Origin of the sequence: Anabaena sp. CA = ATCC 33047 (assembly GCF_963870205.1) — a bacterium.
GTDB lineage: Bacteria > Cyanobacteriota > Cyanobacteriia > Cyanobacteriales > Nostocaceae > Trichormus.
Window position 1 is genome coordinate 1 of the sequence record NZ_CAWMSA010000024.1, and the last position, 57,671, is coordinate 57,671.

General features: G+C 40.6%; 48 protein-coding genes and 2 tRNA genes (1 of these 50 running past the window's edge). 27 read left to right on the forward strand and 23 right to left on the reverse strand.

Translation table 11 applies throughout. From position 1 onward, the window contains the following. Positions 1–360: 360 nt before the first annotated feature. Entirely contained in the window at positions 361–1,221 is an 861-nt protein-coding gene (locus AACS98_RS06090) for a hypothetical protein (protein WP_066377378.1), read from the forward strand. Between the two features lie 66 nt (positions 1,222–1,287). Here the strand turns inward: AACS98_RS06090 and nadA are convergent, their stop codons facing one another. Then, positions 1,288–2,262 (reverse strand): quinolinate synthase NadA, encoded by a 975-nt coding sequence (gene nadA / locus AACS98_RS06095; protein ID WP_066377380.1) that lies wholly within the window; start codon positions 2,260–2,262, stop codon positions 1,288–1,290. 146 nt (positions 2,263–2,408) lie between these two features. On the opposite strand from nadA, the gene AACS98_RS06100 reads away from it, so the two are divergent. Further along, the gene (locus AACS98_RS06100) at positions 2,409–3,338 is read left to right on the forward strand and encodes a TIGR04168 family protein (protein ID WP_066377384.1); all 930 of its coding nucleotides are present in this window, start codon (positions 2,409–2,411) and stop codon (positions 3,336–3,338) included. 78 nt (positions 3,339–3,416) lie between these two features. Continuing rightward, positions 3,417–3,503, forward strand: a tRNA-Ser gene (locus tag AACS98_RS06105). Between the two features lie 81 nt (positions 3,504–3,584). On the opposite strand, the gene AACS98_RS06110 is transcribed toward AACS98_RS06105, so the two are convergent. After that, positions 3,585–4,988, reverse strand: a complete 1,404-nt coding sequence (locus AACS98_RS06110) for an RNA-guided endonuclease InsQ/TnpB family protein (protein WP_066377386.1) — start codon at positions 4,986–4,988, stop codon at positions 3,585–3,587. A 35-nt stretch (positions 4,989–5,023) separates the two neighbouring features. On the opposite strand from AACS98_RS06110, the gene AACS98_RS06115 reads away from it, so the two are divergent. Next, entirely contained in the window at positions 5,024–5,272 is a 249-nt protein-coding gene (locus AACS98_RS06115) for a DNA cytosine methyltransferase (RefSeq protein ID WP_066377387.1), read from the forward strand. A gap of 11 nt (positions 5,273–5,283) precedes the next feature. Here AACS98_RS06115 and AACS98_RS06120 read toward each other — a convergent pair whose 3' ends face one another. From AACS98_RS06120 to AACS98_RS06130, 3 genes are all read right to left on the reverse strand, one after another. Further along, entirely contained in the window at positions 5,284–6,726 is a 1,443-nt protein-coding gene (locus AACS98_RS06120) for a tetratricopeptide repeat protein (RefSeq protein WP_066377388.1), read from the reverse strand. 642 nt (positions 6,727–7,368) lie between these two features. Further along, the gene (locus tag AACS98_RS06125) at positions 7,369–8,400 is read right to left on the reverse strand and encodes a glycerate kinase (RefSeq protein ID WP_066377389.1); all 1,032 of its coding nucleotides are present in this window, start codon (positions 8,398–8,400) and stop codon (positions 7,369–7,371) included. A gap of 16 nt (positions 8,401–8,416) precedes the next feature. Next, positions 8,417–8,749, reverse strand: a complete 333-nt coding sequence (locus AACS98_RS06130) for a DUF565 domain-containing protein (RefSeq protein ID WP_066377390.1) — start codon at positions 8,747–8,749, stop codon at positions 8,417–8,419. Between the two features lie 478 nt (positions 8,750–9,227). Between AACS98_RS06130 and AACS98_RS06135 the strand changes: the two genes are divergently transcribed. Both AACS98_RS06135 and AACS98_RS06140 read left to right on the forward strand, forming a co-directional pair. Next, entirely contained in the window at positions 9,228–9,860 is a 633-nt protein-coding gene (locus AACS98_RS06135) for a hypothetical protein (RefSeq protein WP_066377392.1), read from the forward strand. A 96-nt stretch (positions 9,861–9,956) separates the two neighbouring features. Then, entirely contained in the window at positions 9,957–11,819 is a 1,863-nt protein-coding gene (locus tag AACS98_RS06140; RefSeq protein WP_066377394.1) for an ArnT family glycosyltransferase, read from the forward strand. Positions 11,820–11,920: 101 nt separating this feature from the next. Here the strand turns inward: AACS98_RS06140 and AACS98_RS06145 are convergent, their stop codons facing one another. Then, positions 11,921–15,193 (reverse strand): ATP-binding response regulator, encoded by a 3,273-nt coding sequence (locus AACS98_RS06145; protein ID WP_066377396.1) that lies wholly within the window; start codon positions 15,191–15,193, stop codon positions 11,921–11,923. Between the two features lie 794 nt (positions 15,194–15,987). Here AACS98_RS06145 and AACS98_RS06150 point away from each other — a divergent pair. The 7 genes from AACS98_RS06150 (at position 15,988) to AACS98_RS06180 (ending at position 23,110) form a co-directional block, all read left to right on the forward strand. Then, complete coding sequence (locus tag AACS98_RS06150; RefSeq protein WP_369815951.1) at positions 15,988–16,428, forward strand: KaiA family protein; 441 nt, start codon at positions 15,988–15,990, stop codon at positions 16,426–16,428. Positions 16,429–16,527: 99 nt separating this feature from the next. After that, positions 16,528–16,854: a circadian clock protein KaiB gene (gene kaiB / locus AACS98_RS06155; RefSeq protein ID WP_066377399.1), complete on the forward strand. Its 327-nt coding sequence runs from the start codon at positions 16,528–16,530 to the stop codon at positions 16,852–16,854. 95 nt (positions 16,855–16,949) lie between these two features. Then, positions 16,950–18,506, forward strand: a complete 1,557-nt coding sequence (gene kaiC / locus AACS98_RS06160; protein WP_066377400.1) for a circadian clock protein KaiC — start codon at positions 16,950–16,952, stop codon at positions 18,504–18,506. 104 nt (positions 18,507–18,610) lie between these two features. Beyond that, positions 18,611–20,770, forward strand: a complete 2,160-nt coding sequence (locus AACS98_RS06165; protein WP_066377401.1) for a TolC family protein — start codon at positions 18,611–18,613, stop codon at positions 20,768–20,770. A gap of 306 nt (positions 20,771–21,076) precedes the next feature. After that, positions 21,077–21,454 carry a hypothetical protein gene (locus AACS98_RS06170; protein ID WP_066377402.1) on the forward strand — a complete coding sequence of 126 codons (378 nt, stop codon included), beginning with the start codon at positions 21,077–21,079 and terminating at the stop codon, positions 21,452–21,454. 211 nt (positions 21,455–21,665) lie between these two features. Further along, entirely contained in the window at positions 21,666–22,172 is a 507-nt protein-coding gene (locus AACS98_RS06175; protein ID WP_066377403.1) for a hypothetical protein, read from the forward strand. Positions 22,173–22,330: 158 nt separating this feature from the next. Next, positions 22,331–23,110, forward strand: coding sequence for a photosystem II S4 domain protein (locus AACS98_RS06180; RefSeq protein ID WP_066377405.1), 780 nt, complete (start codon positions 22,331–22,333; stop codon positions 23,108–23,110). A 200-nt stretch (positions 23,111–23,310) separates the two neighbouring features. Here the strand turns inward: AACS98_RS06180 and AACS98_RS06185 are convergent, their stop codons facing one another. Further along, positions 23,311–24,087, reverse strand: a complete 777-nt coding sequence (locus AACS98_RS06185; protein WP_066377407.1) for an SDR family NAD(P)-dependent oxidoreductase — start codon at positions 24,085–24,087, stop codon at positions 23,311–23,313. Between the two features lie 259 nt (positions 24,088–24,346). Between AACS98_RS06185 and AACS98_RS06190 the strand changes: the two genes are divergently transcribed. Further along, positions 24,347–25,843: a hypothetical protein gene (locus AACS98_RS06190; protein ID WP_066377409.1), complete on the forward strand. Its 1,497-nt coding sequence runs from the start codon at positions 24,347–24,349 to the stop codon at positions 25,841–25,843. Positions 25,844–25,911: 68 nt separating this feature from the next. Then, a tRNA-Val gene (locus AACS98_RS06195) sits at positions 25,912–25,985 on the forward strand. A 101-nt stretch (positions 25,986–26,086) separates the two neighbouring features. On the opposite strand, the gene AACS98_RS06200 is transcribed toward AACS98_RS06195, so the two are convergent. After that, the gene (locus AACS98_RS06200) at positions 26,087–26,269 is read right to left on the reverse strand and encodes a hypothetical protein (protein WP_066377413.1); all 183 of its coding nucleotides are present in this window, start codon (positions 26,267–26,269) and stop codon (positions 26,087–26,089) included. 5 nt (positions 26,270–26,274) lie between these two features. Continuing rightward, positions 26,275–26,799, reverse strand: a complete 525-nt coding sequence (locus AACS98_RS06205) for a type II toxin-antitoxin system VapC family toxin (RefSeq protein ID WP_232317116.1) — start codon at positions 26,797–26,799, stop codon at positions 26,275–26,277. Positions 26,800–26,973: 174 nt separating this feature from the next. Between AACS98_RS06205 and AACS98_RS06210 the strand changes: the two genes are divergently transcribed. Beyond that, positions 26,974–27,438, forward strand: coding sequence for a hypothetical protein (locus AACS98_RS06210; protein ID WP_066377415.1), 465 nt, complete (start codon positions 26,974–26,976; stop codon positions 27,436–27,438). An 86-nt stretch (positions 27,439–27,524) separates the two neighbouring features. On the opposite strand, the gene AACS98_RS06215 is transcribed toward AACS98_RS06210, so the two are convergent. Beyond that, positions 27,525–27,923, reverse strand: coding sequence for a nuclear transport factor 2 family protein (locus AACS98_RS06215; RefSeq protein ID WP_066377417.1), 399 nt, complete (start codon positions 27,921–27,923; stop codon positions 27,525–27,527). Between the two features lie 208 nt (positions 27,924–28,131). Between AACS98_RS06215 and AACS98_RS06220 the strand changes: the two genes are divergently transcribed. Continuing rightward, positions 28,132–28,968 carry an SDR family NAD(P)-dependent oxidoreductase gene (locus tag AACS98_RS06220; protein WP_066377419.1) on the forward strand — a complete coding sequence of 279 codons (837 nt, stop codon included), beginning with the start codon at positions 28,132–28,134 and terminating at the stop codon, positions 28,966–28,968. 10 nt (positions 28,969–28,978) lie between these two features. On the opposite strand, the gene AACS98_RS06225 is transcribed toward AACS98_RS06220, so the two are convergent. After that, positions 28,979–29,773: an aspartyl/asparaginyl beta-hydroxylase domain-containing protein gene (locus tag AACS98_RS06225; protein WP_066377420.1), complete on the reverse strand. Its 795-nt coding sequence runs from the start codon at positions 29,771–29,773 to the stop codon at positions 28,979–28,981. 137 nt (positions 29,774–29,910) lie between these two features. On the opposite strand from AACS98_RS06225, the gene AACS98_RS06230 reads away from it, so the two are divergent. Beyond that, positions 29,911–31,380, forward strand: a complete 1,470-nt coding sequence (locus AACS98_RS06230; protein ID WP_066377421.1) for an amidohydrolase family protein — start codon at positions 29,911–29,913, stop codon at positions 31,378–31,380. Here AACS98_RS06230 and AACS98_RS06235 read toward each other — a convergent pair. From AACS98_RS06235 to AACS98_RS06260, 6 genes are all read right to left on the reverse strand, one after another. Beyond that, positions 31,377–32,207, reverse strand: coding sequence for an alpha/beta fold hydrolase (locus AACS98_RS06235; protein WP_066377422.1), 831 nt, complete (start codon positions 32,205–32,207; stop codon positions 31,377–31,379). The genes AACS98_RS06230 and AACS98_RS06235 overlap by 4 nt on opposite strands. Positions 32,208–32,228: 21 nt before the next feature. Beyond that, positions 32,229–33,617: a histidine--tRNA ligase gene (gene hisS, locus AACS98_RS06240; RefSeq protein ID WP_066377424.1), complete on the reverse strand. Its 1,389-nt coding sequence runs from the start codon at positions 33,615–33,617 to the stop codon at positions 32,229–32,231. 253 nt (positions 33,618–33,870) lie between these two features. Next, positions 33,871–34,317 carry a DUF3598 family protein gene (locus AACS98_RS06245; RefSeq protein WP_066377426.1) on the reverse strand — a complete coding sequence of 149 codons (447 nt, stop codon included), beginning with the start codon at positions 34,315–34,317 and terminating at the stop codon, positions 33,871–33,873. Between the two features lie 207 nt (positions 34,318–34,524). Then, positions 34,525–35,940 (reverse strand): aldehyde dehydrogenase family protein, encoded by a 1,416-nt coding sequence (locus AACS98_RS06250; protein ID WP_066377431.1) that lies wholly within the window; start codon positions 35,938–35,940, stop codon positions 34,525–34,527. A gap of 184 nt (positions 35,941–36,124) precedes the next feature. After that, entirely contained in the window at positions 36,125–37,168 is a 1,044-nt protein-coding gene (locus tag AACS98_RS06255) for a nitrilase-related carbon-nitrogen hydrolase (protein ID WP_066377432.1), read from the reverse strand. Positions 37,169–37,191: 23 nt separating this feature from the next. Beyond that, positions 37,192–37,965: a red chlorophyll catabolite reductase gene (locus AACS98_RS06260; protein ID WP_066377433.1), complete on the reverse strand. Its 774-nt coding sequence runs from the start codon at positions 37,963–37,965 to the stop codon at positions 37,192–37,194. 208 nt (positions 37,966–38,173) lie between these two features. Here AACS98_RS06260 and AACS98_RS06265 point away from each other — a divergent pair, with 208 nt between their 5' ends. Next, positions 38,174–39,034: an isocitrate lyase/PEP mutase family protein gene (locus AACS98_RS06265; protein ID WP_066377434.1), complete on the forward strand. Its 861-nt coding sequence runs from the start codon at positions 38,174–38,176 to the stop codon at positions 39,032–39,034. A gap of 137 nt (positions 39,035–39,171) precedes the next feature. Here the strand turns inward: AACS98_RS06265 and acsF are convergent, their stop codons facing one another. After that, positions 39,172–40,248, reverse strand: a complete 1,077-nt coding sequence (acsF, locus tag AACS98_RS06270) for a magnesium-protoporphyrin IX monomethyl ester (oxidative) cyclase (RefSeq protein ID WP_066377436.1) — start codon at positions 40,246–40,248, stop codon at positions 39,172–39,174. A 561-nt stretch (positions 40,249–40,809) separates the two neighbouring features. On the opposite strand from acsF, the gene AACS98_RS06275 reads away from it, so the two are divergent. The 5 genes from AACS98_RS06275 to AACS98_RS06295 all read left to right on the forward strand — a co-directional run bounded on the left by AACS98_RS06275 (position 40,810) and on the right by AACS98_RS06295 (position 45,958). Continuing rightward, positions 40,810–41,526 carry a biliverdin-producing heme oxygenase gene (locus tag AACS98_RS06275; protein WP_066377437.1) on the forward strand — a complete coding sequence of 239 codons (717 nt, stop codon included), beginning with the start codon at positions 40,810–40,812 and terminating at the stop codon, positions 41,524–41,526. A gap of 544 nt (positions 41,527–42,070) precedes the next feature. After that, positions 42,071–43,453 carry an oxygen-independent coproporphyrinogen III oxidase gene (hemN, locus tag AACS98_RS06280; protein ID WP_066377439.1) on the forward strand — a complete coding sequence of 461 codons (1,383 nt, stop codon included), beginning with the start codon at positions 42,071–42,073 and terminating at the stop codon, positions 43,451–43,453. 596 nt (positions 43,454–44,049) lie between these two features. Next, entirely contained in the window at positions 44,050–44,322 is a 273-nt protein-coding gene (locus AACS98_RS06285) for a GlsB/YeaQ/YmgE family stress response membrane protein (protein ID WP_066377440.1), read from the forward strand. A 123-nt stretch (positions 44,323–44,445) separates the two neighbouring features. Then, a complete protein-coding gene (locus AACS98_RS06290) occupies positions 44,446–45,138 on the forward strand; it encodes a manganese catalase family protein (protein ID WP_066377441.1) in 693 nt (230 codons plus the stop codon). Between the two features lie 91 nt (positions 45,139–45,229). Beyond that, positions 45,230–45,958: a DUF3891 family protein gene (locus tag AACS98_RS06295; RefSeq protein ID WP_066377443.1), complete on the forward strand. Its 729-nt coding sequence runs from the start codon at positions 45,230–45,232 to the stop codon at positions 45,956–45,958. A gap of 955 nt (positions 45,959–46,913) precedes the next feature. On the opposite strand, the gene purH is transcribed toward AACS98_RS06295, so the two are convergent. Then, positions 46,914–48,452, reverse strand: a complete 1,539-nt coding sequence (purH, locus tag AACS98_RS06300) for a bifunctional phosphoribosylaminoimidazolecarboxamide formyltransferase/IMP cyclohydrolase (protein ID WP_066377445.1) — start codon at positions 48,450–48,452, stop codon at positions 46,914–46,916. Between the two features lie 314 nt (positions 48,453–48,766). Between purH and AACS98_RS06305 the strand changes: the two genes are divergently transcribed. The 3 genes from AACS98_RS06305 to AACS98_RS06315 all read left to right on the forward strand — a co-directional run bounded on the left by AACS98_RS06305 (position 48,767) and on the right by AACS98_RS06315 (position 54,797). Beyond that, positions 48,767–49,942: a GNAT family N-acetyltransferase gene (locus tag AACS98_RS06305; protein WP_066377448.1), complete on the forward strand. Its 1,176-nt coding sequence runs from the start codon at positions 48,767–48,769 to the stop codon at positions 49,940–49,942. A 155-nt stretch (positions 49,943–50,097) separates the two neighbouring features. Further along, a complete protein-coding gene (locus AACS98_RS06310) occupies positions 50,098–51,012 on the forward strand; it encodes a DMT family transporter (RefSeq protein WP_066377454.1) in 915 nt (304 codons plus the stop codon). Positions 51,013–52,601: 1,589 nt separating this feature from the next. Beyond that, a complete protein-coding gene (locus AACS98_RS06315; RefSeq protein WP_066377458.1) occupies positions 52,602–54,797 on the forward strand; it encodes a GumC family protein in 2,196 nt (731 codons plus the stop codon). Between the two features lie 79 nt (positions 54,798–54,876). On the opposite strand, the gene AACS98_RS06320 is transcribed toward AACS98_RS06315, so the two are convergent. The 4 genes from AACS98_RS06320 to AACS98_RS06335 all read right to left on the reverse strand — a co-directional run. Beyond that, a complete protein-coding gene (locus AACS98_RS06320) occupies positions 54,877–55,671 on the reverse strand; it encodes a GNAT family N-acetyltransferase (protein WP_066377460.1) in 795 nt (264 codons plus the stop codon). 407 nt (positions 55,672–56,078) lie between these two features. Then, entirely contained in the window at positions 56,079–56,999 is a 921-nt protein-coding gene (locus AACS98_RS06325) for an NAD(+) kinase (protein WP_066377492.1), read from the reverse strand. Between the two features lie 6 nt (positions 57,000–57,005). Further along, on the reverse strand, positions 57,006–57,311 hold the full coding sequence (gene nuoK, locus AACS98_RS06330) for an NADH-quinone oxidoreductase subunit NuoK (protein WP_006199065.1): 306 nt from the start codon (positions 57,309–57,311) through the stop codon (positions 57,006–57,008). 37 nt (positions 57,312–57,348) lie between these two features. Next, on the reverse strand, positions 57,349–57,671 hold the 3' portion of the coding sequence (locus AACS98_RS06335) for an NADH-quinone oxidoreductase subunit J (RefSeq protein ID WP_066377461.1). 286 nt of this gene lie beyond the right edge of the window; 323 of the gene's 609 nt are visible here — the last part of the coding sequence; its start codon lies beyond the right edge, outside the window; its stop codon occupies positions 57,349–57,351.

Below are 57,671 nucleotides of genomic sequence, written 5' to 3' on the forward strand. Positions count from 1 at the left end.
CGATAGTTGGAGGGTTGCCTCCTGCCACAATTGCTCGGCGCCAGGTTTATTACTCAAACCAAAAAACCCCCTTTGATATATCAAGGGGGTTTTTGTTTTAGGCTATTATTCCTTATTTTAAGTAACACTTGAGATAGCTAAGTGTAAACCCGGTTATTGCTGAGGTATTGTATGCTTCTCATCCTGGGAATATAGAACCTCCTGACTATCAATGGAAAGAGGCTATATTTTTAAGAATTTATGTGGCAACCTGATGTTTTTACTCGTAAAATCAAAGTCAAGGTAAAGTTCACTAGAACAGTAGCCTTATATTAGGTTTACTTTAAAAATTAGGGTTGAAAAGCTATCAATAAATCTCCAATGGTAGATCGGATAAATGATATCACTTGGCAAGCTCACCAAGGTAGTGTTGCTGCAATTATTCAAGTATTAAACGAAACACTTACTAAGTCTGGTGTCAGAATTAGGGCTGTGTTTGCTGATGGAGTCTTACAATTGCTGTGTGAGGCAGCTAAGGTAGAGGAACTTGAGCAATCTCGCCTAGTAGAAGAAATCCAGCAAATCCTTGAGTCAATTGCACCGCGTAATATTCGGCGCGTCAAAATTAACAGTCGCATCGTTAGAGAACAGCAATTGCTGTGGTTAACAGAGATTGATGGCGAGCGCGACAATCAATTACTATGGTCACAGGAAATTACACTGGCTCAACCAAATGTTGTTCAGCAATTAATTAAAGATTTTCAAGCATCTCAAGCTGAAGGACAACTAAATTTACCTAAGTTGTCGCCTATAACTAACAGTGATAAACAAAACAAATCACCTACAGTTAGATGGCAATTAGCATTAGGGTTAGGGTTGTTGCTCACGCTGGGTTGGGTTGTTTATACCCAATTTGGCGAACAGCTTAAAAATTTAGTGCAACTAGAAAATACCAATTCTTTTGCTACAGCTAATACTAACAGAACAAAAACAGAAGCCGATAAATCTCATGATTCATTTGCAGCAGCTGTGCGAATTGCTAACAAAGCTTCTGTTGCTGGGAAAACTGCGACAAGCTCCACTCAATGGTTAGAACTAGCGGCGATGTGGCAACGAGCTTCTGATTTAATGAATGCAGTTCCACCAACTCACAGCCGTTACCAAGAAGCTAAAATCCGCTCTCAACTATACAAAAAATATAGTGAGACGGCACAAAAAGAAGCAGCAAAGAGTGAGTTATGAGATTAAAGAAAATGTAGAGATGTCATATTAAAGTACATCTCTACAAATTTGACAAACATAATTTTACTAATTACTCATTTCTAACATCCGTTGAATTGGTCGCAGTGCTGCAATGCGGATGTGTTCTGGAATGGTGATTTCAGGGGTACGATTTTTCATCGCCCAATAGAGTTTTTCTAAGGTATTTAACCGCATGAACGGACATTCGTTACAAGCACAGTTATTCACTGGGGGAGCAGGGATAAAGTGCTTGTGAGGCGCAAGTTTTTGCATTTGGTGAATAATACCTGGCTCTGTAGCCACGATAAATTCTTGGGTGGGGCTACTTTGACAATATTTAAGTAAAGCTGCTGTGGAGCCAATAAAACTAGCGTGACGCAAGACGCTACTTTCACATTCTGGGTGAGCGATCGCTTCTGCTTGTGGATGAGCTATCTTTAGTTGAACAATCTTCTTCTCGGAAAATGTTTCATGTACTATACAGCTACCTTGCCATAGTACCAAATCCCGTCCGGTCTGTTCCATCACATACCGCCCTAAATTTCGGTCTGGAGCAAAAATAATGGGTTGTTCTTCCGGTATTTGCTGCACAATCTTCACAGCGTTGGAACTGGTGCAGATAATATCGCTCATCGCCTTAATTTCGGCAGAACAATTAATATATGACACCACCAGATGATCGGGATGTGCGGCTTTAAAAGCTGCAAATTCGGCTGGTGGACAACTATCAGCCAAAGAACAACCTGCATTCAAATCGGGTAATAGTACCAACTTGTCAGGGTTAAGTATCTTGGCTGTTTCCGCCATAAAGTGAACGCCAGCAAAGACAATCACATCTGCATTCGTCTTAGCGGCGGCTCTAGCTAGTTGTAGGGAATCTCCAATAAAGTCTGCAATATCCTGAATATCTGGATCTTGATAATAATGCGCCAAGATTACCGCATTGAGTTCTTTCTTGAGACTTTCAATAGCGGCGAATAAATCTTGTGGTAGTCCACCCGTTTGAGTCTGTTCCCGTTGAGCTAAAGCAGTGGTAAACACAGTTAGGTTATTTTTTATTACAAATTTTGTCTATGAATCAATTATAGTAGTTTTTACCAAAAATAGTAGATGGGTTGATAGACCGAATTTATGTGCAAATGCGGCTGAGTTTCCTATGCTGGAAATATACGGGAAGAAAAAGTGGCATGACCAGTCAAAAATCGCAATCACAAACTCTCAAAATTGCTGTAGTGGGAGATGTTCACGACCAGTGGGAAACAGAAGATGGCATTGCACTCAAACATCTGGGTGTTGATTTGGTGCTGTTTGTGGGGGATTTTGGTAATGAATCGGTGGAAGTGGTAAGAGCGATCGCTTCGGTGGATATTCCCAAAGCAGCAGTTATGGGCAATCACGATGCTTGGTACACTGCTACAGAATGGGGACGCAAGAAGTGTCCTTACGATCGCACCAAGGAAGACCGGGTACAAGCACAACTAGATTTATTAGGTTCAGCCCACGTAGGTTACAGTAAACTAGATTTCCCAGAGTGGAATTTAACTGTAGTGGGGAGTCGTCCTTTTAGCTGGGGTGGTCAGGAATGGAGATTTGCTGACATCTGCAAACAGCGTTATGGTGTGACAACTTTGGAAGAGTCAGCAGCAAAAATCTGGGAAGCGGTGAAAAGTGCAGCCTGTGAGACGATTATTTTTTTAGGTCATAATGGGCCGAGTGGATTAGGCGATCGCCCAGAAGACCCCTGCGGTAAAGATTGGCACCCTATAGGTGGGGACTTTGGCGACCCTGATTTTGCTGAGGCGATTTCTCAAACGATCACGGCTGGTAAAAAGATTTCCTTGGTGACGTTTGGGCATATGCACCATAATTTACGGCATACCAAGAAACAACTACGAAAAGCTATCTTTAAGAGTCCAGAAGGGATAATTTACTTAAATGCGGCTAGTGTACCCAGGATTGTTGAGCAGGACGGCGAAAAACTGCGGAATTTTTCGCTGGTTTCTCTAGAGGGGGGTATAGTCACACAGGCTGCTTTAGTTTGGGTTGGTAAAGATTTTCAGGTGGTGACAGAAGAAATTTTGTATCAGAAATCCAATTCAGTAGTGCAACCTGCTTAGTGATAAGGTATATTAGAATCTGTCTGGTTTATTGCTCATCAACGAATGTTAGGATAGGCAGTAGCTCGACAGTTTATTGGAGAGGTGGCAGAGTGGTCGATTGCGTCTGACTTGAAATCAGATGAACTCGCAAGGGTTCCGGGAGTTCGAATCTCCCCCTCTCCGTTGATTTTATAGAATATTGGTGTACCCCGCCCGATTTCAATCGACAGTGTTTACATAGCTCATGCTAAGATACACCGAGAGCTAATTACTTAGCTTCTCCTCCACTCGATGAGGGTTCCCAGGCTCAACCACCAACGCAGTTGATACACCCTGTCTCGCAACAGGCTCCTTGGGCGTACTTTTATCCTGTTTTCGAGGGACTCCCGATACAGCATCTAAATTAATCCCTAGTTCCTTCAAACCGCGCTTTAATATGACTTTTGCTGCATCAACGTCTGCATCTGCGTGATGACCACAATGTTCGCAAAGAAACTTTTCTTGATTTCGGTTTGTAGGACTTATATAACCACATTCGCTGCATTCTTGGGAGCTAAAGTTTGGCCTAACCTCATGTACTAGAACGCCAGCCCTTTCGGACAAAATTTTAACTTTCAGTTTGAGGGAACCCCAAGCAGCATCAGCGATCGCTTTATTTAGCGCAGATTTAGCAGACTGACCATTGCGTAAATACTTACCACTTTCATCTTGTTTGGGTTTGCAGCGTGTGATCATTCCCTGAATGTTGAGATTTTCAAATACAATCAGGTCGAATCGCTTAACTAAGTTATGAGCTATCTTCCATTGATAATCCTCTCTTTGATTCGTAACTTTCTGTTCTAGCTTTGCTATTTGCTGATATGCTTTTTGACGACGACGAGAACCTAAAACTTTACGACTGGCGGCGCGGTTAAGACGCGATCGCCTGCGTTCCATCTGGTTGTAAAATCGAGGATTGACAATAGTTTCCCCAGTGCTAAGAGATATCAGCTTTTTAATTCCTAAATCCACTCCTAACGCTGTTTGTATTTGCTGGGATGCTGAAGGCTGAGGAACTGTTTCATCTTGCAACAGAACGGAGATATAAAAACCATCTGCTTTTTTCCGCACCGTCGCTGCACGAATTTTAAACCCAAGTGGAAACGGTCGAGATTGAAAAAATCGCATCCAGCCAATTCCGGGGAATCTGACTTTGTTGTGTTTAAAGCCAACATCCCCTGCTGGGTAGGTAAAAGAGCGAAATTTCCCCCGGCGTTTTGTTTTTGGATATTTACCTAAGCCTTGAAAAAAACGCCCAAATGCAGCATCAACCTGCTTGAGCATTTGTTGCAAGACGTGATAATTAACCTCGCTGTACCAAGGTCGTTCTTTTTTAAGGTCTACTAAATTTGCATCCTGTTGAGCTAATGGACTGCGTTTTTTACCCTTGCTAGTCCAGGGATTACCGTATAAAGCACCTTTGCTCACTGAACAAGTGAGTGGACAGCACTCAGCTTGAGTTTGAATAGTACAGTAGTTGCCCATAACAGGTGCTTTTGCTTGCTCATAAGCCTCTGTCCTTTCCCTGACTCGAAAGTTATATTGCAGGCGTAGCAGATGAAGCCAACGCTCCATTTTTTCAGCTTGTTTCGGTAAGGGTTTGAGTTTATATACGTAAGCCAGAAGCATGATGTAAAATAAGTAATATTTCTATTGTATTCCAAATGAAATACATAGAAAATTCTCACAGGCATTTACTACCTTGGGTTACAGTTTGGAATGCTAAAGGACGTTTTATACATCCTGAACAAGATAGAGATTTTACACCTCGTGAACTAGCTGCTTTACAAGGATTTCCTGATAATTTTATTTTCTACGGCAAGTGTCTACAAGTTCAAATTGTTCTGTTAATGAGTAGTGTTTTTATTCAATTTGTACCACTCAACCATCAAGGTTACTTGGTTGAGTGTTAAACTGAGCTAGGTTAAAAAATTCTCATCTTCCACCAAGGTGTATTTTTAATTTCATTTTCCAAAATTCTGATTTCTTGTTGAATTTTTTTGATTTCGTTGGGCATAGATTTTTTATAAAAAACACTTATTGCCTGCTTCAAATTTTCTACTGCTTCTTGAAGTTTTCCTTGTTGCTTACGGACATAACCCAGTTGTACATAGGCAAAAGCATAATTTTGATCAATTTGTAGAACTTGATTATAGTCTTTAATTGCTCCTCTGTAGTCTTTTTTTAGAGTACGAACATTACCTCGTTTAAAATATGCTTCTACACATTCAGATTTATTTTTAATGGCTAGAGTATAGTCGGCAATAGCTTGATTGTAATCTTTAAGCATAGCACGAGCATCAGCCCTGCTTAATATAGTAGAAACATCATTGGGTCGAATGTTAATTACCTGATTAAAATCTACAATCGCTTTTTCAAATTTCTGATTTGCTAAATAAGCATTGGCGCGATGTAAGTATGACTCAGCTATACAATAATGATTTTCGATAAGATAAGTAAAATCTGTTATTGCAGCATCATAATCTTGTAAATCAAAAAATATACAGCCTCGAATAAAGTAAACATTAAATTTGCGTTTATCCAACTTAATCACTTGGGTATAGTCAGCTATAGCAGATTTATAATCTTTAATTTCAAGATATATTCTTCCTCTTCTTTCATAAATATCCTGATTAGTTGAGTCTATAAGAATACTCTGTGTGTAATCAAAAATAGCAGCATTGTAATTTTTTTCTGCGGCGAAAAGATGCCCTCTATTACAATAAGCATTAATATGTTGAGGATTAATTTTGATTGCCTGAGTATAATCTTTGATAGCTCCTTGATAATCACGCATATCCGAGAGATTACAGCCCCTTAAAAAATATGCTTCATCACATTCAGGGTCAAGTTTGATGACTTTAGAAAAATCTTTAATGGCTGCTTGATATTGACTAATTTGAGAATAAATACAACCCCTTAAGTAATATGCTTCGCCATACTGACGATTTATTTCTATCGCTTTAGAAAAATCTTCAATCGCTTCTGCATACTGTTTATTTTCTAGCCTTTCAACTCCTCGGTTAAAAAAATCCTCATCACTTTTGAATACATCGATAAATCCTAAAACTCCTGCTGTGATTCCGTTACTTGCATGACCAACTACAGAACCTACTCCAGATGCTAGACTTCCAACTATAGAACCTATACTTCTTACGGTACTTTTAACTGAAGACTCTCCTTTCGCACCAGCTAAAACTCCGCCAGCTAGAGCTAGAGGTACAGCAATCGGGCCAGTCAAACCTAAAGCACCTACTGCACACAAAGCTCCTACACCACCTGCTACAGCCCCTACTTTGTTTTTTCCAGTAAAATCATTAAATATAAGGTCAGGAGCGATATCGGAAACCAATTCTTCTAGGCTCATTTCTCCTCCAATTGATGACGGTCTAAAATCTCAAAGTATTATTGAGAATATGTGTTTACTTTACTTTATAAGTATGATGGACACAGTTGTTATTTTACACTTGTAAAAATGCTGAATTAGTCAAACATCTATTAATAATATCGATTGAAATGATTTGGCTAAAAGTAAGTAAAAACTCGGTTTAAAATGGATAAAAAATAAAAACTTCTTTTAACATTTCTGTATGTACACAGAAAATTAATAAAAGCTGAAAATAGCTCAGTTGATGCTCAAGTGATTACGTCATATCTTGCACCATTCTCAATAAGCTCCAGGTGGGCATTGCCAACAACCTAAAACTAAGGCTTTCAGCAAGTTGCAAGCAATGCCCACCCTACAAAAATTATCATCAAGGAACAGGTGCAAGATGTGTGTTACAATCTTGCAGAATGCCTTTTAGATAAAAACACAGCCAACGGAAGAGAAAATTTTCCCAGGACTTACGCAAAACATCACGAAAGTAGCGGTAATACCCTGCGGGAAGCCTTCGGCTACATGAATTACCGCTACATAATAATCAAGCTTTCAGTCTTTCAATCACATCTTGCGTAAGTCCTATCTTCCGCCAAGTCGATAGAATATAGGCATTAGTCCCAATCCCTATCACCTGACTGGGTGGTAAACTTTGCCAAAGGAACGATCGCTATGAATCTCAATTACTAAATCAACATTTTTCTGAGATTCAACCAAGGGCTTGATAAATAATTCTGGATGCAGCGATCGCCAGAAATAATTGACAAATTCTTCAATCTGTGCATCACTCATCCCCGTTTTACCAGCCGCAATCATTTGCTGTTCGGCTTGTTTACGCCATTCCACAGACCAACGATAATCAAGGGGATATAACACCACTAAACTATCTAATCTCTCCCACAGTGGTAAATATTCACATAGTCGTTGATTCATATCACGGGCAAATACCCGATCCTCATCAGTGAGAATCGGCGGTGGTGCATCGTCAAATACATCGGGATGAATCGGACGCACACCCACCAACCAACCCTCAAATAGCAGTATATCAACCTTTTCTACAATTTCTGGGTGAGTGCGATCGCCAGCACCACCATAAGCAGATTTATCAAAGCGGGGAATGATCACTGGGCTTTGTGAAGCGCGAATTTGCTCTAACACATTTAAGCCTAAGTCTACATCATGAGTTCCTGGGGGGCCACGCCAAATTAACCGGGGATCAACTTGCACTAAAGCCAGGCGATCGCTATAAGTTTTATACAAGTCATCAATAGACAAACTCACACTCCGATATCCCAACTCCTGAAGAATCAAACCCAGAACTTGGCACATCGTCGTTTTACCTGTTCCTTGTCCCCCCAAAATTCCCTGAATCACAGGACGCTGTAACTGTTGGTGTTGTAATGCAATTTTCATCGCCAGAGGTAGCCACAAGTCCCACAACACCGGCAACATTTTCTCTACTGGCGTATGTAGGCGAGTTTGGCAGAATTCGCTAAACCCTGGTAATACAGATTGTAAAAGCTGCGATCGCTCCTGAATAACTTGCCCGACATTGGCCGACGTGATCCCAAAAGCTTCTGCCCGGAATTTATCTGCTAACGCTGCTGTTTGTGCTGCTTGTTGCCAACTTGCAGTCCCTATCCCTTCTAACCAACTGTTCATCGTCTCTCTACTCAACTTAAGAACCCAGTTTAAAGGCTTCAATAAATAGGCTATAAATGAAACCTACTTTCATTAAGTTGAGTGATTCTACCCAGAGTTCTCGTCTGGCAAAAAAGCTCCGACTATAAAAGATTCTGCTAGTCACTTCAGTCAACACCACTAAAATAGCAGCTATCACAATGTCCAATGTCCCTCTTTGTCCAGCTATGGTAGAGATTGCCGTTCCCAGAAAAAAACCAAACAGAAAACTAATTACCAGTAGTGACAGTCGCCGCCAAGGATTTAAAAACCATAGCCCTAAACTTCTGACAATGGCATCGAATAAGTTGTTAAGACGAGTGTTTTGCATTGGTCAAGCTGGTGGATAAAAGTCACAAAGCTTCTTTGAGCATATCATTTGACACTTGAGGTAATTAAACGAGCCACTCACTAGGAAATATTAAGAAATGTAAATAATATTCTGTGGCGATATCTAGTGGTTTGAGCAAAGTTACCTTGTGACTCAAATTACTTGCTAGCCAAAAATGTCAATGGGACTTTCTCCGAGTAAATACATGATTTATGTATCATATTTTGCGCTTTTTTTGCTAAAGCTGGACAGAATTTTCATGTTTATCAGGGTTTTATTGATTTTTTCAGCAACTATCTCCAGTAATGATTCATGATTAGCCATTTTACTGAAAATGATACCTATGATACATAGCATAGAGGAATTCTACGTGAGTATAGATGAGGCTTGTAGAAAAATTACCTTGGATACAGTTAGTGATAATAGGTTAGTATTTGGTCAAGCCTAAATAAATATTTATTTCTAAATCAATATCATCATGAAGTCTTGCGTGTATCGTAACGCTGCGGTTACAGCTTGCTTTTTGGGACTGCTGGGGTTACTGGTAGGGTGCTTCGAGATGAGTGTCTCTTTTGAGGCGGCAAATCCAGATACATCTTCACCCTTATCTACTGATGTTGATCTGCCAGAAGTACATCACGATGTCGTATCAACTGTCTCACCGTCTAACAGTAATTCTACGGCTATTTCCCAGCCTGTATCCACACCTAGTAACAAATCAGAACAAAACACTAATTCAACTGTCGCTGTACTAGCCTCTCGCCAGTCATTAACCAGCAGTAACAAGTCTCAAGGAAATCTCCGCATGAGCAATCAAACAGATCAACCTGTGCGATTGGCTCTACTGGTGCGACAGTCAGGTAATAAAAGCTCCGTGAAAGCACAAGCTGATATTCCCGCCCATTGGGATTTTGATCCTCAAGAGGGTAGCGCACAAGGTTTGATTCTGTCTCTACCTAATGGCAATCTCAAAATCGAAAAAGGAGATATCTTAGTAGCCTTTGCTCAGGATGGTTCGCGCCGCTATTGGGGGCCTTATGTGGTGGGAGAAACATCCTTACCCAAATGGAATGCTCAACAGCAAGAATGGTTACTGGTACTGACTCCATAGCTGATATTCTTTATTAGTCATGAACAAAACTTAGCCAGCCAACGACTATTGTACAGACGCGATTGATCGCGGATGATGACTATTGACTAATAACTGATGAGGTTGAAATTGAGCGTTACCCACGCTGTTGAGCAGTGGTTTAAATATATTGTCAAACGTCCAGCCCTTGCTGTGACTGTAGCAATCCTGTGGTTAATTGTAGTTGGTTGGGTAGGCTACGGATGGAATTTGGGCAGTATTGGCTTAGTTGATGAAACTGAGCCATTATTTGCTGAAGCTTCTCGTCAAATGTTAGTTACAGGCGATTGGATTACTCCCTATTTCAATGGTGAAACTCGGTTTGATAAACCGGCTTTAGTTTACTGGTGTCAAGCGATCGCCTATGCTCTAATTGGAGTGAATGAATGGGCAGTCCGTCTTCCCTCAGCCTTAGCGGCGATCGCAGTCATGGCTTTAGTGTTTTACACTGTCCATTGGTATTTCACTCAAAAAGACGAATTAGAACAAGTCTCATTACCCACGCGCCGCTATTTAACCGCCACCTTAGCCGCAGCCATTACAGCACTCAATCCCGAAATGATCATCTGGGGAAGAACTGGTGTCTCCGATATGCTGTTAACCGGGTGTATAGCGTCCGCCTTATTATGCTTTTTTCGCGGATACGGGGAAATGGGGACTGGGGACAAATCAAGTCAACAGTCAACAATACCCAATAAATGGTATTTAGCTTGTTATGTATTAATTGCTGGGGCAATTTTGACTAAAGGCCCGGTAGGAATTGTGTTACCAGGAATCATTATTGGGGCGTTTTTGCTGTATGTCGGACAACTGCGAACAGTGATTCGGGAAATGCGCCTGTTTTTTGGGTTGGTAATTATTTTTACTTTATCAGTTCCTTGGTATGTGCTGGTGATTTGGCGCAACGGTGAGAGTTACATCAACTCATTTTTTGGTTATCACAATATTGAACGGTTCACCGAAGTAGTGAATGGTCACTCAGCACCCTGGTATTTTTACTTTGTAATTGTGCTGCTATTGTTTGCGCCATACTCAGTTTACCTACCTTTGGCAATGGTGAGGCTGAAGTTTTGGAGGCGATCGCACTGGGTAATGCAAGCGCGATCGCAACAATTCGGCTTATTTGCGTTTGTTTGGTTTGTCAGTATTTTTAGCTTTTTTACGATTGCCGTCACCAAACTACCTAGTTACGTATTACCTTTAATGCCAGCCGCAGCTATTTTAGTAGCGTTGTTATGGAGTGACTTCTCCCCAACTGTAGAGCAAAATACCAACCGCACAGTTATTAATTATCCCTTGTCTTTTTTACAAGGTAGTAGTTGGCTTAACGTAGTATTTTTATCAGTATTATCAGTAGCACTATTTCACATACCCCAAATATTAGGTAAGGATCAAGCTGCACCCAATTTTAATCAACTTCTGCAAGATTCGGGTATACCAGCCATCGGCGGTTGGCTGTGGCTATTCTTTGCCGTTGTGATTGCTGGTTTAATTTTATGTCGCTATTGGTACTCAATTATTGGGGTAAATTTATTAGGTTTTGTGGCATTTTTGATTATTGTATTAATGCCAGCATTATTATTGATGGATCAAGAACGCCAACTACCTTTAAGACAATTATCGGCTGATGTTATGCAATTCCAACAACCAAACGAAGAAATCCTGATGGTTGGCTTTAAAAAGCCCAGCATAGTTTTTTATAGTCACAAGCAAGTAACATTTATTAAATTGACAAAGGATGGTTTGCAGTACATTCAAAACCTAGCTAATCAACCGAATAATCCAGACTCTATCCTACTGCTAACTGAAAATAGAAACTTTTTTAAAATGGATTTGTCACCAGATAATTATGAGAATTTAGCGATGAAAGGTGCTTACCAGTTGAATCGCATCAATTTCAAAAAGATGAAACAAGAAAAAGAAAAATTGAAAATATCCTAGGGAATTGGGCATTAGGGACTGTTGACTGTTGACTAGGTAAAATTTCTGCTCCCTTGCTTCTTCTGCACCCCCTGTCAAGAGTCACTGCCAGTGCAATATTTTCATACCTTAACTTTGATAGTTAAGGCATAATTGATTTGTTTTAATAAGTCTTCCATTGATATGGAACGAGGTAAGACTTGAGTAGTTATTGCTTGGAGAATAGTTTCTATTGATTCCAATTCATTGTTAGGACTATTACCAGTTTTTTGGTGATTTGTTTTAGTCCGAGAATTGACAGTATTTCGATGTAATCTTTGATCAATTACCAAAATTGGTGGCAGATTGAAGGGGAAATCTGGCAATGCTTTTAAGGCTTTCATGACTTGGGGATGAATAGCGGACGCACCTAAACAAATCAGGAGTAAATCTACACTTTGATGACGAATTTGTTGTAAAACTTCTGCCCAACAACGCGCCATTGTCGATTTTAACCCAGCAGTTTGCAAATACTGTATTAAAGCTTGAAACCACTCGGTTCCGCGTTCGGCAGTTTCACCAGTGTTTTTTCCGGTGCTATAACCCTTTGCTTGTTTACGTTTAGCCTGGGGTAAGTCCTGCAACATAGTCAAATCTACTACCAGAATGTTTGGAGGGTAGCAGGCTCCAGAAGCAATCTGTAGCACTGACAGCAAGGGATCAGTTTTATGACTATGACTGTTATTGTCTTGATTCAATGGTGTTAAGCAAGGAAAGACAGACAACCCCGGTATTTGGGATGCTTTTAAGGTGGTGACTACATCACAAGTCACTAGAGGTAAGGCAGCCAATCGCGGATACTGAGTTAATTGTTGTAGATAATTTTGTGCTAAGGAACTTTCAACATCCAACAGCACTACATCAAATTGCCAAACCCTGGCTAAGAGTTCAGCTTGATCTAAATCATCGACTTCGATGACTCGATGTGATTGTAATGAGGGGTGGGGGTTAATTGATGCTAAGTCAGCATCAACCAATCTGAGAATTTTTAATGGTTTGTTGAGTGGAGTCGTTTCACCATTGTCTACACCTGAGTGTTTAACTTTTGGTTTAGTACATAATTTTTCTAACAGTGGTACTAAGGATTGGTGTTCTACGGGTAAGCTTAAAAAAGCATCGGCACGGTTAGCATAAGCTTGCTCTTTTTCTGCGCCGGTGGCTGTGACAATTACGGGAATTTGACGAGTAGCGGCATCTGATTTGAGTAAGGTTAAGACATCCCACCCCGATAGTAAGGGTAACAAGGGATTTAAAAAGATGGCTTTGGGCTGTAAGCGACGGGCTTTTTCTACAGCCTCGGTTCCCGAACGAGCAATGACTACCCGATAACCTAAACCTTTGAGTTTGTCGCTCACATCTTCAATGTATCGGGCTACGGCTTCAACTACCAAGACTAAACGTTGGGAATGATTGGGGGGATGTTGTTTAGCCGTGCTGGCGAAAGCAAGGGCATTGGCGGTTTCGATGTGGCTGAGTGTGGTTTCTGGCTCGGACTCATTCAAGCCTGTGGTTGGTGGACTAGGTGGTAAAAGCAGTGTAAATTGACTGCCTTTACCTTCTCTAGATAAGAAGCTGACATCACCACCGTGGAGACGAGCCAAAGCTCTAGTTAAAACTAGCCCCAAACCAGTGCCTTCAAACTGACGGGTGAGGGGATTTTCCAGTTGTTGGAACTTTTGGAAGATTAAATGTTGCTGCTGTTCGGGAATACCAATACCTGTGTCCCAAACTGTAAAGGCAATCCACCCTTCCCAATGACTGACTTTTAAGCCAATTTCCCCAGATATTTCGGTAAATTTAAAGGCATTAGATAATAGATGTACTAGCATTTGGCGCAAGCGCAATTCATCGGCCACAATCTGGTCTAAACCTGGTTCAATGGAGAGAGTGAATTGGGGAGATGATGACTGTGTAGTTTTACTGGTTTGATGATGGACGGCTTTGGCTTCTAAGAGGGCGCGATCGCAAACAGATTTAATCTTCACTGGTGTCAGTGTCAGTTCCATCTGTCCTGTTTCCATGCGGGTTAAATCCAAAATGTCATTTACCACGCTCATCAGGTGGCGACCGCTTTGATGAATTAACCCGGCATAACGGGCTTGACGTTCATTCAGTTTGCCTAACTGCTCGTCTACAAGTAACCGGGATAGTCCCAACACCGCCGTTAAGGGTGTCTTTAATTCATGACTGATACAAGCTAAAAATTCATCTTTTAAGCGATTTAATTGTACTAAGTCGGCGTTTTTGGCTGCTAGTTCTTTGCACAGTTGCTGCTGTTCCGTTACGTCAGTCGCTAACACCAAACATAAGTCATCATTGCTGCGGATAGCTTCTAACTCAGAACTGGAGAGTTTTAAATCTCGACTATCTAAAGGTATTTTCGCAAACTGCCAAATGCGTTCCTGACCTGTTTTCACTTCCACAACACAGGTACAAGTACCCATCTGACTATCTAAAAAGCAGCGACTGGAGGCAGATTTGGCATATTCTGTAGGTTCTGGATGATCTACTGACAGAGGTCGTAAGCCTGTAGTCGGTAGAGTTGTATAAGGATTATGCTCATGACTTCTGCCATGAGCGTAAACTGGGACTGTTGTAGGGCTGGCGTATTGTGGTTGTTTGATGCGGGTAGCGGCTAAAATAGCTTCTACTTGCTGCCTTACTCCTTCGGGATCTTTGAAAGTTCCTAGTTGTTGCCACCAAGCCGGGTTTTGTGTCAATATTTCACCTGTGCCTGTCTGCAACATTAAAGGCCAAGGCAATTTGGCCAACAACTTGATCAGTGCTTGGTATTCTGGGGATAACTGTTGATTGAGCCGAGGCGATCGCCTCAGACTAGCATCACTTATACTAGAAGTGTCTGGATGTTTTGGGGCTGAGGGTCTGAGGAGAGTTGAAGATTGAGTTCCCACCTTACTATCGGCTACTCGCGCTTTGGCTAGCAATGTCAACAGTCGGACACTATTTAGTAGTCCCAATAATCTGCCATCGGCATCAACTAAAGCCCACTCGCAATGATTTTGAGTAGACTGTGGTTGTTCACGCCAAAATACAATCAATTGCTCTACACGATGAGTGGCTGGTAATATTTGTATTGGCTCAATAATGTCTTGACCCCAAGTTGACAGTGGTTGTTGTAAATTGAAAATTTGCCCATTTCCTGTAGCAGACAAGAATTTTTGTGTTAGCTGGGCAGAGTAAACCACCCCAATGGGATATTGCTGGTAATTTACCACTACCAGGCGATCGCATTGCTCTTGTTCAAACATCTCCAGCACCACTGCCAGAGTGTTCGTTTCTGAGCAACTATTGACAGTTGCTAGAAAATCAGAAAGTGGATACTGTAGCATTGACATAAGACTGTGGGGGTCATTCTTCCTGTGAACGCCTCTGCCTCCTCCATCAGCACTAAGGCCAATAGGGTTTGCACTTGAGACCATATCCTTTAAGAAGACTCATATAAACGATCCGGTACAGCCTCAACGCTATTGAATCCCTAAACTTGGTTTTTCCAAACCAGGTGTTTTATTCAATAGCCAACAAAGCTGCGACTTTTTCCTGCACCACGTTGAACTTTAGGAAGCAAATCCACACCAGTTTGCCACTGATGTCTCAATTCGGCATCGATAGTGACAGCTACAACAATTATGGCTCCAATGATTCGTTTTAGAACCTTGAGGAATTATAATGATTTAAAATGCGACAATACTTTAAATTGGTTTAAGTATCTTATCAGGGAGTCAAATACAAAATCTCTATCTGGATAGATACGCATAATACAAATCATCTATTAACTAAGTGTTCTCAACAATGCCACAGCCAACCAAATCCTCATATCCATTCAATATCCTATCTGGACGCTAGAACTACCAGTTTTGTATACATATTGTGACGTAAAGAGTTGCTTGAGGATGGAATTGTTAACTTTCAACACAACCACTATTACCTGTAGTTATCAGTTCATGAGTAATCAGCCATTGTGATTCACAAAATATAAATTATGTAAATGCTACTACCAATATTAATTATCCGACCAAATATTAAAAAAAATTTAGATACTTTAGTGCAGCCAGCTATTGACACCAAATTAAGCAGGTGGATGTGGTTCTGGAAGCACTTTAATCTTTCAAAATTGTGCCTATTGTCTCTAGTGGCTCCTACCACCGCGAAAATCTACAATTTACTGCAATGGTTACAGCCAATTATCAACGAAAAGTTTCACAGTAAATATTTATATGCCTTTGCAGAACCCAGGCAAAAACCACAGCAGGTTGGTCAGCAGATGAGTCAAGGAGTTGATCGACAACTATTATTGCAGCAACTCAAATCAGATTATCGGGAGATTCTCCTTAACTACTTTACTACAGACACAGGACTAAAAGAAAAAATCGATAAATTTATCAATGCGGTATTTTGTGCTAATATTCCTGTGCCACAAATTATCGAAATGCACATGGAACTAATTGAAGAGTTTTCTAAGCATCTAAAATTAGAGGGAAGGAGCGATGAAGCCTTACTAGATTATCGCTTAACACTAATAGACATCTTAGCTCACCTGTGCGAAGTTTATAGATGTGCGATTTTTAAATAAAAAATCACTATTGCAGTAGTCACACATATCAGCAGAGAATGAATGTCAATTCATGAACACATCCCAATATTATTATGTTAAAATTTAACCTTTCTCTTTATGAATAAAGCCAGAAAGACTTATGTTCTCAAGCTTTATGTAGCGGGGAACACCCCTAATTCAGTCCGGGCGCTCAAAACACTCAAAAACATTTTAGAGCAGGAATTTCAAGGCGTTTATGCGTTGAAAGTAATTGATGTGCTGAAAAATCCACAACTAGCAGAAGAAGATAAAATATTAGCCACGCCCACATTATCCAAAATTTTGCCTCCACCTGTACGCAAAATTATAGGCGATCTTTCTGATCGGGAAAGAGTGTTAATTGGATTAGATTTACTGTATGAGGAATTAACTGAAGAAGATTGGCAGGCTCAAGAGGAGCTTTAATTCCTAAAAAAGCACTTACGAATTAAAAATTTAAATTACAAATTATCAACTTTAGTAATAACAAACCTGGGATTAGCACCCACTGATCAACAAAAATGAGCGAGAACGAGCAACAGGAACAAAAAAACACATCCGGTGGTGTCGAAAAAATTCGGACAATGATCGAGGGCTTTGACGATATTAGTCATGGTGGTTTACCTGTAGGTAGAACTACCTTAGTCAGTGGCACCTCTGGAACAGGAAAAACTTTATTATCACTTCAGTTTCTCTATAACGGTATTACATACTTTGATGAATCAGGTGTATTCGTCACCTTTGAAGAATCTCCCAGTGATATTATTAAAAATGCCCATATTTTTGGCTGGAATTTACAACGTTTAATCAATGAGGGCAAATTGTTTATTCTGGATGCGTCTCCAGACCCAGAGGGTCAAGATATTGTAGGTAATTTTGACCTTTCAGCCTTGATTGAACGCTTACAATACGCCATTCGTAAATATAAAGCCAAAAGAGTTTCCATTGACTCAATCACCGCCATATTTCAACAATATGAAGCTGTGGGAGTAGTGCGCCGGGAGATTTTCCGGTTAGTAGCACGTTTGAAGCAGTTGAATGTTACTACTGTAATTACCACAGAACGTAGCGAAGAATACGGGCCAGTCGCCTCTTTTGGTGTAGAAGAATTTGTGTCAGATAATGTAGTCATTGTCCGCAACGTTTTAGAAGGAGAACGTCGCCGCCGCACAATTGAAATTCTCAAATTACGCGGCACTACACACATGAAAGGCGAGTATCCTTTTACAATTACCAATCAAGGCGTGAACATCTTTCCCTTGGGTGCAATGCGCCTGACTCAGAGGTCTTCTAACATCAGAGTTTCTTCCGGTGTCAAAACCCTAGATGCAATGTGTGGTGGTGGTTTTTTTAAAGATTCTATTATTTTGGCCACAGGAGCCACAGGTACAGGGAAAACACTGTTAGTAAGTAAATTTTTACAAGATGGCTGTGTCAACGGAGAAAGAGCCATCTTGTTTGCTTATGAAGAATCACGCGCTCAACTTTCTCGCAATGCTTACTCATGGGGTATTGATTTTGAAGAATTAGAACATCAAGGATTACTAAAAATTATTTGTACGTATCCCGAATCCACTGGTTTAGAAGATCACCTACAAATTATTAAATCAGAAATTGCCGAGTTTAAACCAGCAAGAATTGCAATTGATTCTCTTTCAGCCCTGGCTAGGGGAGTCAGTAATAATGCGTTCCGTCAATTCGTGATTGGTGTGACTGGCTATGCTAAACAAGAAGAAATTACTGGTTTCTTTACTAACACTACCGATCAATTTATGGGATCACATTCAATTACCGATTCCCATATTTCCACAATTACAGACACAATTTTAATGCTACAATATGTTGAAATTCGTGGAGAAATGTCACGGGCAATCAACGTATTTAAAATGAGGGGTTCCTGGCATGATAAAGGTATCCGTGAGTACAATATCACCGCCGACGGCCCGGAAATTAAAGATTCTTTCCGTAACTATGAAAGAATTGTGAGTGGTGCTCCTACCCGCGTTAGTATCGATGAAAAGGCAGAACTTGCGCGCATAGTCAAGGGTTTGGAAGATAAACAGGGTTCAGATTCTTAAATTTGGTATCCTACTATATTCCTGCCTTGATTTAGTATCGTGCTATATTCTGTGGTGAAGAAAAGTTTTCTGCCGCTAAATTGATTTTCGTGTGAGGGGATGCGGTGAAAGGACAACCATTATTTTATAGTTTCTTACCTAGTGTAACAGCAGCAGTATTGACAACTCAGCCAGCTGTAGCTGAGGCTATGAAGGTAAATAGTGTACAGTTAGGGTCTTCTCCTAGTACCTTGACTGCTAATGATAGTCAAACCTTGGTAGCAGACAATATCCAGACACAGTTACCTCAGACTACCGTCTCAGTTTTTCCAGACGTTACTAAAATTTCTGAATTGTCTGTGGTAAGTTCGCAGACCGTAAGTAGTAAAAGTAATCCAGTTATCTTGACAGAAACTACTGGTATTGCTAAAGAAGAAAAATCTCAAACGGCATCCCAGAGAAATTTTGTCCAAAAGCTGAAAGAACAACGTTTAGTCAACAATCAAAAACAAAGTAACTTCGCTGCTGCTGAACCAGGATTGGTGAAGACAGTAGCAGCTATTACCGATAGCAAATCCCAATTATCAACCAAACAAACTTTTGCCTTATCTTCTTTAGAGGATTCAGCACCACGGCCAAATCTGAAAACTCAGTTACCAAAAACTTTACAAACTGCTGTCAATGGTGTAAGAGGAGCAAATCTATTAGCAGTAAATAGTTGCTCATTGGTGAAGCAAAATCAAACTTCTTTACTGGTGACTTCACCTGCTTGTGGTAAGTCCTATTTGATGAGCAAGCAAGTAAGTCAAGTTGCTGCGCCCACGAACCCAACAAGGACAACCGCAGAAAGTGTAGAATTTGGACAAAATTTTCCGCCACCAGAAACAATACCGGCAGCACAGGTGGAAGCACAGCCAACTCCCAGTGAGCCAGCAACAGTGACTCCTGTAACTGGGGGTGCTGTACAGGTGCCAGAAAACCTGATTTCCAACCCCAACCCCCTGCAATTTCCTACCAAACCGGAAGAAGTAACCATTCAGGCAAATCAGCCAATTAGTTTGGCGCAGGCTTTGGAACTGGCAAAACGCAATAACCGGGATTTACAAGTGGCTCTGTTGCAGCTAGAACGCTCTCAAGCGGCACTCAGAGAGGCACAAGCGGCGTTGTATCCCAATCTCTCTGTGAATGCTGATATCAGCCGTAGCCAGTCTGCGGAAGCTCAACGCCAGTTGGAACAAGCAGGCAGCCAGCAAACTGATCAAGCTAGCACAGTTTTCAATGGTCAAGCACAGTTAAGCTATGACCTTTACACCTCTGGGAGACGGCAAGCTAGCATCAAGGAGGCTGAGGAACAGGTAAGGTTTAATGAACTGACTGTAGAGCGTCAGGCCGAGGAAATCCGGCGCAACGTTGCCACAGAATATTACAACTTACAAGAGGCAGATGAACGGGTACGCATTGCTCAATCAGCCGTGGAAAATGCCCAAGCTAGTTTACGAGATGCCGAAGCGTTAGAAAGGGCTGGGGTGGGGACAAGGTTCGACGTGCTGCGATCGCAAGTCAATTTAGCCAATGCCCAACAGGAACTGACCAATGTTGTTTCTCGGCAGCAAATTGCTCGCCGTACCCTAGCAACGCGGTTGAGTCTACCCCAAGGCGTAAACATCAGTGCCGCAGATCCTGTACAATTAGCCGGTCTGTGGAACCAGTCCCTAGAGCAAAGCCTCATACTAGCCTATCAAAACCGTCCCGAACTACAACAACAACTAGCACAACGTAACATCAGCGAACAACAACGACGGCAAGCACTGGCAAATCTCGGCCCACAAGTGAGCCTAATCGCTAATTACAACCTGCTAGACCAGTTTGATGACCAAATCAGCGTCACAGATGGTTATTCTGTGGGAGTGAGGGCGAGTTTGAATTTGTTCGATGGTGGCGCAGCTAGAGCCAGAGCCGCTCAAGCTAGAAAAAATATTGCGATCGCAGAAACCCAATTTGCCGAACAACGCAACCAAATCCGGTTTCAAGTAGAACAAGCATTTTTTACACAGCAAGCTAATCTAGAGAACGTCCAAACTGCTAATACTGCCTTAGAACAAGCTAGGGAATCACTACGTCTAGCGCGGTTGCGATTCCAAGCTGGTGTAGGTACTCAAACGGATGTAATCAACGCAGAAAATGAGTTGACTAGAGCCGAGGGTAATCGCATTTCAGCAATTTTGGACTACAACCGAGCTTTGACTGATTTACAACGAGCTGTCAGTTCTAGAGCGTTGCCTTAGTTAGTCATTAGTTATTAGTTATTAGTCATTAGTCATTAGTCCAGGGGCTGATGGCATGGGGGAGGCAGTGCGGTGGGCGGGTTTCCCGACTTGTAGCAACTGCCGTCAACTGCCGTCATTGGGCTGAAGGCATGGGATTTTTCCCTCTGCTCCCTCGGCTTCCTCGGCTTAAGAGTTAAGAGTCAAGAGTCAAGAGTCCCCAATCCCCAATTCCCAATTCCCAATTCCCAAAGAGTGATTGACTATAAACTCCCAACTATGGACGATGGACTATAGACTATTTAGCTGCTCGGCTATCAAAAACTCATGACTACAGTTACATCACAAGAAATTGCACTATTTCGTTCTCAATTAGTCGATGATGAGGTCGCTATGCAAGCCCTAGACTTGATTGAGGACTGTGAGGGAGATTTAGAAGATGCAGCTATGACACTAGCAATTAAAGCCGGACAAGAGCCACAACAGGCTAATTCCGAGTGGTTGGGCGATTTGGCTAAAAAGTGGCGTGCTGTAATTTGTGAACAAGAATTTCGGGAAGACTTGCAAAACGGCTCAATTAAACAGATGATGGCACATCTCAAAACAATTCCAGAATTTCCCAAAATTCTGGCAACACCAGTTTTAATGTACGTCCTCAAGCAAGGTGTGGGTAAATTTTGTGAACCCATCGATACTGTGAGGTAGCGAATGGGGGCTGGGGACTGGAAGGGACTGGGAAGGTAGGGGAGCAGAGGAAGCGGAGGAGCAGGGGATAAGAAAAAAGTTTTACCAATAACTAATGACTAATGACTAATGACTAATGACTAATGACTAATGACTAATGGCTAATGACCAATAACAACTGATAGGCTGTTAATTAAGGCAACATTTTTATAAGACAAATAATATTCCACCAATGAATTACCTTATTGCCGTATTACCAGACCGTATCCAAGCTGAAGCTGCTTACTTAGCTTTAGAACAAGAAGGCATAAATAGCACAATCCTGGGAAAAGGTTATAAAACTGCTGATGAATTTGGCTTAATTGATCCCAACGCTCAAGCTAAAAAACAAGTGCGGCTGATGGCATTTTGGCTAGTACCATTTGGCTTTTTTGCTGGTTTTACCTTCAGTCTGATCACTGGTTTAGATACCTTCGCCTGGGCTGGTGAAATTGGTAATCACGTCATTGGGGGGTTATTGGGTGCTGCTAGTGGTGCTATGGGTAGTGTGTTTGTTGGCGGTGGAGTTGGTTTAGTTGTAGGTAGCGGTGATGCTTTACCCTACCGTAACCGTTTGGATGCTGGTAAGTATCTGATTGTAGTTCAAGGTTCTGAAGCTCTCTCCCGACAAGCAACTCGGATATTACGCCAATTTGAGCCAGAAAATATCCAGGGTTACGCTGACACAGCTAGTGTTTAAGGGATTGAGGACTTTGAAGAAGCAGGGGAACGGAGGAGAAAAACTAATAACTAATGTAAGGGCGGGTTTACTAAGAATTATCATGGCTCTACAGATTATCTGGTAAACCCGCCCCTACTGACTAATGACTAATAACTAATGACTAATGACTATTTATCATGTTGCCACGAGAAGAACTGTTAAAGGGTGTTGAAAATCGAGATAGTATAGCGCGTGTAATTGATCTAGCGGAACAAGCGATTAAAACTTGGGAAGTGGTGTTGACAGATTTTCTGTCACCTCCAGAATTGGCAGAAATGCAACGGGTGTTTAGTCGTTTAACGGATGTGCATTTGCTGGCTTGGGGTGGGTATCCACAAGCTGAACGCCAAAGAGTAGCGATCGCTCGTTCTGAGTTACCCCTAGATCAATCTCAAGTTAGCTTGGTACTCCTAGAAATCGCTGGTAATTTCCTATTCGATCCCGCTACCCACCGCGACTTTTTAGGCGCAATGTTGGGAACAGGAATTGTGAGGGAAAAAACTGGGGATATTATTGTTTTGGGTGAACGGGGAGCGCAAGCAATTGTCATCCCAGAGTTAGCCGAATTTTTGACAATGAATCTTCAGCAGGTGCGCTCTGTTCCTGTGAAAACCCAGCACATTGATTTCAGCGAGTTAAAAGTTCGCGAACCCAAGAAAAAAGAATTAACCACAGTGGAAGCTTCTTTAAGATTAGATGCGATCGCCTCTGCTGGATTTGGAATGTCACGCAGTAAAATGGTAGACTTAATCGATACAGGCGATGTGCGTGTTAACTGGAAGGAAGTTACTCAAGCCAGTTCCCAAGTAAAATCAGGTGACTTAATCGCCATTCGCGGTAAAGGACGTTTAGAAGTTGGAGAAATCGCCGTAACTAAAAAAGAACGTTACCGGGTGCAATTAACCAGATATATGTAAGGGACTTCCAAGTAAAAAAATATTCCATCATGTTGACTGTTGGCTGTTGACTGTAAACAGTGAACTGTCAGAAAATTGAAGTGGAATAATTTATTTTTTGGAGTTCCCTAATATTTAATAAGCATTGGGAATGGAAATCAAAAAATTAATTACCTCCAATTCCCAATCCCTAATCCCCAATCACAGTCTATTCAAAATACCTACGCTTTAAACTGTTTTTCTAAAATATGTACAAGGGTTTCTCTTGGTAAAAATCTGGGCATATTAGTAATTATTTTACTCAACAATCCGCCGCTAATTACTGTAGACTCACCCTTATTCAAAGCATTTAAAGCATCATGTACTACTTCTTCAGGAGTAGAGATTTTATTGGTTTTACTTGTAAAAGCTGGGGGAAAATTCGCCTCAGTAAAAAAGCTGGTTTCCGTTGGCCCTGGACACACCACTAAGACACGAACACCATACTTACGATTTTCTGCCCACAATGCTTCACTAAAACTCAACACAAAAGCTTTACTAGCAGCATATACCGAAAGATATGGTATCGGTTGAAATGCGGCAATTGAGGATACATTAATAATGCTGCCAGAACGGCGTTGACGCATCAAAGGTAAAAATTTATGGGTTAAATCTACCAAAGTCAGAATATTTAATTGTACCATTTTGACTTGGCGTTCCCCGTTGGTTTCGGCAAAATCACCATAATCACCAAAACCAGCATTGTTGATTAACAAGTCAATAGTTAGTCCCTTGGTTTTTGTAATATCAAATACAGCCGCAGCCGCATTAGGTTCGGTGAGGTCTTTAACTATTACATCTACTTGGATTTTATATCGCTCTTGTAGTTCCTGAGCAAGCTCATGTAGCTTTGCTTCTGAACGAGCCACGAGGACTAGATTTGTTTGACGTGCAGCTAATTCTTGGGCAAAGGCTTTACCAATACCACCTGATGCACCGGTAATTAAAGCAGTTGACATTCTAGATTATCAAGTTTTTCTTATGAGACTTATAAATTTTAACAATAATTTTTAGGGTGGAAGATAAGAGTTATTAGTCATTAGTCATTAGTCATTAGTCATTAGTTTTTTTTCTGTGCTTCCTCCGCGCCTTGTGCTTTCTCGGCTTCTTCTGTTCTGAAAGCTTCCTACACAAGTCGTTCCTCTGTTGTTTTCGAGGAATAGTAATTTTTATTATACACAATGGGAATACTAGATTGATAAGTTACAGCTTATATCTATGTATCGTCTCAACAAAAAAGCCTGGAAACTATTGCTGGCAGAAGTGCAGAAATGTAGCGGGAATGACCAAGTAGGTCAAATTGAGCAGCAAATAGTCATTAAACGATTAGAAAAACTGCGTCTAGAAAAAGGTTCTCCTGCGGGGTTAGAAGAATTACGTGACACGGTTATTGATATATATCCACAATTTAGTGAGAAAATTCTCAAACAAGCAGCAAAAGCTAATCAACCACCTGGAATTTTTAGCAAAATCAAGTGGGTAGTGATAGTTGTAGGTGGTGCAGCTGGTGTGCTTTGGGTAGTGAATTTACCTTATCCAATGATTCGCCGGCCTGTTTCCAGAACTGTACCTCTGCTACTATTGCCTAGTTATATCAGTATGGATTATAACTACCGGGAAGCAATTCACAACCTGGAACAAGCAGACCAATTAATTAATCAAGCTACCAGCCCAGCAGATATTCAACGTGGTGGTGAAAAAGTCAAAGCTGCAAAGCGAAACTTAGATAAATTGCCAGTGTGGTTTTTGGGGTATTATCCACAAGCGTACTGTAATTTATTTGGGTGTAGTTGGCGGTTTACTGTGGATGAATTTGACACAGCACGCCAACGGGTAGGACGGATAGAAGCGATCGCATTTCAAGATCAAAATGCTTTAGTACCATTGACTCAGGCAGAACAAACCCTGAAAACCGCCAAGCAGCAATATCAACAGGCTAGCACTACTGAACATAGAGAACAAGCGATCGCCATTTGGCAAGAAGGAATAGACCAATTAGAACAAATTCCCCCAGAAACACTAGCCGCAAAAACAGCACAAGCTAAAATCAAAGCCTACAAACGTGATTTTGAAAATGCTCGCATAGGTAACTTTATCACAGCCGCCCAAGAATTTGATTTAGCAGCCGAAAAAGCCAAAGCAACTCAACCACAAACCGCATCTGAATTATGGCAACAGGCTATTAACCGCATTAAAGAAGTTCCTGTAGAAAATCCCCGCTATGTAGAAGCCCAAAAGTTATTAGCAACCTACCAAGGCAAAATTCAAGGTATTGTTGACCCCCGCAGTAGCAAGATAATTGAGGGTGCGAAACAATTCGCCTTTGCAGCCGCTAAAGCATCTCAAAATCCGCCCCATACAGAAACCAAGTGGAAACAAATTGCTCAGTTATGGTCAACAGCCATTGAACAATTGCGAAGCATTCCGGTAGAAGAACCGGGTTATTTAGAAGCTCAGAAATTATTAGCGACGTATCAAAGCAATTTGGGAATTATTGAAACTAGACTGCAAGCTGAGATAGAATCACAATCCTCACTGAAACAGGCTAATGAGGAAATCGAAAGGTTAATTGCTGCGCCACCCTCCGACCCGCAACAGTTCAAAGCGCAAATCCAAGGCATTATTAACGAGTTAAATACTGTCAAGTCTGGTACAACAGCTTATGCAGAAGCCCAAGCATTGCTAGTACAAGCTCAGAAACGACTTCAGCCCTAGAAATTTGCCACACAAAAAATCTTTGCTTTCTAATAAATATATGCTATACTAATAAATCGTGTGGTTAAGGACGTATAGCTCAGTTGGTTAGAGCGCTACGTTGACATCGTAGAGGTCACTGGTTCGAATCCAGTTACGTCCATTTTAGAGATATACAAATTAGCTGTCATCAGTGACAAACTAATGTCCTTGGCACAGGTGAGAGAGGATGAAGCGGGTAAGGTTTTTAAATGAGCGATCGCACTAAACTTTATTCAAAACAGAAACATCCTTCAACAACTTTGGAGGATAAGAAACAAATTTTCTATTGCTCCTTTTTTCTTGTTCTTTTAAATCTTGATAAATTGCCTGTAAGTCATTGTTAAATTCATTTGAATGTGCTTCTCTAACTTGATAAATTTCTTCGATAATTGGATCTTGCCACATAAATTTTACCTCTCTATCAGTTCTTCAGGGGTACAAATTATTACTGGTTCATAGCCTTGGGAACGACAAATGCTTTCAATTTCTCTCCTCATGAGAGCATTAGCAATATGCTTACAATTCCATGTTAACAAATAATTGATACCATTGGTTACAGCAATAGCAATATGTAAAGCATCCTCAGCCGCTTTTTGGGGCATAATTTTAAAATCAAGAAAAGCTTGGGCTAAAGTTAGTGAATCTTCTCTAGCTTCTAATAATTCTATTGTTTCTAAGATTTTTAGTCTTCGTTCAGCTGCTATAGAGTCTCCAGCACTGGCTTCTTGAATAACTAGCTGTGAAGCTACCAGAGCAAATTTATCTCGATAATTTTGCCACCATTCTTGGGTAATTTGTTGATGTCCTGCAATCACAATATCTCGACTAGGACGAGAAGTTAGATAACTGATTACTGAAGTTTCAACATAGACTTTTTCTTTCATTGTTAATTTTAAATTAATATATTTTTGCATATAATGATAACGCGATTGCATCCCCCGTTTCCGTAAATTGCACTCAATGCGTAGACAAGGTGTTGCCGCATAATAAGCCTCAGATAACCGAAGGGGTTCATGCAGCATACCCACAGCAACAGGGGGTTACATTTCGGCTCACCACAGAAGTGTTACTATATATATTGACAATCGCCCCTTTAATCCCCTGTGTCGATGAACAAAGAATTGGATCAAGAACTTTCCCTCAAAATAGCTGAAAGCATTAAAAGCAAGGCGAAAAAACCCTTTGATAATGCTTACAAAGCAGCCTTGGCGACTCAGGGGGCGAGGTATACCCAAGGGTTTTTAGTCTGCGCGGGTAGACAATACAAACCCATAGAACACGGTTGGATTGAGATAGACAACTGCATTGTTGACCCCACATTACCACACCTGCAAAAGAACTCTCAACAACTGTGGTACTTTTCAGCCCACAGCTTGAGCGTGAAGCAGCTAAAAGCAATTATCGAAGAATCAAAAGAAGATTATCCTGAAGATGACCCCCTACCCATCTATGGCGATGCACCTTATGAATATTATGGGGATGTGATGTTGGGTGGTAAAGAATACCTAGAAGCTTACCAAGCAGCAGAGGCTAAGTGTAAAGAATTGCAAGCAATCAGAGCTAACAATAATTAACTCAAATTAAGATACTTGCAAATAAAAGTTTCAACACCTTGTAGAGACGTTGCATGAAACGTCTCTATACTGTATTCACCTTCCTATCAATAAGATTTACCATCGCTACCGAAGTATTCACGGTAGCCACAAATTTTGTCACCACGCACATCAAAAGCAACTGCTACACGATTTTTATAAGGCTGTCCGAGTAAAAGTCCTTCATCTCGGAATTCAAACACCACAGTCGTTTCATTGCTGGTAACGTGGTCGAGAGATGTTAGTTTTAGTCCAGAATTAAAAGACTCAGAAACGTATTCAAAAAACTCTTTAGCTCGTTCTTTACCCACGTTCAAACCGTGGAATTTACCCATCGGAAACCAAAAGGTAAAATCGTCTGTGAGCATATCAAAAAATGCTTGCCATTCTCCTGTTGCTAGACCTTGGGTGAAATATTCAAATGCCTGTTGAGCAACTTTTAAAGTTTTTTCTGAGTTTTGTGCCATCATCATTAACTCGATATACACTAAGTTTAATTATCTAGTGCGATGTGCTATGCAAGCTCTTAATTTGTTGCAAATTATAAATAATCATTACAATAATTATTTTTTGATTTACTTGTTTGTTCTTAAATGATATTAGAGATTTAACATTACTTTTGTAATTACTGATTTTTTTGAGTTAATTGAAATTAATAATATTTAGTAATCAAACATGATATCAAAGCTAGCAATAGTTACAGGTGGCACACGTGGTATTGGTTGGGGAATATCACAGCAGCTAGCTGAAGATGGCTATGACTTGATACTTGGCTTTAATTCCAATGAAGAGACGGCAAATACTGCCAAGGCTAAACTAGAATCGACCTATGGAAACAAGGTTTATATTATTCAAGGAGACTTAGCAGAAGAAGCTACTATTGAAACCATATTTAAATGTGTAGAAGATAATTTTCATGGTAATCTTACAGCATTCATTCATAACGCTGGGTTATATGTGGGAGTGACAACATCGACGGAATCTAGTCAAGCGATCGCAGCTAATAAGGAATCACATCAATTATTAGGTAGTGGTAATTTGACTGGTTTTGATCAATATGATTACTATCAAAATGTCTATCCTAAATGCTTTATTAGATGTGTCGAAAAAGCCATCAATTACATGAAAGATGGAAACGGCTATATAGTAGCAATATCTGCTCCTGGATGTAATAGCAGTCAAACGCCAAAATTGCAATATGCCTTACCAGGTTCAGCTAAGACAGTTGTGGAATTTTTAGCAAGATACTATGCTAAAACACTTGCGCCACGATGCATTACAGTTAATGCAGTAATTCCCGGTTTTGTCAAAACTGAAGCTTGGGAATTAGTAACATCTAATAGCGATGGAGTAGATAGTGATACTATGAAAAATATGATTAAAAATACACCCATGCAACGTTGGGCATCTCCCAAAGAAATAGGTGAAGTAGTAGCTTTTTTATGCTCTCCTAAAGCTGCATTTATTACTGGAGTAGCTTTACCTGTTGATGGTGGGTTACATCTAACTTAAAGACTTATTCTTATAAGGCTTTATCCCACTCTAATTGATGAGCTAAACCATACTTAATAAAATCTTCAGCTTGTGCTTTATCACTCTTACCAAAAACCCCTAAGCTGTAAGGATTATCTTGCATACGTTGTATAACTTGCTCTTGTTCAAATTTTATTATTTCTTCTCTCGGTTTATCCGTTTTAAAAAAGTCTACAACCAAAACAGTTCTATCGTAATTAGTGTAATTATGTGGACAGTGTGGATAGCTATGATCTAAAACCATAAATTCGCCTTCCTGCCAATACAGTTTTTCGTGACATATTTTCATAGCTACATCCCCCTCTGGCACAATCAAACCTAAATATCCACGATTTGTATGATGGTTATAGTTAACATGAAGCTTGATATCTAAACCCGGATGAAATGTCCCAAAATACACGTTTCTGATTACATTATCATCTTTGAAGTTGACTTTTTCGATTACATTAGCCAAATTTGGGAAATATTTTTTTCTTAAAGCAAGTGCTTTGGCTGATGCTTCATCTGTCTCATAATCAGGATAAGTTATTTGATGTAACTGAATATATTCTTCAATAAACAAACCTTGGAATAAAATCCCAAAAGCACTATATTTTGAACTACCTTTAGTTTTAATCGTTTTACTTTTAGGCCCTAAAACTTCATAGGTGAATTTTAACTCCTCATCAGATGCTTGCTTAGTAAAGCTGGTAAACTCATCTCTAATTACTTGCCATTGCTCTTGGAAAATTTTAAGAAAAGTAAATTCTTCAGGGTTGAGATGATACTCATTAAAATTTGCCATTGCTTATATTCCTAAAGATGATTGAATAAACAACTGTTACATATTAATGGGTTTTAGCAGGTCTTCCGGTAGGATATTGGAATTCCTGACTAAAGCCAAACTTTAGCTGCTGTACTTATTTTAGTGTGAGGTCTACTATGTCTGAACCTCCTGTATTGGATAAAATTATCAAAAATGTGCGGGTAGTTCGTCCCCATGATGATGCTGTTGAACTACTGGATATAGGAATTAAGGATGGGAAATTTGCCCAGATTGCTCCTCATATTAGCGTAGACGAAAGCAAAGATGTATTTGATGCTAAAAACCTGCTAGGCTTTCCTGGGGTGGTGGATGCTCACATGCACGTCGGTATTTATCAACCCCTAGATAAAGATGCGGTGACTGAAAGCAAAGCGGCTGCAATGGGGGGAGTAACTACCAGTCTTAATTACATTCGTACAGGACAATATTATCTCAATAAAGGCGGCTCTTACCGGGATTTTTTCCCGGAAGTCTTGGCGTTATCCGCAGGTAATTTTTTTGTTGATTACAGCTATCATGTTGCACCTATAGCTAGTCAACATATTGAAGAAATACCTCTACTATTTGAAGAATTTGGTGTCAGTTCCTTTAAAATCTTCATGTTTTATGGTGGCTATGGGTTGCATGGTTTATCAGACAAGCAAAACCTGTTTTTGATGATAAATAAAGAGGAACGCTATGACTTTGCTCATTTTGAGTTTATTATGCGTGGTATCACTCGCTTAATGGCAGAAAATCCAGCAGCGAAAGATATTATTAGCTTAAGTTTGCATTGCGAAGTTGCAGAAATTCTTAACGCCTACACCAAAATAGTTGAAAATGATTCTAGCCTGAGTGGACTACACGCTTACAGTGCAGCGCGTCCCCCCCATTCGGAAGGTTTAGCTGTTTGTATTGCATCTTATTTGGCGCATGAAACCAACTGTGTAAATATCAATTTATTGCATCTGAGTTCGCGGAAAGCAATGGAAGCAGCTTTGACTATGCAAGCTGCTTTTCCACATATTAATTTTCGCCGAGAAGTTACTGTTGGTCATTTACTCTTAGATGTGAATACCCCTAACGGTGCTTGGGCAAAAGTTAACCCGCCGATTCGTCCCCGTGCTGATGTAGAATATCTATGGCAAGCTGTACTGAATCATCAAGTAGATTGGATAGTTAGTGATCATGCTTGCTGTTCTGCGGAACAAAAAAGAAATGCTAAAGACCCGAATAATATTTGGTTAGCAAAGTCTGGTTTTGGCGGTACAGAATATTTACTTTCTGGTGTGGTGAGTGAAGGTAGTAAGCGGGGGATGTCTTACAACCAGATGGCTAAGTTGCTATCTTGGAACCCATCCCGGCGGTTTGGGTTGCTAGAAAAAGGGGATATTGCTCTTGGTTATGATGCTGATTTGGTGTTAGTAGATCCGAATGAAAGCTTTGTGGTAAGTGCGTCTGAGTCGGAATCACAACAAGGTTACACACCATTTGAAGGAATGGAGTTAACAGGAAGGGTGAAAAGTACGTTTTTGCGGGGAAATTTGATTTACCACAACGGACAAGTTTTGGGTTCACCTACTGGGCGTTATTTAAGAAGAGCTTAAATTTGAACACCAGCATTTTCTAAAAATTGGATGACTATCTTTGCTATTTCTTCAGGCATTTGATTCATCATACAAATAGTTCCTCCAGGTAACTCTACAACCTGACTGTGAGGTATTGCTTGTGATAAGAAATATCTGTCTTTTGCTAATGCTAAACCTAATCTTTCAAATTCTTCTACATCATCAATTCCCCAGAATATCAGCGTGGGACACTTAATAGCTGTAAATCTTTCTGCCGCTTCCATACAGTAATTTCCCACCGCCCAAACTGCATATAAAGGATAGCCAAAACATTTCAAATCATCTAAAACCCAACGATGATTCAAATCAGCAGAACCTACATAACTGCTACGCGCTAACCATCTTTCCATCAGGTGAGAACCATCTTCTTGAATGACGAAACCTTTCTGAAATCGCCGCATTAAATCTGCTTTGCCAGCTTCACCAAAACCAGCAACGTTACACAGAATTAATTTGTTAACTCGTTCTGGATAAGCTGCGGCGACTTCTCCAGAAACGAAAGCACCTGTATGGTTGCCTAAAATGTTGGTTTTGGCAATACCTAACTCATCTAACAAGGCAATGACAGTTTTAGCGTAGTCTGCAACTGAATATAATCTTGGCGGTTTATCAGAATCACCAAACCCCATTAAATCCATTGCAATAACACAGTATTTCTTGGACAAGATGGGCATTAATTCCCGATATTCATCACTACTGCGGGGGTTCATGTGCAGTAATAATAAAGGTTCTCCTTCGCCACCAATACGATAAAGAATTTGTCCATCTTCGGTATCTAAAAATGCCCTTTTGATTGGTTTATTCATAGCACCCTGTTAATTGATTAGTTATACAAGTTTCTGTTTAATTGCCTCAGCTAAATCTGCCAATGCTACTTCTATTTGTTCGCCTGTTTGTAAATCTTTGAGTGATGATTTTTGTGCAGCTGCTTCGTCAGCACCAATAATTACACAGAAACGTATCCCTTGTTTATCTGCTGCTTGGAATTGTTTACCCAAGGGACGCTTATCAAAGTTAGTCACAACATTAATACCCGCTTGGCGTAACTGTTGCGAAACTTTTAAATAAGTTGGCATTAAATCTTCTTGCATATTTACTACCACTACCTGCGCTGGTGTTGCAGGTAAGGTGTTAAGAATACCCGCTTTCAGTAAACGACTAATTAAGCGAGTTAACCCGATAGAAATACCCACTCCCGGCATTTTTTCGCCTAAAAACATCCCCACTAATTCCTCATATCTGCCACCAGAACAAATACTACCTAAAGCTTCATGTCCGATGAGGGTAGTTTCATAAACAGTGCCAGTATAGTAGTTTAAACCACGGGCAATAGACAAATCAATACAAAAACGTTTGTCAGGAACTCCTAAATTCCGCACACCTGCAATTACTGTTGCTAATTCACTGACACCTAAACTAAATTGTTCACATTCTGGCAAGTTTTCTGAGAGGTGTTGGAGTTTATCTAACACTTCATCAACATCACCATCAATTTTGATGAAATCAATAATCTTTTGTGTTTGCTCAGGGTTAATTCCTTCTTTCTCTAACTCTTGCTTAACTTTCGCTTCTCCGATTTTCTCCAAATTATCAATGATGCTAATACAAGATTTAATTTGAGTTTCGGAAATTTCTAAAGATTGGAAAAATCCTGTCAAAACTTTTCGGTTATTTATCCGAATTACAAAATCACCAATATTAATTGCCTCAAATATCTCGGTGATAATTGCGGGCATTTGGGCATCATATAATAAACTGAGTTCCCGCCGCCCAATTACATCAATATCACACTGACGAAACTGCCGAAATCTCCCATCTTTGGCGCGTTCCCCCCGAAAGACTACATCCATTTGGTAACGCGCAAAGGGAAAGGTTAATTCATTCAGGTGACGGGCGATATACGCTGCTAAAGGGACTGTTTGATCAAATTTTAAAGCTCTGGCTTCTGAACCTGTTTCGCCTGATTTATCTTTTTCTGCTTGGCGATTTGGTGGCAGAATTGGTTCAATACCATAAATGATATTATCGCCTTGATTTCCTTTTGCTTGCAGGACTTCTAATCTTTCTACTGCGGGTGTTTCAATAGGTGTAAATCCATAACTTTCATAAACTCTACGGATAGTATCTAATAAATATAATTCTAGGCGTTTCTCGCTGGGGAGAAATTCAGGAAAACCGCTAGGAGTAGAAAAGTTAATTTTGTCAGTCTTTGCCATGCGTCTACCTTATCAAGTTAAAATCTGATGTAATAGGATGTTTATTTTTTCATAAAATGGTGCGTTAACGTAGTGTAACGCACCCTACTAGCGTGACAAGCTTAAAATGTTGCATTAAAACACTCTTGTGGTGCGGGCTTCTAGCCCGTCCGGTGCAGGCTAGAAGCCCGCACCACAAGAACTATATTTTTGCACTATTTTAGCCTTGCCACGCAGCTACTAAATTCAAAAGTATATCTGATTATGGAATTTACTATTTTAACCTTTCTTCTTTAATCAAAGTACGTTGGTAAATTTGATGATTTTTAAACCAGTGCCATGTACGGGCGCGATGGTTATTGTCTGGACTAATTTGAATCATTTCATATAAATACATTTCTGGTACTGTTTTGTAAGCAAACCATAATATTACTGTTGAGTCGTCTATTTCCCAAGCTTTGCCTTGAATGCGTTCTGTATCAAACCAGAGAATTTTATCACGATAAGTTGCGGGAAATTGATGTTCTTCTTGTTTACCGTTAGCCCATTTGTAACGGTTAATTTGGTAGTAGTGATAGGGGCTATTGTCTGGAAATTGACAGGTTAAATGTGATTCATGTTGGTCAAGAAGTTTTCCTGATGTATCAACTAAAGTGTATGTACCAATCCAATCGCCTTCATGACGGGCAAGTACAGGCATTTCTGCTTTAATTTTAGTCATTTTTAATTCCTGATATTATTAGGTTTTAAGTTGTAGGGTGTGTTGAGCTTAAAATGTTGCATTAAATCTCTCTTGTGGGATAAGCTCTCTAGCTCGTCCGGTGCAGGCTAGAAGCCCGCACCACAAGAACTATATTTTTGCACTATTTTAGCTGTGTCAGTCCAGTAGGGTGTGTTAAGGTTAACGCCTTGATTTAGCGATCGCTCATTAGCTATTAAACCACCAAGGGTCAGGGGCGGAGTTAGCTTTGATTAAAAACGCTTGTTTTCTCAGAAACCGCTTGAGTGCTGCTGCACCCATGCGTGAACCACCCAAACCGGAAAATTTGAAGGCGTTTTTCTCTCCTTCGTACATGATGGCAGTCAAAGCCGCATCATTAATACTAATAGCACCTGCCTGGATTTGCCGAGCGACGGTTAAGGCTTCTTCTTCTGAACCAGCAAACACGGCTGCACTGAGTCCATAAATCGAGTCGTTAGCTAAGTTTACTGCTTCCGTCACGTTGGAGAACGACATTACGGGCATAATGGGGCCGAAAGTTTCTTCGGTCATGACTTTCATGGCATGATTGACTTGGGTGAGTACGGTGGGACGACACCACCAACCGCCGCCTAATTCCTCTACTTTACCGCCACAGTGAATGATTGCGCCTTTGTGCATTGCATCGGCGATGTGTTCTCTAATGATCGCTGCTTGTTTTTCGGCGATAATAGGGCCGATTTGTCCGCTTTCCACGTTGGGGTAAGCTAGCTCTAGACGATGCGCTTTAGCTATGAGTTGATGATAAAAATCTTCATATATGGATTCAGCAACGTAAATTCTTTCTATGGAGAGACAGGATTGACCTGTGTTGACGACTGCACCCCACAAAATCGCTGAGGTAGCTAAGTCTAAGTCTGCTGATTCTAAAACGATCGCTGGATCTTTTCCTCCCAATTCTAAAAACGCTGGGATAAATCGTTTCGCTGCGGCTTCTGCAACTTTCCGTCCTGTGGCTACACTCCCTGTAAAACAAATTAAATCTACATAGTCAATTAACGCTGCTCCTGTTTCCCCTGCTCCCTCAATAAAAATTAACACTTCCCGCAGGTGAGGAACTTCGTTGAGTGCTAACAATAAAGGTGCAACAAACCGAGGCGCGATTTCACTGGGTTTGACAACGACAGCACAACCCGCCAACAATGCCGGGATAGCATCAATCATTGACAACAACAAGGGAAAATTCCACGGACTAATTACGCCAACTAAGCTGTAGGGAATTGATGCTTGTTGTAAGGCGATAAACGGAATACTGGTATTTTTAGCGGTTTCTTGTAGTAATTCTGGTGCTAGGTTACACCAACGGTCAATAGTGGATAGGAAGGAATCAATTTCTAATACTGAGATGGATAATCTACCCGTGTCATTGACTAAAGCTTCTGTTAGCTGTTGCCGTTGAGATAATATTGCTTGTTTCCATTGCTGTAGGGCTTCAATTCTAGCTTCTATACCGATTTGATACCAACGAGTTTGCGATCGCCTCGCCCGGTTACATTGCTGGGCTAGCAACCTCACTGGTGGTGGGATAATCACATAATCAAATTTTCCCGTCCGAGGATTACGTACTTCTATAGGGTTAGTCATTAGTCATTAGTTATTAGTCATTAGTCATTGGTCATTAGTCATTAGTCATTAGTTATTAGTCATTAGTCATTAGTTTAGTTTCTCTCCCCTGCTCACCTGCTCCCCTGCTCCCTCATCTCCCTCATCTCCCGTCATGACTCCCAGTCCCCAGTCCCCAATCCCCAGTCCCCAGTCGCCTCCTGTGTCAAATTATCCCTAAATTGCTGAGGCGTTCAATAGTTTGTGTTTGGGCTTGGATGAAATGCTGGCGGTCTACGGTTTGATTTAACATGGTGTTGGCTGGGTAAAATTGGGACTGGCTGTAGCTTTGGGCGTATAGTTCAAATCGCTGACGAGACAGTAAATTATTTAACCCTGGACGGTGGCGATCGCGTCTTAATGCTGCTAAATCTATCTCTGCAAATGCCGCCATACTTTCCCCTGCACCTGTCTCTGCTAATACTATCCCGCGATGGTCAATAATTTTTGAACCTCCATCTACTGAACTCATGGCAATAGGGCTATTACTTAACCCAGCAGTATTAGCTGACACTACATAAGCCATATTTTCCACGGCACGGGTAATTTTAGCAGCGTCTTTGGCTGTGATATTCTTACTGTAAACTTCCGAGGTGGAATGGAGAAAAATTTCCGCGCCACGTATGGCTAAACACCTCGCTACTTCTGGGTATAAAATTTCCTCTGATGCTAAAGCTGCTAAATTGCCAATGGCGGTTTTCGCTACGGGGAAAACTCCTTCTAAGCCGTAACAATCAAGGTATTTATCCCAGACATCATGGGGTGTAGGGGCAAACATGGAATTAAGTCGCCGATACCGTAAAACTACTGTACCAGAGGCATCAATTACAAAGCAGGTTTGAAAGTACAACCCTGGAAAATTGGGGTCGAGTTCGTAGGCGTTACCAGCTAAAAATATGTGATGTTTTTGAGCAATGTTACCGAGAGCTTCATACTCTGCGCCGTTCATTTCTATACAGGCTTTATTTGCCCATACTTCCACAGATTCCCCCATTGGGAAACCTGTCAGGAAGTATTCGGGTAGAACAATTAAGCGACAATCATAACCAATAAACGCAATACTGGCGGCGATTTGTTGCGCCAAGCGGGTAATAGTTTTTTGCATCAGTAACCCGACTTCGTGGCGATCGCGTGCTGGATTAACTGCATGACAAGTAACTTGCAATGCCAAAGCACGGAATGATTCTATAGTATCAGTATGATTCGCCATATTCGCTAGTATATTAAGATTGCCTATCTAGAAAGTATACGATCGCCACCCCAAAGCGATCGCACCAGTTTATCTGTCATTTCCTCACCAAAGAACCGCACAGCAACTTTATTGTCTGGATCACGTTCTGCGATGGTTCGACGCACAAATAAATCACGTTCAGCTAATGCAGCCCGTTCTGATTCTGCCACAGGTGCGGCTGTATCTATCCAAGACAACCAACGATCCACCATTTCATGAGCAACTTTGCTCACCAAAGCTAAAGTTTCCTGCTCTTCTTGAAACGTATAACACAAACTCGTGTGTGATTGTGCCTGCCGAATATATAAAGTTTTACTAATAAATGGCTCAAAACGTGAATCACCCTGTAGTGCTAAGTACGTTTGATTAACGGGTTCATAGTAGCGGTCTAAATATTCTAAGTCAACGAACAAATCAGTGCGCGGGATGTAATCCATATAAAACAAAATCCCCAGTTGGGGAAACGTACTAAACGCGCAAGCTAGATGAGGAACACGGATATGAGATTTTAGCCAAACCGTCAAGTGCATATTGCTAAAACCCGAAATCGGATCACGTAACCATGAATGCACTAACCAATCGACTTCCGCACCTGTAAAAGTATTCAGTGAACCGTGGGCAGCACCCACCTGAGCAGCATAACTGTGTAAACTTTGAGTGGAAGCATCGGGATGAGTTTCAAACCGAGCATCTATTTTCTGGCGCATTTCTTTTGTAATCTGCCATAAATGCTCAAACAAAGCGGTATTATCTAAATTAGCTTGCTGCTCCAGCATAGTTTATAGATACCTTTTGGCGTAAATGTCAATAAACTTAATTTAGATGAAAAACCTTGACATCTTACCTACGCCAGAAATTATTTAGGACTTACTTTAAATGTAAAATAGACTTTTGTTCGTAGAGAGCGATTTATCGCTCCTATTTAGGGATTTAAAGGGCTAAAGCCCTTACTACGAACGTATCTTTTATTACAAATTACTCACTATGTCTTCTAGCCAAACACTACGACAGTTACTAGCGCGTCCTGAAATTATCGTGATTCCTGGTGTTTACGACTGTCTCAGTGCAAAACTGGCTGAAAAGATAGGTTTTGAGGTAATAGCTACCAGTGGCTTTGGGATAGCGGCTTCTACCTTGGGTTTACCAGATTATGGTTTTCTCACCGCTACAGAAATGTTCTACAGTGTAGGCAGAATTGCCCAATCAGTGAATGTTCCCTTAATTGCAGATTTAGACACTGGTTATGGCAACGCCTTAAACGTGATGCGGACGATCAAAGATGCTGTACAATTAGGTGTAGCGGGAGTATTGCTAGAAGACCAAGAATGGCCGAAAAAGTGCGGACATTTTGAAGGTAAACGAGTCATCCCCACAGCCGAACACGCCGGAAAAATTAGAGCCGCAGTAGAAGCGAGAGGCGATAGTGGCTTAGTAATTATTGCCCGTACAGATGCCCGTGCGCCACTAGGATTAGAAGAAGCGATCGCCCGTGGTCGTGCTTACATTGCCGCCGGAGCAGATATACTGTTTGTAGAAGCACCGCAATCAGTAGAAGAACTAAAAGCGATCGCTGCTGCCTTCCCTAATATCCCATTAGTAGCGAACATAGTTGAAGGAGGTAAAACCCCCTCCCTATCAGCAGCAGAACTACAAAACTTAGGGTTTAAAATCGTCTTTTTCCCCCTCACAGGCTTATTAGCAGTCACACAAACACTAACCAATTGCCTAACCCACTTAAAACAACAGGGAACAACAGCCAACCTGACTGATTTAGTTAAATTCCAAGAATTCCAACAACTCGTAGACGTTCCCCAATTTCTAGAAACAGAAAAAAAATACCAATAAACCAACACCACAAAAACCTATAATCTCTCCGCGCTCTTCTCTGCGTCTTTGCGCCTCTGCGTGAGCTTTTAAAAAACCTCAAAAAAAAAACGAGCAATTTACGCAGAGACAAACAAAACCTAAACCAAAAACCCTAACTACATCACAGTACCACGAGTAGCCTCAGCATCAATCGGCTTAATCAAATACAACCGTAACATATTCCAAAAAATACCAATAGCAGGGGGAATACTTTGGAAGAACTTGACAAACTTCGGCAACTTATTATTTTTAATCGCCGCTAGTTGCAAATTATTCACCGCACAAAGTTCTAACCGCCAGAAAAATTCCGGGTGATTAGTATTTAAAATCAGAGGAAAAGCTCTAGCAGAAGTATTGTTAGTCTCTTGAATAACTCTAGTGTTGTACTTGCGGGGATGGATACCGATAGCTTCGTAAAAGCTAGCCCGTTCAAATACAGTCATAGTGTGGGTAGCAAACACAGCTAACAAAAAGAAACGCACCCATAAGCGAGCTTTCCAACTTTTCCATAACTTGGGTTGCGATCGCAATACTGCTTTAAAAAAATCCCCGTGTCGGTTTTCATCCTGACACCAACTCTCAAACTTACGGAATAACGGATAAAACTGGTATTCTGGATGCTCCTGAATATGGTGATACATCAAAATATAACGCCAGTAACCAATTTTCTCCGATAGGTAGACTGTGTAAATAATCCACTCTGGCGGGAAAAATGTATATGTGCGGTTTTTGGTTAAGTAGTTTAAATCAAGAGACAGATTGAAATCCGCCATTGATTTATTCAAAAATCCTGCATGGCGTGCTTCATCCCGTGCCAACAAATGAAAAGCCTCTGATAACAGAGGATTTCGTTCTTTGACACGGCGTGATAACTCTTTAAACAACAGAAACCCAGAAAACTCGGAAGTACAAGAACGTTCCAAAAAGTCAATAAAAGCCCGGCGTTTTTCCCCAGTGATATGATCCCAATTTTGCTGAAACTCTTCATCACGGGCAAAGTGATGACGGTTGTAGTCAGCACGGAGTTCATCAATAATCGCTCTAATCTCCGCCTCATTGGCTGAAATATCCAAATTTGCCACCGCATCAAAATCGGTGGTGTAAAACCGGGGTGTTAATAATGTTTCTTGAACAGGTGCTTTCACGCCTGGTTTAAGCGTCTGAGGTTCTGGAGTTGCCAGAGAATTAACCATGAGACTCCTTAATGGTAAAGGTTTTCATAACTATATAAACATAAAAATATCTTTCTCCACATCAGTTAAAGAACTGGCTATGACGATAAATCATGATGCAAACTACACTCAATTTTGCAAGTCATATCTTGCACCATTCTCAATAAGCTTCAGGCGATGCACTGCTAACAACGTAAAACTAAAGCTTTGAGAAACTTCTCAGCAATGCCCACCCTAAAAAAATTATCATCAAGCAACTACACTCAATTTCTCCAGAAATTTTTCCCCGTACCCAATCCCCAATCCCCAGTCCCCAGCCCCAATATGTGTAGTCAGATTAAGAGAAATATAAAAAATTATTAATAGCTATGTAGTTATACAAGCAATAATAGTTAAATGAGTTTGGGAGATATAAAAAAACCAAGGATCTGTATTGAGCATGATAGTTGCTAGATAGAGTCGTGCAGATCCTTGCTCAACCCCGAATAACAATCATTTCACCTGAGACTTGACTGTGAATTGGCAGCCATTCTGAGTCTGTAAACGTGACTGCCTGAACAATTAAACATTAAGGAAGCAAAAATGAGTAATAATCTAGCTGTTAAACTGCGTTCTGGCACTCAAAAAGCTCACACAGCAGCAGAAAACGTGGGATTCATGAAATGTTTTTTGAAGGGGGTGGTAGATAGAGACTGTTTCGCCCAGTTTTTAAGTAACTTGTATTTTGTTTACAGTGAACTAGAAGCCGCTATCAAAAGCCAAGTCAATCATCCTGTGATTGGTGCAATTTACTTTCCCGAGCTAAATCGCCAAGCTTCTTTAGAAAAAGACATGGTATTTTACTATGGTAGCGAGTGGCGAAATCTAATTACACCGGGAACTACTGCCCAGTCATATATTAACCGGATTCGACAACTTTCTGCCCATGAGCCTGTGTTGTTAATTGGTCATACTTATACGCGCTACATGGGGGATTTATCTGGGGGGCAGATGTTGCAGAAAATTGCTCAGTCAACTTTGCGGTTGTCTGGTTACGAAGGCACATCTTTCTATAATTTTGAGCAAATTCCCGACAAGAAAGCATTTAAAGATAAGTATCGTCAAGCATTAGATTCATTACCTATTGATGATGCTACAGCAGACCGCATCGTTGCAGAAGCCAATTATGCTTTCCAATGCAATATGCAAATGGCTAGAGAACTAGAGGGAAGTTTAATCAAAGCTATTGGTCAAGTAGTATTCAATAGCTTAACCCAAAGCCATAATAACCCCGGTAGCACCGAAGCACCTGCGATGTGAGCCTGTGGGGGGACAAATAAATTCAAAATTCAAAATTCAAAATTAACAGGACTTACGGAAAATATCTCTCAAACCCTATTTTCTTCTCTACGAGACGCTACGCGAACGCGAACGTGGTTCATTATTCCGTGACTTGTGCGTAAGTCCTAATTAAATAATTTTTCCCCAGAATTCTTGACTTTTGACTTGTTTGATGCCCCATGCCCAATTCCTAATTTTGGTTGAAATCGACACATAACGGTCTAGCATGGAATATTTAAACTAGACAACAGCTAGACTCTTACAACCTTGAAAGCTGACAACAAGGGGATGAAAGTCTCTCTTCCCAGTCCCTAGTCTCCGCAGTCAACAATTAATTGCAGACTCTTTATACCTATAAAACCAACCACCAGTCAACGCACGCGGTAGTCAAGATAACTTTGTCCAAGATTTAAAAACTGTTGTCTGCTAAGTTTTTGAATTTTGCGAGAAGTTAGAACTTCGGTGATTTTGAATGCCGCTAAGTATCACTAGGTGGTGTGGTAACAGTACCTTGGAGGATTTGATGGTTTTTCTTTCATCTGGTGTTAAATTTGATTTAGATTTGATTCAGAAGTATGATACTCCTGCACCTAGATATACCAGTTATCCACCCGCTACACAGTTAACTGAGGAATTTACTGAGCAAGATTTTCGAGATGCGATCGCAGCTTCCAATCAAAGAAAAACACCTCTGTCTTTGTATTTCCATATTCCTTTTTGTCAGAGTGCTTGTTACTTTTGCGGTTGCAATACGGTAATTTCTAACAATAAGAATATTGCCAAACCTTACTTAGAAAACTTAGCGCGAGAAATCCAGCATACAGCATCATTGATTGATTCAGATAGAAAGGTGTTGCAAATACATTGGGGTGGTGGTACACCCAATTATTTAGATTGCGAGCAAGTAGAATTTGTCTGGAAACAAATTCATCGCCATTTTAACCTTGATCCAGAGGCAGAAATTTCTATTGAGATTAATCCCCGCTACGTTGATAAAGATTATATTTTCTTTCTCAGGGAAATCGGGTTTAATCGTGTTAGTTTTGGCATTCAAGATTTTAACACCCAAGTGCAAGTAGCTGTTAACCGTGTCCAACCTGAAGAAATGTTATTCGATGTCATGAGTTGGATTAAAGCAGCTAAGTTTAACAGTGTGAATGTAGACTTAATTTATGGTTTACCTTATCAAACTTTACAAACATTTCAAGAGACGCTGAGAAAGACAGTAGCATTAGATCCTGAGCGAATTGTGGTGTTTAACTTTGCCTATGTACCTTGGTTAAAGCCAGCACAGAAAAATATTCCTGTGTCAGCTTTACCGCAACCACAGGAAAAGTTAGAAATTCTCAAGATGACGATTGAAGAATTGACTAATAGCCAGTATCAATTTATTGGTATGGATCATTTTGCTAAAGTTAATGATGAACTAGCAGTTGCTCAACGTAACCGCACCCTCCAGCGTAACTTCCAAGGCTACACCACCCACGCCGAAACAGAACTTTTTGGTTTTGGTGCGACATCTATCAGTATGCTACATGATGCTTATGTCCAAAATCATAAGCAATTGAAAGAATATTACCAAGCAGTTGCAGCAGATGTTTTACCAGTGAGTAAAGGAATTAAACTCACGCCAGATGATATTATCAGACGCGATGTCATTATGTCTATTATGTCCAATTTTCAACTGTATAAGCAGGACATAGAAGAAAAATATGATATCAAATTTGATCAATATTTTGCCCATGAGCTAGAATTATTACAGCCATTAGCTGATGATGGACTTGTAGATTTATCTAGTAATCATATCCAAATCACAGACATTGGTCGGTTATTGGTGAGAAATATTGCTGTTGTTTTTGATAATCATAATCAAAAGCCAGAAAAACAATTTTCCCGCGCTATTTAATACCGTTTACTGTCAGGTTGATCAATTTAGGCAACCAGGGGAATTTCTGCATATATTTGTCAACAACCTCAGTTTGTTCTAGCGTTGTTGAGACTTGCCAAGTATTTAATGCGAGTTTAGCTATTCAAGATGATAAAAATCACTGTCAAATTACTGATGACTTTTGACATGATTAATTTATAAAATATACTATTTAACATCCCAGCAAAAATATTATTTTAAGTTCGTAGTAAGGACTTTAGTCCTTATTTTTTTATTTCTTGCTTGTAGCGTCCTGTATCTTTAAGTTTTCTCTTGTACCATTCTCAATCAGAATAGATGGGCATTGCCAACACCATAAAACTAAGGATGTTAGTAACTTGCAAGCAATCCCAACGTACAAAAATTGTCTACACAGTAGCATTGCCAAGCATGGCAAAGAAAGGACTAAAGTCCTGACTACAAACACAAAAGTTTAAATAATTTTCATTTTCTCTTGTTTATCTAGCTATTACCGATATCTATCTTTTGGCTTCAAAAGTTACTTCATCAGGTGGAAACGTAACTTGATTCAAATTGTTAATCTGAGTTAAAGATGATATTTTTGAGGAGATTATATGAATATTATTGCGTGGATAATATTAGGACTATTGGCTGGTGCGATCGCTAAGGCGATTTATCCAGGACATCAAGGTGGTGGTATCCTTGCCACAATGATTTTAGGTATAATTGGCGCATTTATCGGTGGTAGTTTATATAGCCTATTGGCAACGGGAACGTTACAAATTACGGCGACTGGTTTTAGTATTCCCGGACTTTTATTAGCAATAATTGGGGCAATTATCGCTATCTATATTTGGGGACTCATCACCAGAAGCCGTAGCGCATAGTTGCAGAATAAATTCACAGCCAAAAAAATTAAGTGTGAAAGCCAGATTTTTTGCAATCAAACCCACAAGATTTAAGGGTTTGATGCCAATGATTGTTGTAGTAATTAATTGAAGAGGCAGTTCATGTTTTTCCATAAAAAAGAGCCTATTCATGCTGTAAAGATTGATGAGGCTAACCCTCGTTTTGCTCAGTTACTTTTAGAGCAGTTTGGCGGAGCGACAGGAGAATTATCAGCAGCTTTGCAATATTGGGTACAATCATTTCACGTTGAAAATGCTGGAATTCGAGATATGCTGCAAGATATTGCTATCGAAGAATTTGGGCATTTAGAGATGGTTGGTAGACTCATCGAAGCTCATACTAAAAATACGGATCAAACAGAGGCTTATAGAAGCACTCTCTTTGCTGTTAGAGGTATAGGGCCTCACTTTCTCGATAGTCAAGGTAATGCTTGGACTGCAAGTTACCTGAATGAAGGTGGTGATGTGGTGCGAGATTTGAGAGCTAATATTGCTGCTGAAGCTGGCGCACGTCAAACTTACGAAGAGTTAATTAAATTATGTCCAGATCAAGGAACTAAAGAGACTTTAGTTCATTTACTCACACGAGAAGTGTCTCACACTCAGATGTTTATGAAGGCTTTAGAGTCACTGGGTAAGTTGACAGATCCATTATTTGGTAATATTCAACCGGATGAAACTGTAAATATCTATTACAATCTCTCTACAAATGGCAATGGTCATGATCAACGTGGCCCCTGGAATTCTGAGCCGACATTCCAATACGTTGCTAACCCATTGGAAAGACATCCTTAATTGCTAGCAGGGGAACGGAGGGAGCAGGGTAGACAAGGTAGAAATTCTTTCCCATTCCCCATTCCCTTATTTAAAATCGGGAGATTAATTTGTGATTGTTAATGCAACACAAAATGGATGGGAAGTGATATACCATCGCGCCCACGCTTTGTTAGCAGCGCAATTAGCAGGACAATGGCGACGCAAAGATTCCCCGCCACGGATGTATGAAACACTCGCGGCTATTTCTCATCACGATGATTTAGAACAAGAGTGGAAGGAAGATAATCTGACTGAAGCGGGTGCGCCAAGGGACTTCACGATGAACACAGAAACAATAGTGAAGAAACTGGCTGATTTGGTGAATAATGCTCGTTATCGAGGGCGGTGGGTAGCTTTATTAATTTCCAAACACCTCAGCCGTTTAAATGAACCAAAACGGGGTGAGTCTCCCGAACTAAATCAATTTTTAGATGAACAACTGCAAAACCAACAACGTTGGCGCGAGGCACTAGGCTTGCAGCCGGCAGAAGTAGATGCAGCTTATGCGTTTATGCAGTGGTGCGATCGCCTATCCTTAATCTTATGTCAAAAAAAGTTACCTGCTGACCAAAGGTTTTTAGAAATTAGCAAAGGGCATGACGGTCAACGCTATGACATCATGCAGCGTAGCGATAACTTGATTACTGTGCAACCTTGGCCTTTTGAAGACGATAAATTTACAGTCAATATTGAGGCTTGTAATTTAGAACAAGTCAAGTTTGAGAGTTGCACGGAACTGAATCAAGCTCTGCAACAAGCACCAATCAAGGTACTAGAGTGGACTTTTGTCAAAAGCTAGGCAGACAACCAAAATTAAAAAGCACCTGGGAGTGTTGCCGTGTTTCCACCCCAAGTGCTTTTTGCTTTCAACTTGCTCCTCACACACAACTGGAGAATATCACCTATTTTCTTTAAATGCAAGTATATTGTGTGACGCTTTTTCAACTGGACAGGCAATAGTATTTTCTCCATCAATTAAAAAGCGTCTGGGAGTGTTGCCGTGTTTCCACCCCAGACGCTTTTTTAATTTCAACTTGCTCCTCACACACAACTGGAGAATATCACTTATTGTCTTGAAGTACAAGTATATCGTGTGGCACTTTCTCAACTGGACAGGTAATAGTATTTTGATCAGGACTTACCGAAGATTTGGGTTTGAGGTTCCCCATCCTTCTAGGACGGCTTTTGATAAAATAAGTATACCTGCAACACAGGCAGAGTCTCGCCGAAAGGGAGGAACCTGTCTCGCAATGGGCAGAAAACGCCGCCGGGCAGACGGTGTATGCTTGCTAAGGGTAAAGTAATCTGAACTTTTCGACTCGTCCGGTTGTTTGGATCTCCCTTTGTTCGCGCTAGCGTCGCGAAGCGAAGCAAGAATCCTCATGCCTTTAGGCTGAGGAGTGTCAAGTCACTGGCATATTAGTAGGGTGCGTCAGATATTAAAAATCTCATTATTCACAGCATTTCAGCAGTCTGACGCACCCTACAAGACTCGACAGGCAATACTTCAATTAAAAAGCGTCTGGGAGTGTTGCCGTGTTTCCACCCCAGACGCTTTTTAGTTTTAACTTGCTCCTCACACACAACTAGACAATATCATTGGTTCGATCCAATCGCTAGTCTGGTAAGTGACAGTTTGCAAACTGCACTAGCAAGTGTAGGGTGCGTCAGAAGCGATAATTGGGTAAAAAATCCCAGATTTTCCCCATCTGACGCACTCTACTAATGTGCCAGTTGCCTAAGTCTGGAAAAATTTAATGTAAGAAGTGACGGACACCAGTCAACACCATGACTAAACCTAGTTCATTGGCGGCTTTGATGGAATCTTGATCACGTAAACTTCCCCCTGGTTGGACAATCGCTGTAATTCCGGCGGCGGCGGCGGTTCTGACAGAATCATCAAAGGGGAAGAAGCCGTCACTGGCGAGTGTTGCGCCTTTGGCTTTGTCTGCGGCTTGTTCTAGGGCGATTTTGACTGAACCGACGCGATTCATTTGACCAGCACCTACACCTAGTGTTGTGCGATCGCTTGTAATTACAATGGCATTAGATTTAACGTGTTTGCACACCTTCCAAGCAAACAGCATTTCGGCTAATTCATCCGGTGTGGGTTGACGGTCGGTGACAACTTGCCATTTACTAGCATCAGCGATCGCATCATCGGCAGCTTGGACGAGAAAACCCCCAGCAATTTGTTTAACTAATGTTTTCGGGCCAGTGCTTAAATCTGCTAAAGTTAAAACTCGCACGTTGGACTTTTTCGAGAGAATTTTTTGCGCTTCCGCATCACAACTAGGCGCAACCACACATTCTAAAAATGTCTTAGTTAACTCACTGGCGGTAGCGGCATCAATGGAACGGTTGAGGGCGACAATTCCCCCAAAAGCCGAAACAGAATCAGCATTAAAAGCTTTTTGGTAAGCTTCCACCAGGGTATTACCTATAGCTGTACCGCAGGGATTAGTATGTTTAATGATGGTAGCGGCCGGTGTATCGGGAAATTCGGCAATAATGCGACGGGCAGCTTCTAAATCAACTAAATTGTTGTAACTGAGTTCTTTACCTTGCAATTTCGTAGCCGCAGCCCATCCTGTGGGAGTAGTCCCGGTTTGATACCAAGCCGCAGGTTGATGGGGGTTTTCACCGTAACGCAGAGATTGTAATTGTGTGCCAGTGAGATTGTATTGTTGGGGTAGGGATTCCTGAGATTGTTGAGCTAGGTAGGATGCGATCGCTTGATCATAACTCGCTGTATGTAAGAATCCTTTTAAAGCCGCCTTTTGGCGAAATTCTAAAGATGCTTCGCCGTTATTTTGGCGTAATTCCTGTAAATATTCATCATACTGCGCCGGGTCACATAATACCGTCAGATGAGCAAAATTCTTTGATGAAGCCCGTAACATTGCGGGGCCACCAATATCAATTTGTTCCACAGCTTCAGCTAATGTCACCCCTGGTTTAGCAATAGTCTGCTCAAATGGATACAAATTCACCACCACCAAATCAATCGGGCGAATTTGGTTATTTTCCAAATCCGTAATATCTTGAGGTACATCCCGCCGTGCTAAAATCCCGCCATGAATGCGCGGATGTAGAGTTTTCACCCGTCCCCCTAAGATTTCTGGTGAACCTGTGTAATCAGACACCTTGGTGACTGGTATTCCTGCATCCTTGAGGGCTTGGGCTGTTCCCCCACTGCTGATTAAATCAAATGCAAATTCTTCCACCAAGCTACGGGCTAGGTCAATTAAACCAGTTTTGTTAGATACACTCAGCAGTGCTAGACGCGCCATGTCTCAATTCCTCAGATGCGAAAGAACCCAATTTTTACATAACACTTGCGTCACTTCAAGCCCATTCAGGTTAATAGCGTTGCTGATTGGGTGTATAAATGGGGGGATGAGGGGGACAAATCAATTCAAAATTCAAAATACCCTACGGGAAGGCAAGCCTACAAAATTCAAAAAGAATTCCTGGGTACTGTTGACGGTTGACTGGGTAAAAGTTATTCTTCCTCCACTCCCCCTGCTTCCCAGTCCCCAATACCCAGTACCCATTCCCCAATATTGTAGTATGATGTAAATTCGTGCTACTACAGGTAGAGGCTATGACACCTCAATTCAAATACACCAGAGCCGAGCAAGAGGATATTCCAAAATTGGGAGCTATCCTCGAACAGTGCTTTATCATGCCATCTGGTGACAGTGCGATTTATGCTAAACGTATTGGTTTAGAAAACTTTCGCGTCATCTATCGAGAGCAACAAGTAGCTGGGGGACTGGCTATTATCCCGATGGCTCAGTGGTGGGGTGGTGAACGTGTACCGATGGCGGGTATTGCGGCTGTGGGTATTGCTCCAGAATATCGCGGTGATGGTGCGGCGATCGCATTAATTCAACACGCCCTCCAAGACATCCACGCCCAGCAAGTACCAATTTCCGTTCTCTATCCCGCTACGCAACGCCTATACCGCAAAGCCGGATATGAACAAGCCGGAAGCTACTGCACTTGGGAAATTTCCACCGCAAGTATTCAAATACACGCCCAACCTTTACCTGTACAACCTTTTGATTGCACAAATCAGGAAATTTGTCAAGCTTTATATCAACAGCAAGCCAAACTCACTCATGGATATTTAGACAGACATCCCGCAATTTGGAATGGAATTATTCACACTGATGAACCTACAACTGTTTACACTTATTTGATTGGTGAAACAGACAAACCCCAAGGTTATATTATTTTTACTCAAGAAAGAGCAAAAGAAGGCTCTATCTTGAACATTAGAGATTGGACAATTCTATCGAGTGCTGCTGCACAAAGTTTCTGGGCGTTTCTCGCTAAACATCGTTCTCAAATTGATCAAGTACATTGGAAAAGTTCCATAGTCGATGCTCTCACATTGCTGTTACCAGAGCAATCAGCTAAAATCCAGCAACAGGCGCGTTGGATGTTAAGAATAGTTGATGTATGCAAAGCACTAGAAGCGCGGGGTTATCCCGAAGGAATTACCGCCGAATTACATTTAGATGTACAAGATGATTTATTAACCGCTAACCACGGTAAGTTTATTTTATCTGTTGCCAATGGTCGGGGTGAAGTGACTCAGGGCGGTAAAGGAGAGTTCAAGTTAGACATTAGCGGATTAGCATCTTTATACAGCAGTTTATTGACACCCCATCAATTACAGTTAACAGGGAAACTAGATGCAACAGCAACAGCACTCTCCACCGCTACACAAATCTTTGCTGGTGCATCCCCTTGGATGGCTGATTTCTTTTAATTGGGTACTGGGTACTGGGTACTGGGTACTGGGAGATGAGGGAGCGGAGGAAGAATAACTTTTACCCAGTCAACCGTCAACAGTACCCAAGAATTCTTTTTGAATTTTGTAGGCTTGCCTTCCCGTAGGGTATTTTGAATTTTGAATTTTAAACTATGCACCATAGTTCTGGTCGCTGGCGTTTAGGGCTGGCGTTATCATTGTTAACAGTATTCTTGTGGGGTATTTTACCTATCGCCCTCAAGGTAGTTTTGCAATCTTTAGACGTTTACACCATTATTTGGTTTCGGTTTTTGGTGTCGTTTGTCATGCTGGCTATGTATTTAGGCTGGCGTGGTAACTTACCGAAGTTAAGACAGTTAAGTGCTAACTCTGGGAAATTATTGGCGATCGCTACTCTGATGTTAGCAGCTAATTACTTCTTGTTTATGCAGGGTTTAGCTTTAACATCACCTGCTAACGCGGAAGTAATTATTCAATTAGCTCCCCTGTTGTTAGGCTTGGGTGGTTTAGTTATTTTCCAAGAGCGTTACAACTTACAACAATGGTTAGGTGTCGGTGTCTTAACTTGCGGTTACATTTTATTTTTTCAGGCGCAATTCACAAATTTAATTACTTCCCAAGGTATTTATCTTTTTGGTAGTGCTTTATTAGTTTTAGGCGCAGCAGTTTGGGCAATTTACGCTTTAGCACAAAAGCAGTTATTACAATCTCTACCATCTGCTCATATTATGTTGATGATTTATGGAGGAAGTGCGATATTATTAACACCCTTGGCTAATGTTAGTAAAATTTTTACACTCAGTAGTTTTCATTTATTCACATTACTATTTTGTGGTTTAAATACTCTGATTGCCTATGGTGCATTTGCAGAATCCTTGGAACATTGGGAAGCCTCAAGGGTAAGCGCAGTGTTAGCTATAGCACCAATTATAACTTTAATATCAGTAGAATTAACATCTATAATTGCACCGAGTTTAATTCCTCCAGAAAGGTTGACAGTTTTAGGGGTGTTGGGTGCGTGTTTAGTTGTCGGTGGTTCGATTGCGATCGCCTTAAAAAAACGGTAATCTTGACACACATCTTGCAAGAGTTCCTAGATGATAATTTTTGTAGGGTGGGCATTGCTTGTCTGCTGCTAAGAGCCTTCGTTTTACGTTGTTGGGTGTGCATCACCTGAAGCTTATTGAGAATGGTGCAAGTTGAGAGTTGAAATTGGAAGTTGCTCCCATTAGCAACTCAGATACTAACTAGCGGCTGAATGTACGCAGCCATAAGATTTTGGCAATTTGGCAACTAAAATTAAGCTGTTGCCATTTTAATAAAAAAATCAACAGGATTCATGGGACACAATGATGGTAATATTTCCAGTTCCATGATCCATTGCCAGTTGTTGAAAAAGTGCTGTAGATTGACTCTACACAGACACAACCAATTTACAGCACTTTGTCACCGCTACATCACAACTGGCTAATTTTCACAGACACCCTAAATATAATTTCTCAGAGGATGTGAGAAAGTGCAGGATACTAGAAACCCCTCAACCTAGCAATATCTCTTTACAAATGTAGAGTTATTTTACCCTTCAAATATTATTCTCGCTAGGGGGGTGAGGTTTCCCAGACTTTGGTGTGAATCACAATACTTTTTTAACATCCTCTGATGATAAGGTGGGGACATTTTCATGCTTCATCTTAAACTTGACTACATTGCCTCAGTTAGCACAAAAATCTCAAGTCAACTGACAACCAAAAATAATTTCACACTATTTTAAATTTTCCCAACGAAAATTATCAGTAAAATCACGATTATTTACTCATTTTATGCAAGTAATTACTTATTAATTCCCATTAGCTTATACATATTAGGTTTTTCTATCTTACCTGAATGTGCATATTGACTCACAGTACCATAATTAGCTCAATATTAATTTAAACCTAGTTAGAAATATTTGTGAGTAACTATTTTAGCATTGACCGAAATCAGGAAAATATTATTATTTAAAGCCTGAAGGCAATTGCATGATTAGATATTACTTTCATCCAGTATTAAAAACAACAGAAATTATAATTATTATCTTTTTAAGTCTCAGTAATTAATAAATTAAAATCACTAAGTTCATTAATTATCTTCTATATACTCAGCAATATTCATCACTATAGTCATCACAAAAAACAAATGAAAAAAGACACTATCTTTGCCAATTAAGGATATATGAAAACTCCATAGATATAGTTGACATAAGTTCTAGGCTCAGTTTAGGCTCTATATTCTTAATTCAATTTGCCGTAACTTGACACTTGGCAAGAGAATTAAGGCAGACTAATGTTCACAATGAACCAGGGTGAAATCATCAAGAATTTCATCCACAAGTTAGATATTTATTTGCTGCTACTTAGGGTGTGCTGAAGTATAAACACATAAGGTAATTGATATATTTTCTCTTCTCAAACTCAGAACATATCAGATTAAAGTTCCTGTTATTCTTGTTCTGTACTGTAAGGATTAAGGAGAAGCTTTCAAGTCAGGTTGTACGTAATATATATGTTTTGAAGCATGTTTATCTAGAAAAATGACCTAGTTTTAACTATCAACCCTGCCAAATGAATTTTTTGATAAACCTTTAAATTCACTGTGGCGTTATTTGAGGTATTCACTCATGTCTAACATCAGTATCCAAGAAGAAAATTTTGTAACTGAATATTCACAAAAAAATCCAAAATTTAGACATATATCTAAAATTTTACTCCGCCGACGCTTTATAGTCTTAGGAGTTTCTTTTGTAGTCATTTCAATTACTGGTTTGTTGGCTTTGATGACTGAACCGACTTACAAAAGCTATATGCAAATTTTAGTCAGTTCTCAACCCAACCAAGGGACAGATGAGAATAGTTTAGAGAATAGTTCAGATAATAAAACAGGTGACTCAGCCCGAAAATTTATTGATTATTACACCGCACAAAAAAACCTCATGCTTAGTTCTAAGTTAATCGAACAAGCAGTAGTTTCACTGCGTGCAGAATATCCAAATATTACTGTAGAAGATATCAAAGGCAAGAGGAATGATAGTCAAAACGCTCCTTTAAAAGTCACTCAATTAGACCAAAAAAACGCAACTAATCAATTGGTAAGTCCAGTTTTTGAGATTTCATTCATCAATCATGACCCAGTTAAAGCTTACAAGGTATTATTAGCTTTACAAAAGGTTTATATTGACTACAATATCGAGCAAAAACAAGAGCGATTGAATAAAGGATTAGCCTTGATTAATGAGCGTCTACCAGGAATTAAAAAACAGTTGCAACAATCTGAAAGTAAATTAGAGAATTTTCTGAAAAAACACAACTCATTAAATCCTCAACTAGAAAGTCAAGTTCTCGTCAAATCTCTAGGTAATATTCAAAACGAAATCCAAACTACTCGCGCACAATTGCAAGATGTACAAACGCGCTACAAAAATTTAGAGAAAAAAATTGCTGCTTCCAGCCAGTCAGCAGTTAATGCTTCTCGTTTGAGGGAATCAACTCGCTACCAAATCCTGTTGAGTGAAATTCAAAAAACTGAACAAGCTTTAGCTAAAGAACAGCTACGCTACACAGATAATTCTCCTATCATTGTCAGTCTCAAGCAACAACGTGAGAACCAATTAGAACTATTGCAACAAGAAGTCAAGCAATTGAGTGCAAATGCTCAAGAAGAAGCAGCATTAACCAGAGAACAGCTAGTAGGAGTGCAACCGCAGCTAGCAGAGGAGTTAATTCAGTTGCAGACAACTGCTTTGGGGCTAACAGCTAAAGAAAAGAGTTTGGTAGAGTCAGAACAGCGAATTCGTGCAGATTTAAAGAAATACCCCAGTTTGATAGCAGAATATCAACGCCTACTTCCAGAGGTGGAAACTCATCGCAAAGCATTAGAACAAATGCTGCAAGCACAAAATTCTTTAGGATGGAAAATTACTCAGGGAGGCTGGAATTGGGAAATTGTAGAAGCACCAACCCTGGGAAGTGATAACGGTAACTACAGACTGTTGCTGATGGCTGGGGGTATAGTTATCGGGCCTATATTGGGGATTGCGATCGCTTTAATTTGGGGAATGCGTCATCGTGTCATACATTCTGCACAGGATTTGCAAAGAGTCACACACCTAAGATTACTTGGTTCTATACCCAAGCTAGCAGCGAATGCGATGGAAAAGCGGCTTCCTAGTTTGGCTCTGAATTGGCGACGGAAAGCAGCACCTTCTTTGGTAGAAAACAGTTCTTGGCTACCTTGCCATGAAACTTTAGATATGGTCTACCAAAATACACAAATCTTAAAGTATCCTTTTCCCTTTAATTCTTTGATGGTAACTTCTGCGATCGCAGGGGAAGGAAAGACAACGTTAGCGTTAGGGTTAGCGGCGAGTGCGGCGCACATGCACCAACGGGTATTATTAATTGATGCTAACCTGCGATCGCCTAAACTACACAAAATTTTGCAACTATCCAACGAATGGGGACTATCTCTACTATTAGTTGATGAAACCGATACCAACATCCAAGATTACATTCAACCCATTCATCCCTCAATTGACATTTTAACTGGTGGCCCTATACCAGAAGACCCCATAAAACTGCTCAGTTCTCCCCGTCTCAAAGAACTCATCGACATCTTCGAGCAAAACTACGACTTAGTGCTGATAGATGCTCCACCAATTTTAGGTAATGTTGATTCTCGAATTATTGCATCCTTGTGCAATGGCATTATGATGGTAGGACGCATTGGTTGGGTAACTCAAAATGAAGTCACTCAGGCTGTAGAAATTTTGAATCAGTTAAATTTAATTGGCATTATCGCCAATGAAGTAAGTCATTAATTTCCCATCTGTAGAGACGTTGCATGGTAACGTTTCTACTAACATTATTCACAACTATTTCTGTAGTTACACACAACTATTACCGAGTGCAATGCCATCTAGTAAACTCTTGAATATGAGATATAGTTAAAAAATCTATCGTCTTAAACTGTTTATCAATTGCTGGTAAACTACATATTTTAGCACCAATACTTAAATATGCCTTCATAATATTAGGGATTTCCAGATGATGGCATTTATCAGCTAAATTGTGACTTATATTCACAGAATATTGTGAATTTGGATAAACTAAAATACTCTTGTGCATCAAATCATGCTGTCGAAAATAATTATAGGCACAAGCTGCTTCCCCAGCGCATTGTGTGAGTAAGGAAACACAACCAAAAAAATATTTGTTTCCACTCCATATCAAATAATTAGCTAACCCTTCCCACAGTAATAATAGAGCTTGAATATTGCGATATTCTTTAGCTATGCAAGCACGCCCAACTTCTATAGATGACTGCAAAATTGTGTCAGGAATTGTGTTAAGATTAAATATATCAGCAGCATCAAAGCCTAAACCTTGAGATGCCATTTTATAAGTTTGCATCCTATAAGTTCCAATCGTTTGACCAGTTTTTCTGCAAATTAGCATCAAGTGATGGCAAACTTGATCAAACTCATCTTGATCCATTTGGGTAAGCTGAGAATTTGAAAATCCCAAACCTAGTTCTAGGTTAAACACTTGAAACCGTAAGCCAAAAATAGAAGCTAATTCTTCGGCATTTGTCGCCAGTTTGAGGATATACCTGTCGGTTTCTAGAGTGGGAAAATCTTTGATGTCAGAAGGAGGACTAAGAGGGGGGTTGATGTTGCGGTAAGAAATTTCCATCTGTCTTCCAACTTAAATTTGTGAACATATTTTAAGTTTCTAGCTTGATTAACTATACAAATAGAGGATTTGATATATTAACGTATCAAAGCGTTATTTACACAGTTATTGAGAACAAATTGCTCAACCAGATTGAAAGATATTAGTGTGCTTCTATTATTGGGTAAACTTTCCTAAAAATCTGGCAATAAGATACAGAATTAGCCTAATATTAAATTTGCTTGACATTTGCCAGCAACTCACGCAGTATACCAATTCAAAATTCTCTCATTCCAAATTCAAAATTAATTATTAGTGACTATGTAATAGATACCCGACTTCTCAAAGAAGTCGGGTATCTGGTTATAACAAGAATTACCTATTACTGATTGATGAGAATTATCATCAAAATGTATCTGAAACATCAATCAATTTCGGTGATTATCAGTGTAGCGAACCCTAGTACCAGCCCAGAGTAATTTTTCCCGTAGCGTCTGATAATAGGAATTGTTTTCTCGTAAAACAATAAACTTAGCCCGACAGTCAGCCATGCGGATATCAACACGATGTGCAGGCCAAATTGAAGTCGCCAACACCCCATCCATCCATAATTTCGTACTCAAATCATAGTCACCCAAAGGCCAGATACTCACAACAGAACCTGCGGGTAAAACTAGAGGACGACTAGACAGACTCATCGGACAAATAGGCGTGATGGTGATGGCTTCCATACCATCGTGCATGATCGGGCCATTAGCAGAAACAGTATAACCTGTTGAACCTGTGGGAGTGGAAACAATCAAGCCATCACCCACATATTGATCTACCACTTCGCCATCAATTTCCATTTCTAGGATAGAGGTGATCATGCGGTCAGCAGAAGCGGGTTTGACACAAAATTCATTCAATCCCAGAAAGCGTTCAGTGACAGGTTCCAAATTCGTGCGATGTCCTTCATACACCGCCGCTTGCAACATCATCCGCCTTTGAATAGCATAGCGGTCTTCAAATAGCCGATCCCAAACTTTCTCTGTATCTTGAAATTCTTCGACTGATTCAGTTAAAAAACCCAGATGACCACCGACATTCACCCCTAGAATGGGAATACCAGCTGCTGCTAAATGTCTGGCACTGGTTAAGACAGTGCCATCACCACCGAGTACAATTGCCAAATCAATGGGTTGCCCGGCGGAAGCCAAAAACACGGGATAAGGGTTATCTTTTGGCCCGCTAGGCCCCATTAAGACCTGACAATTGCGATTTTCCAGTTGTTTAGCGCAAATTTCAGCCCAGCGTTTGCTCTGGGAATCTCGCGCTTTATAAGCAATGATTACCTGCTTGAGTTGCACACGCAATTACCACTTCAGGAGATTAAACTGCTCCATATCGACGGTATCACGGTTGCGATAAATGGCAAGCACAATCGCTAAACCAACCGCCGCTTCAGCAGCTGCCACGGTAATCACAAACACGGTGAAAACCTGACCCTTAATTAATGTTGAGTCAAGAAAGTTGGAAAATGCCATTAAATTCAGATTAACAGCATTCAGCAGTAACTCGATTGACATCAACACTCTTACAGCATTGCGGCTAGTAATTAAGCCATAAATTCCGATGCAGAATAAAGCTGCTGCAAGTAATAAAAAATACTGGAGTTGCATTAGTTATTCTATCCCTTGTGAAATATTTGGCTTGTATTTACTCTTTGGTTTCGCTACCAGCACCTACCAGTTCTCTGGGGCGTTCGGGTAAGGTCAACACAGTTTGAGGCAAGTCTGAAGGGGTGACTTCTGGCAGATACTCACGACGTGCCAAAATAATCGCTCCTACCATTGCCATCAGTAATAATACAGAAGCCAGTTCAAAAGGTAATAAAAAGTCGGTGAAGAAATGTTGACCGATTAACACGATGGAACTTTCTCCCGGCACAGGAGTAGTTGAGTAAGCCCAAGGGGTGGCTAATACCATCGTACTTAACAGGGCGAACAATCCGACAGCGACGATCGCAGTCAAAATTTTCC

Excerpts from the sequence above, each read along its gene's own strand:
- AACS98_RS06255 (WP_066377432.1), bottom strand. The coding sequence starts at position 37,168 with ATGGCGAATCATACTGATACTATAGAATCATTCCGTGCTTTGGCATTG.
- AACS98_RS06180 (WP_066377405.1), top strand. The coding sequence starts at position 22,331 with ATGTTGCCACGAGAAGAACTGTTAAAGGGTGTTGAAAATCGAGATAGT.
- hemN (WP_066377439.1), top strand. The coding sequence starts at position 42,071 with ATGGTTTTTCTTTCATCTGGTGTTAAATTTGATTTAGATTTGATTCAG.
- AACS98_RS06320 (WP_066377460.1), bottom strand. The coding sequence starts at position 55,671 with ATGGAAATTTCTTACCGCAACATCAACCCCCCTCTTAGTCCTCCTTCT.
- AACS98_RS06175 (WP_066377403.1), top strand. The coding sequence starts at position 21,666 with ATGAATTACCTTATTGCCGTATTACCAGACCGTATCCAAGCTGAAGCT.
- AACS98_RS06275 (WP_066377437.1), top strand. The coding sequence starts at position 40,810 with ATGAGTAATAATCTAGCTGTTAAACTGCGTTCTGGCACTCAAAAAGCT.
- AACS98_RS06245 (WP_066377426.1), bottom strand. The coding sequence starts at position 34,317 with ATGACTAAAATTAAAGCAGAAATGCCTGTACTTGCCCGTCATGAAGGC.
- AACS98_RS06305 (WP_066377448.1), top strand. The coding sequence starts at position 48,767 with ATGACACCTCAATTCAAATACACCAGAGCCGAGCAAGAGGATATTCCA.
- AACS98_RS06170 (WP_066377402.1), top strand. The coding sequence starts at position 21,077 with ATGACTACAGTTACATCACAAGAAATTGCACTATTTCGTTCTCAATTA.
- AACS98_RS06215 (WP_066377417.1), bottom strand. The coding sequence starts at position 27,923 with ATGGCACAAAACTCAGAAAAAACTTTAAAAGTTGCTCAACAGGCATTT.
- AACS98_RS06290 (WP_066377441.1), top strand. The coding sequence starts at position 44,446 with ATGTTTTTCCATAAAAAAGAGCCTATTCATGCTGTAAAGATTGATGAG.
- hisS (WP_066377424.1), bottom strand. The coding sequence starts at position 33,617 with ATGGCAAAGACTGACAAAATTAACTTTTCTACTCCTAGCGGTTTTCCT.
- AACS98_RS06220 (WP_066377419.1), top strand. The coding sequence starts at position 28,132 with ATGATATCAAAGCTAGCAATAGTTACAGGTGGCACACGTGGTATTGGT.
- AACS98_RS06310 (WP_066377454.1), top strand. The coding sequence starts at position 50,098 with ATGCACCATAGTTCTGGTCGCTGGCGTTTAGGGCTGGCGTTATCATTG.
- AACS98_RS06135 (WP_066377392.1), top strand. The coding sequence starts at position 9,228 with ATGAAGTCTTGCGTGTATCGTAACGCTGCGGTTACAGCTTGCTTTTTG.
- AACS98_RS06225 (WP_066377420.1), bottom strand. The coding sequence starts at position 29,773 with ATGGCAAATTTTAATGAGTATCATCTCAACCCTGAAGAATTTACTTTT.
- AACS98_RS06230 (WP_066377421.1), top strand. The coding sequence starts at position 29,911 with ATGTCTGAACCTCCTGTATTGGATAAAATTATCAAAAATGTGCGGGTA.
- AACS98_RS06115 (WP_066377387.1), top strand. The coding sequence starts at position 5,024 with ATGAAATACATAGAAAATTCTCACAGGCATTTACTACCTTGGGTTACA.
- kaiC (WP_066377400.1), top strand. The coding sequence starts at position 16,950 with ATGAGCGAGAACGAGCAACAGGAACAAAAAAACACATCCGGTGGTGTC.
- AACS98_RS06120 (WP_066377388.1), bottom strand. The coding sequence starts at position 6,726 with ATGAGCCTAGAAGAATTGGTTTCCGATATCGCTCCTGACCTTATATTT.
- AACS98_RS06235 (WP_066377422.1), bottom strand. The coding sequence starts at position 32,207 with ATGAATAAACCAATCAAAAGGGCATTTTTAGATACCGAAGATGGACAA.
- AACS98_RS06190 (WP_066377409.1), top strand. The coding sequence starts at position 24,347 with ATGTATCGTCTCAACAAAAAAGCCTGGAAACTATTGCTGGCAGAAGTG.
- kaiB (WP_066377399.1), top strand. The coding sequence starts at position 16,528 with ATGAATAAAGCCAGAAAGACTTATGTTCTCAAGCTTTATGTAGCGGGG.
- AACS98_RS06100 (WP_066377384.1), top strand. The coding sequence starts at position 2,409 with ATGACCAGTCAAAAATCGCAATCACAAACTCTCAAAATTGCTGTAGTG.
- AACS98_RS06210 (WP_066377415.1), top strand. The coding sequence starts at position 26,974 with ATGAACAAAGAATTGGATCAAGAACTTTCCCTCAAAATAGCTGAAAGC.
- AACS98_RS06145 (WP_066377396.1), bottom strand. The coding sequence starts at position 15,193 with ATGTCAATGCTACAGTATCCACTTTCTGATTTTCTAGCAACTGTCAAT.
- nuoK (WP_006199065.1), bottom strand. The coding sequence starts at position 57,311 with ATGCAACTCCAGTATTTTTTATTACTTGCAGCAGCTTTATTCTGCATC.
- AACS98_RS06090 (WP_066377378.1), top strand. The coding sequence starts at position 361 with ATGGTAGATCGGATAAATGATATCACTTGGCAAGCTCACCAAGGTAGT.
- acsF (WP_066377436.1), bottom strand. The coding sequence starts at position 40,248 with ATGGTTAATTCTCTGGCAACTCCAGAACCTCAGACGCTTAAACCAGGC.
- AACS98_RS06130 (WP_066377390.1), bottom strand. The coding sequence starts at position 8,749 with ATGCAAAACACTCGTCTTAACAACTTATTCGATGCCATTGTCAGAAGT.
- AACS98_RS06185 (WP_066377407.1), bottom strand. The coding sequence starts at position 24,087 with ATGTCAACTGCTTTAATTACCGGTGCATCAGGTGGTATTGGTAAAGCC.
- AACS98_RS06110 (WP_066377386.1), bottom strand. The coding sequence starts at position 4,988 with ATGCTTCTGGCTTACGTATATAAACTCAAACCCTTACCGAAACAAGCT.
- AACS98_RS06285 (WP_066377440.1), top strand. The coding sequence starts at position 44,050 with ATGAATATTATTGCGTGGATAATATTAGGACTATTGGCTGGTGCGATC.
- purH (WP_066377445.1), bottom strand. The coding sequence starts at position 48,452 with ATGGCGCGTCTAGCACTGCTGAGTGTATCTAACAAAACTGGTTTAATT.
- AACS98_RS06205 (WP_232317116.1), bottom strand. The coding sequence starts at position 26,799 with ATGCAATCGCGTTATCATTATATGCAAAAATATATTAATTTAAAATTA.
- AACS98_RS06265 (WP_066377434.1), top strand. The coding sequence starts at position 38,174 with ATGTCTTCTAGCCAAACACTACGACAGTTACTAGCGCGTCCTGAAATT.
- AACS98_RS06260 (WP_066377433.1), bottom strand. The coding sequence starts at position 37,965 with ATGCTGGAGCAGCAAGCTAATTTAGATAATACCGCTTTGTTTGAGCAT.
- AACS98_RS06200 (WP_066377413.1), bottom strand. The coding sequence starts at position 26,269 with ATGTGGCAAGATCCAATTATCGAAGAAATTTATCAAGTTAGAGAAGCA.
- AACS98_RS06250 (WP_066377431.1), bottom strand. The coding sequence starts at position 35,940 with ATGACTAACCCTATAGAAGTACGTAATCCTCGGACGGGAAAATTTGAT.
- AACS98_RS06140 (WP_066377394.1), top strand. The coding sequence starts at position 9,957 with ATGAGGTTGAAATTGAGCGTTACCCACGCTGTTGAGCAGTGGTTTAAA.
- AACS98_RS06315 (WP_066377458.1), top strand. The coding sequence starts at position 52,602 with ATGTCTAACATCAGTATCCAAGAAGAAAATTTTGTAACTGAATATTCA.
- AACS98_RS06125 (WP_066377389.1), bottom strand. The coding sequence starts at position 8,400 with ATGAACAGTTGGTTAGAAGGGATAGGGACTGCAAGTTGGCAACAAGCA.